40 protein-coding genes and 1 pseudogene (1 of these 41 cut by a window edge) are annotated in these 46,677 nt (G+C 65.2%); 22 read left to right on the forward strand and 19 right to left on the reverse strand.

The window, feature by feature from the left end:
- The 4 genes from ACFW0H_RS24220 to ACFW0H_RS24235 form a co-directional block, all read left to right on the forward strand.
- Positions 1–502, forward strand: partial view of a TetR family transcriptional regulator gene (locus ACFW0H_RS24220; protein ID WP_422916393.1) — the 3' portion only. 140 nt of this gene lie to the left of the window's left edge; 502 of the gene's 642 nt are visible here — the last part of the coding sequence; its start codon lies beyond the left edge, outside the window; its stop codon occupies positions 500–502.
- A 426-nt stretch (positions 503–928) separates the two neighbouring features.
- On the forward strand, positions 929–2,665 hold the full coding sequence (locus tag ACFW0H_RS24225; RefSeq protein WP_422916394.1) for a type I secretion system permease/ATPase: 1,737 nt from the start codon (positions 929–931) through the stop codon (positions 2,663–2,665).
- Between the two features lie 66 nt (positions 2,666–2,731).
- Positions 2,732–4,015, forward strand: a complete 1,284-nt coding sequence (locus ACFW0H_RS24230) for an HlyD family type I secretion periplasmic adaptor subunit (protein WP_422916431.1) — start codon at positions 2,732–2,734, stop codon at positions 4,013–4,015.
- Between the two features lies 1 nt (position 4,016).
- A complete protein-coding gene (locus ACFW0H_RS24235) occupies positions 4,017–5,360 on the forward strand; it encodes a TolC family outer membrane protein (protein WP_422916395.1) in 1,344 nt (447 codons plus the stop codon).
- Positions 5,361–5,831: 471 nt separating this feature from the next.
- On the opposite strand, the gene metR is transcribed toward ACFW0H_RS24235, so the two are convergent.
- Positions 5,832–6,749, reverse strand: coding sequence for a transcriptional regulator MetR (gene metR, locus ACFW0H_RS24240; RefSeq protein WP_422916396.1), 918 nt, complete (start codon positions 6,747–6,749; stop codon positions 5,832–5,834).
- A 109-nt stretch (positions 6,750–6,858) separates the two neighbouring features.
- On the opposite strand from metR, the gene metE reads away from it, so the two are divergent.
- Positions 6,859–9,156: a 5-methyltetrahydropteroyltriglutamate--homocysteine S-methyltransferase gene (metE, locus tag ACFW0H_RS24245; RefSeq protein WP_422916397.1), complete on the forward strand. Its 2,298-nt coding sequence runs from the start codon at positions 6,859–6,861 to the stop codon at positions 9,154–9,156.
- A gap of 150 nt (positions 9,157–9,306) precedes the next feature.
- A complete protein-coding gene (locus ACFW0H_RS24250) occupies positions 9,307–10,299 on the forward strand; it encodes an alpha/beta fold hydrolase (RefSeq protein ID WP_422916398.1) in 993 nt (330 codons plus the stop codon).
- Between the two features lie 179 nt (positions 10,300–10,478).
- On the opposite strand, the gene glpD is transcribed toward ACFW0H_RS24250, so the two are convergent.
- Together glpD and ACFW0H_RS24260 are read right to left on the reverse strand one after the other, a co-directional pair.
- Positions 10,479–12,008 (reverse strand): glycerol-3-phosphate dehydrogenase, encoded by a 1,530-nt coding sequence (glpD, locus tag ACFW0H_RS24255; RefSeq protein WP_422916399.1) that lies wholly within the window; start codon positions 12,006–12,008, stop codon positions 10,479–10,481.
- A gap of 134 nt (positions 12,009–12,142) precedes the next feature.
- Positions 12,143–12,901 (reverse strand): DeoR/GlpR family DNA-binding transcription regulator, encoded by a 759-nt coding sequence (locus ACFW0H_RS24260; protein ID WP_422916400.1) that lies wholly within the window; start codon positions 12,899–12,901, stop codon positions 12,143–12,145.
- Positions 12,902–13,003: 102 nt separating this feature from the next.
- On the opposite strand from ACFW0H_RS24260, the gene ybaK reads away from it, so the two are divergent.
- The 3 genes from ybaK to ACFW0H_RS24275 all read left to right on the forward strand — a co-directional run bounded on the left by ybaK (position 13,004) and on the right by ACFW0H_RS24275 (position 15,935).
- Positions 13,004–13,474, forward strand: coding sequence for a Cys-tRNA(Pro) deacylase (gene ybaK / locus ACFW0H_RS24265; RefSeq protein ID WP_422916401.1), 471 nt, complete (start codon positions 13,004–13,006; stop codon positions 13,472–13,474).
- 28 nt (positions 13,475–13,502) lie between these two features.
- A complete protein-coding gene (glpK, locus tag ACFW0H_RS24270; RefSeq protein ID WP_422916402.1) occupies positions 13,503–14,990 on the forward strand; it encodes a glycerol kinase GlpK in 1,488 nt (495 codons plus the stop codon).
- Between the two features lie 162 nt (positions 14,991–15,152).
- Positions 15,153–15,935: a PhzF family phenazine biosynthesis protein gene (locus ACFW0H_RS24275; protein ID WP_422916403.1), complete on the forward strand. Its 783-nt coding sequence runs from the start codon at positions 15,153–15,155 to the stop codon at positions 15,933–15,935.
- Between the two features lie 195 nt (positions 15,936–16,130).
- Here the strand turns inward: ACFW0H_RS24275 and ACFW0H_RS24280 are convergent, their stop codons facing one another.
- The gene (locus tag ACFW0H_RS24280) at positions 16,131–17,240 is read right to left on the reverse strand and encodes an ABC transporter ATP-binding protein (RefSeq protein ID WP_422916404.1); all 1,110 of its coding nucleotides are present in this window, start codon (positions 17,238–17,240) and stop codon (positions 16,131–16,133) included.
- A complete protein-coding gene (gene argF, locus ACFW0H_RS24285; protein ID WP_422916405.1) occupies positions 17,237–18,154 on the reverse strand; it encodes an ornithine carbamoyltransferase in 918 nt (305 codons plus the stop codon). Before argF ends, ACFW0H_RS24280 begins: the two co-directional genes overlap by 4 nt.
- Before the next feature lie 580 nt (positions 18,155–18,734).
- Here argF and ACFW0H_RS24290 point away from each other — a divergent pair.
- The 3 genes and pseudogenes from ACFW0H_RS24290 (at position 18,735) to grxD (ending at position 21,842) form a co-directional block, all read left to right on the forward strand.
- Complete coding sequence (locus tag ACFW0H_RS24290; RefSeq protein ID WP_422916406.1) at positions 18,735–19,172, forward strand: hypothetical protein; 438 nt, start codon at positions 18,735–18,737, stop codon at positions 19,170–19,172.
- A 136-nt stretch (positions 19,173–19,308) separates the two neighbouring features.
- Positions 19,309–21,422 (forward strand): annotated as a pseudogene (locus ACFW0H_RS24295) (molybdopterin-dependent oxidoreductase).
- Positions 21,423–21,515: 93 nt separating this feature from the next.
- Positions 21,516–21,842 (forward strand): Grx4 family monothiol glutaredoxin, encoded by a 327-nt coding sequence (gene grxD / locus ACFW0H_RS24300; RefSeq protein ID WP_280287760.1) that lies wholly within the window; start codon positions 21,516–21,518, stop codon positions 21,840–21,842.
- 163 nt (positions 21,843–22,005) lie between these two features.
- Here the strand turns inward: grxD and bfr are convergent, their stop codons facing one another.
- Both bfr and ACFW0H_RS24310 read right to left on the reverse strand, forming a co-directional pair.
- Positions 22,006–22,476: a bacterioferritin gene (gene bfr / locus ACFW0H_RS24305; protein WP_422916407.1), complete on the reverse strand. Its 471-nt coding sequence runs from the start codon at positions 22,474–22,476 to the stop codon at positions 22,006–22,008.
- A gap of 204 nt (positions 22,477–22,680) precedes the next feature.
- Positions 22,681–22,899: a bacterioferritin-associated ferredoxin gene (locus tag ACFW0H_RS24310; RefSeq protein ID WP_044870649.1), complete on the reverse strand. Its 219-nt coding sequence runs from the start codon at positions 22,897–22,899 to the stop codon at positions 22,681–22,683.
- A 281-nt stretch (positions 22,900–23,180) separates the two neighbouring features.
- On the opposite strand from ACFW0H_RS24310, the gene ACFW0H_RS24315 reads away from it, so the two are divergent.
- Positions 23,181–23,783: a peroxiredoxin gene (locus ACFW0H_RS24315; RefSeq protein WP_422916408.1), complete on the forward strand. Its 603-nt coding sequence runs from the start codon at positions 23,181–23,183 to the stop codon at positions 23,781–23,783.
- Positions 23,784–23,851: 68 nt separating this feature from the next.
- Here the strand turns inward: ACFW0H_RS24315 and rnt are convergent, their stop codons facing one another.
- Positions 23,852–24,523, reverse strand: a complete 672-nt coding sequence (gene rnt, locus ACFW0H_RS24320) for a ribonuclease T (RefSeq protein WP_422916409.1) — start codon at positions 24,521–24,523, stop codon at positions 23,852–23,854.
- Positions 24,520–25,566, reverse strand: coding sequence for a dihydroorotase (gene pyrC, locus ACFW0H_RS24325; protein ID WP_422916410.1), 1,047 nt, complete (start codon positions 25,564–25,566; stop codon positions 24,520–24,522). The genes rnt and pyrC overlap by 4 nt, the downstream gene beginning before the upstream one ends.
- Before the next feature lie 166 nt (positions 25,567–25,732).
- On the opposite strand from pyrC, the gene ACFW0H_RS24330 reads away from it, so the two are divergent.
- From ACFW0H_RS24330 to modC, 6 genes are all read left to right on the forward strand, one after another.
- Positions 25,733–26,740, forward strand: a complete 1,008-nt coding sequence (locus ACFW0H_RS24330) for a flagellar protein MotY (protein ID WP_422916411.1) — start codon at positions 25,733–25,735, stop codon at positions 26,738–26,740.
- A 129-nt stretch (positions 26,741–26,869) separates the two neighbouring features.
- Entirely contained in the window at positions 26,870–28,087 is a 1,218-nt protein-coding gene (locus tag ACFW0H_RS24335; RefSeq protein WP_422916412.1) for an argininosuccinate synthase, read from the forward strand.
- 93 nt (positions 28,088–28,180) lie between these two features.
- Positions 28,181–28,573, forward strand: coding sequence for a lactoylglutathione lyase (gene gloA, locus ACFW0H_RS24340; protein WP_422916413.1), 393 nt, complete (start codon positions 28,181–28,183; stop codon positions 28,571–28,573).
- 57 nt (positions 28,574–28,630) lie between these two features.
- A complete protein-coding gene (locus tag ACFW0H_RS24345) occupies positions 28,631–29,677 on the forward strand; it encodes a GGDEF domain-containing protein (protein ID WP_422916414.1) in 1,047 nt (348 codons plus the stop codon).
- Positions 29,678–29,746: 69 nt separating this feature from the next.
- On the forward strand, positions 29,747–30,433 hold the full coding sequence (gene modB, locus ACFW0H_RS24350; protein ID WP_422916415.1) for a molybdate ABC transporter permease subunit: 687 nt from the start codon (positions 29,747–29,749) through the stop codon (positions 30,431–30,433).
- Between the two features lie 3 nt (positions 30,434–30,436).
- Positions 30,437–31,522 (forward strand): molybdenum ABC transporter ATP-binding protein, encoded by a 1,086-nt coding sequence (modC, locus tag ACFW0H_RS24355; protein ID WP_422916416.1) that lies wholly within the window; start codon positions 30,437–30,439, stop codon positions 31,520–31,522.
- Between the two features lie 281 nt (positions 31,523–31,803).
- Here the strand turns inward: modC and ACFW0H_RS24360 are convergent, their stop codons facing one another.
- From ACFW0H_RS24360 to ACFW0H_RS24370, 3 genes are all read right to left on the reverse strand, one after another.
- Positions 31,804–33,297 carry a sensor domain-containing diguanylate cyclase gene (locus ACFW0H_RS24360; RefSeq protein WP_422916417.1) on the reverse strand — a complete coding sequence of 498 codons (1,494 nt, stop codon included), beginning with the start codon at positions 33,295–33,297 and terminating at the stop codon, positions 31,804–31,806.
- 91 nt (positions 33,298–33,388) lie between these two features.
- Entirely contained in the window at positions 33,389–34,207 is an 819-nt protein-coding gene (locus tag ACFW0H_RS24365; protein ID WP_422916418.1) for a DUF4824 family protein, read from the reverse strand.
- The gene (locus ACFW0H_RS24370; RefSeq protein ID WP_422916419.1) at positions 34,204–35,280 is read right to left on the reverse strand and encodes a DUF2157 domain-containing protein; all 1,077 of its coding nucleotides are present in this window, start codon (positions 35,278–35,280) and stop codon (positions 34,204–34,206) included. The genes ACFW0H_RS24365 and ACFW0H_RS24370 overlap by 4 nt, the downstream gene beginning before the upstream one ends.
- Before the next feature lie 475 nt (positions 35,281–35,755).
- On the opposite strand from ACFW0H_RS24370, the gene ACFW0H_RS24375 reads away from it, so the two are divergent.
- On the forward strand, positions 35,756–36,271 hold the full coding sequence (locus ACFW0H_RS24375) for a hypothetical protein (protein ID WP_422916420.1): 516 nt from the start codon (positions 35,756–35,758) through the stop codon (positions 36,269–36,271).
- Here the strand turns inward: ACFW0H_RS24375 and ACFW0H_RS24380 are convergent.
- Positions 36,268–37,170, reverse strand: a complete 903-nt coding sequence (locus ACFW0H_RS24380; RefSeq protein ID WP_422916421.1) for a LysR family transcriptional regulator — start codon at positions 37,168–37,170, stop codon at positions 36,268–36,270. The two genes, ACFW0H_RS24375 and ACFW0H_RS24380, sit on opposite strands and share 4 nt — an antisense overlap.
- A gap of 98 nt (positions 37,171–37,268) precedes the next feature.
- On the opposite strand from ACFW0H_RS24380, the gene ACFW0H_RS24385 reads away from it, so the two are divergent.
- Positions 37,269–39,056: an alkyl/aryl-sulfatase gene (locus tag ACFW0H_RS24385; RefSeq protein WP_422916422.1), complete on the forward strand. Its 1,788-nt coding sequence runs from the start codon at positions 37,269–37,271 to the stop codon at positions 39,054–39,056.
- A 37-nt stretch (positions 39,057–39,093) separates the two neighbouring features.
- Here ACFW0H_RS24385 and ACFW0H_RS24390 read toward each other — a convergent pair whose 3' ends face one another.
- From ACFW0H_RS24390 to ACFW0H_RS24415, 6 genes are all read right to left on the reverse strand, one after another.
- Positions 39,094–39,435, reverse strand: coding sequence for a tryptophan synthase subunit beta (locus ACFW0H_RS24390; RefSeq protein WP_422916423.1), 342 nt, complete (start codon positions 39,433–39,435; stop codon positions 39,094–39,096).
- Positions 39,436–39,761: 326 nt separating this feature from the next.
- The gene (gene mmsB, locus ACFW0H_RS24395; RefSeq protein ID WP_422916424.1) at positions 39,762–40,646 is read right to left on the reverse strand and encodes a 3-hydroxyisobutyrate dehydrogenase; all 885 of its coding nucleotides are present in this window, start codon (positions 40,644–40,646) and stop codon (positions 39,762–39,764) included.
- Positions 40,647–40,689: 43 nt separating this feature from the next.
- Positions 40,690–41,793 (reverse strand): enoyl-CoA hydratase/isomerase family protein, encoded by a 1,104-nt coding sequence (locus ACFW0H_RS24400; RefSeq protein WP_422916425.1) that lies wholly within the window; start codon positions 41,791–41,793, stop codon positions 40,690–40,692.
- A 23-nt stretch (positions 41,794–41,816) separates the two neighbouring features.
- Positions 41,817–42,635 carry an enoyl-CoA hydratase gene (locus tag ACFW0H_RS24405; protein ID WP_422916426.1) on the reverse strand — a complete coding sequence of 273 codons (819 nt, stop codon included), beginning with the start codon at positions 42,633–42,635 and terminating at the stop codon, positions 41,817–41,819.
- 10 nt (positions 42,636–42,645) lie between these two features.
- A complete protein-coding gene (locus tag ACFW0H_RS24410; protein ID WP_422916427.1) occupies positions 42,646–43,809 on the reverse strand; it encodes an isobutyryl-CoA dehydrogenase in 1,164 nt (387 codons plus the stop codon).
- A gap of 64 nt (positions 43,810–43,873) precedes the next feature.
- Positions 43,874–45,367: a CoA-acylating methylmalonate-semialdehyde dehydrogenase gene (locus ACFW0H_RS24415; RefSeq protein WP_422916428.1), complete on the reverse strand. Its 1,494-nt coding sequence runs from the start codon at positions 45,365–45,367 to the stop codon at positions 43,874–43,876.
- Positions 45,368–45,498: 131 nt separating this feature from the next.
- On the opposite strand from ACFW0H_RS24415, the gene ACFW0H_RS24420 reads away from it, so the two are divergent.
- A complete protein-coding gene (locus tag ACFW0H_RS24420; protein WP_422916429.1) occupies positions 45,499–46,380 on the forward strand; it encodes an AraC family transcriptional regulator in 882 nt (293 codons plus the stop codon).
- Positions 46,381–46,677 lie beyond the last annotated feature (297 nt).

A 46,677-nucleotide genomic window follows, 5' to 3' on the forward strand; every position in this document is an offset into this window, starting at 1 on the left:
CATCTACTGGCATTTCGAGAACAAGACCGACCTCTTCCAGGCCATGCTGGAGCGCATCCGCATGCCGATCGAGGAACTGGCCCGCGCCAGCGAGAGCGAAGATGAGCCCGACCCGCTCGGGCGCATGCATCAGTTGCTGGTGCGCCTGCTCAGGCGCGTGGAGTTGGACTCCCAGAGCCGGCGCATCCACGAGATCCTGCGGCACAAGGTGGAGTACACCGAGGAACTGGGGGACTTGCGGCAGCAGATGCAGGACCTCAGTGCCGAGTGCGACCTGCGCATCGCCAAGGCCCTGCGCAACGCCGTGAATCGTGGTCAGCTGCCGGCGGACCTGGATTGCAGGCGTGCCGCCATCAGCGTGCATGCCTACATGGAGGGGCTGCAGACCAACTGGCTGCTGGTGCCGGGCGGCTTCTCCCTGGCCGAGGAAGCGGACAAGCTGGTCGACGCCCTGATGGACATGCTGCGCTTCAGCCCGGCGTTGCGGGTCGGGGACCGCTGACCGGGGGATAGGGCGGCTGGCGCCTTGCCGGTGAAGCCCGGCACGGCGCCGCCGGGGTTTCCCCAAGCCGAACCGGGGCATGCGCGCCATGTGCAGCCATGCCTTGGTCGCCGTGTGTCATTAATCCGGCGCCAACCTGGCCTTCGCATCGAGCCCCGTTTCTCCCCTGGATCAGGCGCCGCACGCTCTGGAATGGGCCTTTCGGTTGTAATGAGAACCTTTCTTTCTTGGCCGCTCGTGACGCTGGTCGGGTTAAATCCGCAGCTGTCCGGCAAGTGGGGGTCTTCACTGGCGAGTGGGAATAGTCTCGGCTAAGGATGTTTGTAGGCTTCTGTGGGGGCAGCGCCATTTCTCTCCACGGACGTGAACTATAAGAAGGCGGCCGGAGATTGGCCGCTCCCATCACTCAGCCAGTGGAGCGCCGAGATGAAGAGTTTCTCGCAGCCCCGTTCCGAGTTGTCCGAAGCCCTGAATCGTCTGCGTCACACCTTCTATGTGGTGGGTGGTTTCAGCGGGGTCGTCAACCTGCTGATGCTGGCACCCGCGCTCTACATGTTGCAGGTCTACGACCGGGTGCTGGCGAGCAGCAACGTCACCACCCTGGTCATGCTCACAGTGCTGATGGTCGGGCTCTACATGCTCATGGCGCTGCTGGAGGTGGTCCGCTCCTCGGTGTTGATCCGCCTCGGCAACCGCCTGGACATGAGCCTGAACAAGCGCATCTTCAACGCTTCCTTCGAGCGCAACCTGCGCCGCGCCGGCGGCAACCCGGCCCAGGCCCTGCAGGACCTGGCCCAGGTTCGCCAGTTCCTCACCGGCAATGGCCTGTTCGCGTTCTTCGACGCACCCTGGACGCCCATCTACCTGCTGGTGATCTTCCTGGTGCATCCGTTGCTGGGCGTCATCACCCTGGTCGGGTCGGTAATCCTGTTCTGTCTGGCCCTGGTCACCGAGATGGTCACCCGCGGTCCGCTGGCGGAGGCCAACCAGGCGGCCATGTCGTCCGGCAGCTTCGCCAACAACAACCTGCGCAATACCGAAGTGATCGAGGCGATGGGCATGTTGCCGGCGATCCGCGAGCGCTGGTACGGCAACCACCAGCGCATCCTCGAGAAGCAGACACTGGCCTCTGACCGCGCCGCCTACATCAATGGCGCCAGCCGCTTCGTGCGCATCACCCTGCAGTCGCTCATCCTCGGCGCCGGCGCACTGCTGGCGATCAAGGGCGAGATCACCGCCGGGATGATGATCGCCAGTTCCATTCTCAGCGGCCGCGCCATGGCCCCGGTGGAGCAGGCGATCGGGGTGTGGAAGCAACTGCTCTCCGCCCGGGGTTCCTGGGAGCGCCTGACCAAGCTGTTGCAGGACTTCCCGGCACGAAACAACGCCATGTCGCTGCCCAAGCCGCAGGGCATGCTGTCGGTGGAGCAGGCCATGACCGCCGCGCCCGGCGGCGTGGTCACCATCCTGCGGGGGATCAACTTCAGCCTGGCGCCCGGCGAGGCGCTCGGCATCATCGGTCCGTCGGCGGCCGGCAAGTCCACCCTTGCCCGCCTGCTGGTGGGCGTCTGGCCGGCGCAGACCGGCAAGGTGCGCCTGGACAACGCCGACATCTACCTGTGGAACAAGGAAGAGCTGGGCCCCTGGATCGGTTACCTGCCCCAGGACGTGGAGCTGTTCGAAGGCACCATCGCCGACAACATCGCCCGTTTCGGCGAGCTGGACAGCGAGGAGGTGATTCTGGCGGCCAAGCGCGCCGGGGTGCACGAGATGATCCTGCGCTTCGAGAAAGGCTATGACACGCCGCTGGGCGTCGATGGCAGCCCGCTCTCCGGTGGGCAGAAGCAGCGTATCGCGCTGGCCCGCGCCATCTACGGCGACCCCTCGATGATCGTACTCGACGAGCCCAACGCCAACCTCGATGACCTGGGGGAGGCCGCGCTGGTGGAGGCCATCCTCGACCTGAAGAAGCGGGGCAAGACGCTGGTCCTGATTTCCCATCGCCCCAGCGTGCTCGGCACGGTGGACAAGGTCCTGCTGCTGCGTGATGGCGGTATGCAGTTGTTCGGTCCCCGCGAGGAAGTCTTCGCGGCGCTGCGCCAGGCCAGCGTCATGCCCTCGGTGGGCACGCCCAACCTGGCATCCATGCGGGCTAAGGAGTAATCGATCATGCAAGCGGCAAGCGAAAGCAAGGCCCTGGTAAAGGTCGAACAACCGGCGCAGGTGGACATGGACGACATCCGGCCCGCCCGTTGGGGCATCTGGATGGTGCTGGCCGGGTTCGGCGGGTTCCTGGTCTGGGCGATCCTGGCGCCACTGGACGCCGGCGTGGTGGCCAATGCCACGGTGAATGTCACCAACGCGCGCAAGACGGTCCAGCACCTCACCGGTGGTGAGGTGGACGCCATTCTGGTGCGCGAGGGCGACAAGGTGAGTACCGGTCAGGAACTGGTGCGGCTGGACCCGACCCAGGCGATCGCCGAGCAGGGCGCCCTGAGTTCCCAGTACATCGTGGCCAAGACGGTGGAGGATCGCCTGGTGGCCGAGCGTGATGGCGCCGATACGGTGACCTTCACCCCGCAACTGCTGGAGCGCTTCAGTGGCGACCCGCGTCTCATCGAGGCCATCGCCCTGCAGCAGCGCCTGTTCCATACCCGGCACAAGGGCCTGGTGGGCGAGGTCAGCATCCTCAAGGAAAACCTCAATGGCGCCGAAGAGCAGCTCAAGGGCCTGCGCCAAGTCCAGGCCACCCGCGCCAGCCAGTCAAGCCTGCTGGGCCAGGAACTGGACGGCGTGCGCAGCCTGGCTGCCGAAGGCTACATCCCGCGCAACCGCATGCTCGAACTGGAGCGCAACGCCTCCGAACTGAACGGCTCCATGGCGCAGAACATCGCTGACATCGGCCGTACCCGCAACCAGATCGCCGAACTCAAGTTGCGCATTCTCCAGCGTGAGCAGGATTTCCAGAAGGAAGTGGAATCGCAGCTGACCGACATTCAGAAAGAGGTCACTTCCCTGGCCGAGCGCCTGCGCTCCGTCGACTACCAGGTGGAGAACACCGTAATCCGTTCACCCATCGACGGCATCGTCCTGGGCCTGAACATCGCCACGGTCGGCGGCGTCATCCAGCCCGGGGCGCGGATCATGGACGTGGTGCCGGACAAGGAACCCCTGCAGGTGGACGCCCAGGTGCCGGTGCAGGCCATCGACAAGATGGTGCCGGGCCTGCCGGTGGACATCACCTTCCCGGCCTTCAACCACGCGCAGACTCCGAACATTCCCGGCCGCGTAATGACGATCGCCGCCGACCGTCTGGTGGACGAGTCCAGTAAACAGCCCTATTACTTGGCTCAGGTGGAAGTGACGGAAGAAGGCATGAAGATGCTCGGGCCGAACAATATCCGCGCGGGCATGCCGGCCACCGTGACCATCAAGACCGGGGAGCGCAGCCTGATGAGCTACCTGATGAAGCCGCTGATGGGCCGCGTCGGAAACGCATTCAAGGAGCAGTGACATGAGATCACGGATGGCCATTGCCGGTTTACTCGGAGCTGTCACCCTGCCTGTGTCCGCCATGGACCTCAGCGAAGCCTGGAACACCTACCAGGTCCAGGGCCCCACCTACCTGGCCTCGGTGCACGAGCGTCAGGCCGGGCAGGAGTTCAAGGAACTGGGCAAGGCGGGCGTGTTGCCGACCATCAGCGCCAGTGCCTTCTGGAAGCGGGTGGACGGGACCACCGAGCAGGACAACGTCGCCGGCCGCAGCGTCGAGAGCGATCTGGATTTCGATTCCAAGGCGGGCGTCGTGGAGTTGCGCCAGCCGCTGTTCAACAAGCAGCGCATGGCCGAGTACCGCCAGGGCAAGCAGCGCACCCTGTTCAGTGATGCGGTGTTCGACTCCAAGACCCAGGATTCGGCGGTCAGCCTGGCCAGCCGGTACTTCGCCGTGCTGCTGGCGCTGGAGACCATCGATCTGGCCAAGGTCAAGCTGAAGAACCTGGAAAACCAGGTGCAGGCCGCCAAGCGCCGTTTCGAACTGGGCGATGGCACGGTGATCGATATCGACCAGGCCTCCGCGCGGCGCGACCTGGCCCAGGCCGAACTGATCGAAGCCGAGGACAACCTGCTGGTGGCGCGACGCCTGCTGCAGGAGCTGCTCGGCGTGTTGCCGGAGGAAATGTCCACCTTGCGCACCGAGTTCCCCACGCCACCACTGGAGCCGCCGACCCTGCAGGACTGGATCGACGATGCGCGGGCCAACAACCCCACCATCATCGCCCGCAGGCGCGGTGTGGATATCGCCGAGGAAGAGGTGAACCGGGCCAAGGCCGGACACTGGCCGACGCTGGATTTCGTCGCCGCCTACAACGATACGGAAAGCGACTCGGTCTCCACCCAGAACCAGACGAACAAATATGGCTCCGTGGGCGTGGAGTTGCGCATGCCGATCTTCTCCGGCGGCGCCACCAGCGCCCAGGTGCGCCAGGCCACGGCCAACCGCGAGTTGGCCAATGACCAGCTCAACTCCAGTCGCGAGGAAGTGCTGTCCGGCGCCACCCGGGAGTTCCGCGGGGTGCAGAGTGGCGAACAGCGGGTGCGAGCCCTGGAGAAGGCGGTGGAATCCAGCGAACGGGCCCAGGATTCGGCACGCAAGGGCTTCCAGGCCGGCACCAGTACCAACCTGGACATCCTCAATGCCGAGGAGCAGGCCTTCATCGCTCGCCGCGACCTGCTGGAGGCCAAGCTGCGCTACCTGCTGTCGCGGCTGCGCCTGGCCGCGGCGGTGGGGTCCCTCGGCGGGGACGATATCCAGCGGGCCAACGAATACCTGGGGCCGGCGATTCCGTTGCATCCGTGAGTTGGACTGGTATCTGGTGTGAGGCCGCTTGGAGTTAGTTCGTCCAGCCGATTGCCGAGTGTGCTTTGGGTTTCTGTTTCGCCCTCCCGGGCGAGTCCCTTTTTCAGTCGCCGGAGTGCCGCCCACCCAAAAGGAACCAAAACGCTTGCCCCGTCATCCGGGTTCGGCTACGCCGAGCTCCCCTCGCTCCATCCTTGCTCCGGGGGCCCGGCGTGAGGGGCCATCCATGGCCCCACACGCCTCTCGCGGCATCCATGCCGCTCGTCCCCCTCTGCAACGATTCCGCTCGGCCTCCTGAAGGGGCGGAGTCGCCGCCCCACCTCTGCTACTCAGTTTCAGACCACTGATGGCTTCAGGATTGTTCGTGCCGCGCCGGCGCGAGTCACCCCTCTCCCTGCGGGAGAGGGGCCGGGGGTGAGGGAAGTATCCGGCTGGCTCGAAATCCCAGGAAAATCCGATGCCCAGAAAACCTCACCGCGCCGCACTCACCCCTTCCAGCGTGGCAAACGACGTGTCCTTGGCGGTCAGCAGGAAATCGCGCATGAACGGCGCATCCAGCATGTCCGCGCGGATCGCGGCGAACAGCGTGCAGTACAGCCCTTTCTCGCCCAGTCGCTTGGCGGTGACGTAGCCCCGCGAGCTGTACTCGTGCAGCGCCCAGTTGGGCAGGCAGCAGACGCCGCGGCCGCTGGCCACCAGCTGCATCATCATCACCGTGAGTTCCGAAGTGCGCACCTGGGCCGGCTCCACGTCGGCCGGTTCGAGGAAGCGGGTGAAGACGTCCAGGCGGTCACGCTCCACCGGATAGGTGATCAGGGTCAGGCTGGCCAGGTCTTCGGGAACGATGAAGGGCTTGCCCGCCAGGACATGCTGGTTATCCACCGCCAGCAGCGCCTCATAGGTGAACAGCGGCACGTAGGTGATGCCGGCCAGGTCCACCGGGTCGGCGGTCACCACCAGGTCCAGGTCGCCCCGGGCGAGGGCGGGCAGGGGCGCGAAGGAGAAGCCCGAGGCCAGGTCCAGCTCCACCTCCGGCCAGGCATCGCGGAACTGGTCGATGGTGGGCATCAGCCACTGGAAGCAGCTGTGGCACTCGATGGCCATGTGCAGGCGGCCAGCGGTGCCGCCGGCCAGGCGCGCCAGGTCGCGTTCGGCACTGCGCAGTTGCGGCAGCAGGCTGTCGGCCAGCTGCAGCAGGCGCAGGCCGGCGCTGGTGAAGCGCACCGGCTTGGTCTTGCGCACGAACAGCGGCATGCCGAGGCGCTCTTCCAGTTCCTTGAACTGGTGGGAGAGGGCGGACTGGGTGAGGTGCAGGCGCTCGGCGGCCTCCACCAGGCTGTCAGCCTCGCGCAGGGCGTGCAGCGTCTTGAGATGGCGCAACTCGAGCATGGGGTGGCCTCTATGAGTAAAACTTGAGATGAACGCGAATTTGTTGAGTTTGTCTCAAGTAGCCATGGCTGTCGACAATGGCTCCATTACTTTGATGGAGATTCGACTCATGGCCCTTTCCCATTCCCTCGGCTTCCCGCGCATTGGTCGCGACCGTGAACTGAAGAAGGCCCAGGAAGCCTTCTGGAAGGGCGAGCTGGATGAGGCCGGCCTGCGTGCCGTGGGCCGTCGCCTGCGCGCCGAGCACTGGCAACTGCAGAAGGACGCCGGAATCGAGCTGCTGCCGGTGGGCGACTTCGCCTGGTACGACCAGGTACTGACCCACTCCCTGACCTTCGGGGTCATCCCGGAGCGCTTCCGTGGAAATGGCGAGGCCAGGCCGACGCTGCAGACCCTGTTCGGCATGGCCCGTGGGGTGGCGGACAACTGCTGTGGCAAGGCCCATGCCGAGGAATTGACCAAGTGGTTCGATACCAACTACCACTACCTGGTGCCCGAGTTTTCCGCCGACCAGCCGTTCGCCCTGAGCTGGGAACAGCTCTTCGAAGAAGTGGCGGAGGCCCATGCCCTGGGCCACAAGGTGAAGCCGGTACTGATCGGCCCGCTGACCTACCTCTGGCTGGGCAAGGCCAAGGGCGGCGAATTCGACAGGCTCGACCTGCTGGAGCGCCTGTTGCCGGTCTATGGCGAAATCTTCCAGCGCCTGGCCGCTCAGGGCGTGGAGTGGGTGCAGATCGATGAGCCGATCCTGGTGCTGGACCTGCCCCAGGACTGGAAGAATGCCTTCGAACGCGCCTACAACCTGATCCAGCGCGAGCCGCTGAAGAAGCTGATCGCCACCTACTTTGGCGGCCTGGAGGACAACCTCGGCCTGGCTGCCGGCCTGCCTCTGGACGGCCTGCATATCGACCTGGTGCGCGCCCCCGAACAGTTCCCCGCCATCCTCGACCGCCTGCCGGGCTACAAGGTGCTGTCCCTCGGCGTGGTGAACGGCCGCAACGTCTGGCGCTGCGACCTGGAGAAGGCCCTTGCCGTGCTGCGTCATGCCCATGAGCGCCTGGGAGAGCGCCTCTGGGTCGCGCCATCCTGTTCGCTGCTGCACAGCCCGGTGGACCTGTCCCGCGAGGACCAGCTGGATGCCGAGCTGAAGAGCTGGCTGGCCTTCGCCGTGCAGAAGTGCGAGGAAGTCGCGCTGCTATCCCGTGCCCTCGCCGAACCGGAGGCCCCGCAGGTGCTGGAGGCCCTGGCCCTGAGCCGCGCGCTGCAGGCCAGCCGTGATGCTTCGCCACGTATCCACAAGCCGGAGGTACAGGCACGCCTGGCCGCCCTGGGTCCGCAGGACAGCCAGCGAGCATCGCCTTTCGCCGCACGCATCGAAAAGCAGCGCGCGCGGCTCGGCCTGCCGGCTTTCCCCACCACGACCATCGGCTCCTTCCCACAGACCCCGGCGATTCGCCTGGCGCGCCAGGCGTACAGGCAGGGCAGGCTGTCGGAGGCGGAATACACCGAGGCCATGCGCAGCGAGATCCGCCACGCGGTGGAGGTGCAGGAGCGCCTTGGCCTGGATGTACTGGTGCACGGCGAGGCCGAGCGCAACGACATGGTGGAATACTTCGCCGAGCAGTTGGACGGCTACGCCTTCACCCGTTTCGGCTGGGTGCAGAGCTACGGCTCCCGTTGCGTCAAACCGGCGGTCATCGCGGGTGATCTGAGTCGTCCCAAAGCCATGTCTGTGGAGTGGATCCGCTACGCCCAGAGCCTGACCGCCAAGTGGATGAAGGGCATGCTGACCGGGCCGGTGACCATGCTGCAGTGGTCTTTCCCGCGCGAGGACGTATCCCGCGAAGTACAGGCGCGGCAGTTGGCCTTGGCCATCCGTGACGAAGTGGCCGACCTGGAAGAGGCCGGCGTCCGCATCGTGCAGATCGACGAAGCCGCCTTCCGCGAAGGCCTGCCGCTGCGCAAGGCCGACTGGCAACCGTACCTGGACTGGGCCACCGAGGCCTTCCGCCTGGCCTCCAGCGGCGTGCGGGACGAAACCCAGATCCACACCCACATGTGCTACAGCGCGTTCAACGATGTGATCGAGTCCATCGCCGCCATGGATGCCGACGTCATCACCATCGAGACCTCGCGCTCGGACATGGAGCTCCTGGAGGCGTTCGACGCCTTCGCCTATCCGAACGACATCGGCCCCGGCGTGTATGACATCCATTCGCCGCGGGTGCCGGACAGCGCCGAAATGGCCAGGCTGTTGCGCAAGGCCGCCGGGCGCATTCCCGCCGAGCGGCTGTGGGTCAACCCCGACTGCGGCCTGAAGACCCGCGCCTGGCCGGAAACCGAGGCGGCACTGGTGAACATGGTGGCGGCCGCCCGGCAGCTACGCGCGGAACTCAACTGCCATTGACGCGCGCGCCCGTGAAGGGAGCGTTTTTCCTCGCGGGCGCCATGACCGTTCGGCGATGGTCATGAAATTGTCATGGTTCTGTGGCAGAGCGAAGCACGGGAATTCATCAGAATCGCGTTCAACTGGGGTTTTGCGTTCTGGATTTCCAACATGCGTGTGCTGATCCTGCTCGCCGCGCTCATTTGCGGCCTGCCTTCCTTTGCTTTCGCCCGCTGCGACCTGACCGTGCCGACGGAGACCGTCGACCTGGGCGAGGTGCGCCTGGCGTACCAGAGCGTGGGGCGTGAGCGGGACCCGGCGCTGCTGCTGATCATGGGATTGGGCGGGCAGTTGATCCACTGGCCTGACGAGGTAGTGGAGCGGCTCTGCGAAAGCGGTTTCCGGGTGATCCGCTTCGACAATCGCGACGTCGGGCTGTCCGCCTGGACCGGTGCCGAGCCCTCGGTGAACCTGCCTTATGAAGTGCTGCGCTATCGGCTGGGCCTACCGGTTTCGGCGCCCTACGGCCTGCGTGACATGGCGCTGGACTCGCTGCGTCTGCTGGATGCGTTGCATGTCGAGCACGCCCATGTGCTGGGCGCCAGCATGGGCGGGATGATCGCCCAGTACCTGGCCGACATCGCCCCGGAGCGGGTGCTGAGCCTGACCCTGGTGATGACCAGTTCCGGCGCCCAGGGCCTGCCCGCACCCAGCCCGGCCCTGCTCGAATTGCTGGCCCGGCGTGAGGCGCCGAGCCGGGACGTGGCCATCCAGCAACAGGCCGACCTGCTGGCGGCATTGGGCAGTCCGGACGTCGCCGATGACCGCGGGCAATTGCTGGAACAAGCGGCCAGGGCCTACGACCGCTCCTTCAACCCCGAAGGTGTGCAGCGGCAGATGCTGGCGATACTCGCCGAGCCCAGCCGCGTCGACCTGCTCAACCGCCTGCGGGTGCCCACGCTGGTGGTGCACGGCACCGCCGATCCGTTGCTGCCGGTGATGCACGGCGTGCACGTGGCCGCCCATATCAAGGGTTCGGAACTGAAACTGATCCCCGGCCTGGCCCATCGCTTCCAGGAGGCCTTCAAGGAGCCGCTGCTCTCAGCCGTGCTGCCGCACCTGATGGCCCACCGCCGCGCCGAGGGGCATGTGGCGCAGCTGTGATCGAGTCGTTTCGAGGGACCTTGCCATCCATGGGAGATTACATGTCAATCTGCGGCAAGGAAGGGTGGATATCTCGTTGAGGATTTACACCATTGGCGTCTTGCACGGCCTCGATGGTGGATAGAAAAGCGCAATCCACCCTACACAGCTGCTTGAGCCTCCCACGGGCTTTCCCGCTATCAGGCCGCATCCGCCCGCGGCCGGCGCGGATGTTCGTGCTTCAGGTACTGCGCCAGGCGCGCCTGCTGGCTGGCGGACATGAACAGGCCAAGCTTGGTGCGGCGCCAGAGGATGTCTTCGGCGCTGATGGCCCATTCTTCCGCGCAGAGGTAATCCACTTCTCGGGTATAGAGGCCGGCGCCCAGGTGTTCGCCGAGGTCGGCCAATTCCTTCATGCCGCGCAGCAGGTTCCAGCTGCGGCTGCCGTAGAGGCTGGCCCAGCGCCGGGCGAGGCTCGTCGGCAACCAGCCGAACCTGGAGCAGAGGGCTTCCGTCAGGGCGCTGCGGCTTTCCATCTGTTCGCCACCCGGCAGCGGTGCGCTGGCGGTCCAGGGCCCCTTGGCGAACGGGAACCAGGGCGTCAGTTGCTGCAGGGCGCTTTCCGCGAGTTTGCGGTAGGTGGTGAGCTTGCCGCCGAACACCGAAAGCAGCGGCGCCTCGCCGGGGTGGGCGGACAGGGCGAGGGTGTAGTCGCGGGTCACCGCCGACGGGTCGGCCGACTCGTCGTCGCACAGCGGGCGCACGCCGGCGTAGCTGTGGAGGATGTCCTGTTCGTCCAGCTGGCGCTTGAAGTGGCGGTTGACCACATCCAGCAGGTAGCGGGTCTCCTCGGGGGTGATCGCCACCTCGGCCGGGTCGCCGTGGTACTCGCGGTCGGTGGTGCCGATCAGGGTGAAACGTTCCAGGTAGGGGATGGCGAAAACGATGCGCCGGTCCTCGTTCTGCAGAATGTAGGCCTGCTCGCCGTCATGCAGGCGCGGCACGATGATGTGGCTGCCCTGGATCAGGCGGACGCCGTAGGGCGCCTGTTGCTTGAGGTCCTGCTCGATGAAGCGCGCCACCCAGGGGCCGGCGGCATTGACCAGGGCGCGGGCGCGAATCGACAGCAGGCTGCCATCGGTGCGTTCCAGGTGGATATGCCAGAGCCCTTTGCTGCGCCGGGCGCTGACGCAACGGGTGCGGGTGTGCACGTGGGCGCCGTGCTCGCGGGCGGCCATGGCGTTGAGTACCACCAAGCGGGCGTCGTCCACCCAGCAATCGGAGTACTCGAAGCCGCGGGTGATTTCCGCCTGCAGCGGGCTGCCGGCACCGAAGCGCAGGCTGCGGGAGGCGGGCAGGCGTTTGCGCTTGCCGAGGTGATCGTAAAGGAACAGACCGGCGCGGATCATCCAGGCCGGGCGCAGGTGTGGCCGGTGCGGCAGGATGAAACGCAGTGGCTTGACGATGTGCGGTGCCTTGGCAAGCAGCACTTCGCGCTCGGCCAGGGCTTCGCGTACCAGGCGGAATTCGTGGTGCTCGAGGTAGCGCAGGCCGCCATGGATCAGCTTGCTGCTGGCCGATGACGTGTGCTGGGCGAGGTCATCCTTCTCACAGAGGAATACCGACAGGCCCCGGCCAGCCGCATCGGCGGCGATGCCGACGCCATTGATGCCGCCGCCGACGACGGCGAGGTCATAGACTTCGGCGATGGGGGAGTGGTTGTGGTTCATGACTGGGCACCGAAGTCGAAATCGAACTTTCAATGTTCATTTCCGAAAATAGCCTAGTCGAGTGAACGCGAGATGACTAGCCCGAAACGCGATTGCGCGCCGGGTGGTCGGGAAAACTCAGGGGTGGTGGTCGGTCAGACCCGATCCAGGTGCACCTTGTGCTCGGCCAACAGGCGGCCCAGGGCAGGGGAAGGCTGGTGGTCGGTGAACAGCCGGTCGACCAGGGCGATCGAACCCAGGCGCACCACGGCGTTGCGGCCGAACTTGCTGGAGTCGGCGGCGAGGAAAACCTGGCGGGCGTTGTCGATGATGGCCTGGGAGACGCGCACTTCCTGGTAGTCGAAATCCAGCAGGCTGCCGTCTTCGTCTATGCCGCTGATGCCCACCAGGGCGTAGTCCACCTTGAACTGCTGGATGAAGTCCACCGCCGCCTGGCCGACGATGCCGCCGTCGCTGCGTACCGTACCGCCGGCCACCAGTACCTCGAAATCCGGCTTGTCGGCCATTTGCGCGGCCACATGCAGGTTGTTGGTGATCACCTTCAGGCCCTTGTGGCCCATCAGCGCGCGGGCAATGGCTTCGGTGGTGGTGCCGATGTTGATGAACAGCGAGGCGTGGTCGGGAATGTACTCGGCGACGGCCTCGGCGATACGCTGTTTCTCGTCGCGGTTCTGTCCGGCGCGCATGGCGTAGGCGGTGTTCTGGATGCTCGAGGCTTCGCTGGCCGCGCCGCCGTGGGTACGCCGCAGCAGGCCGTGCTCGGCGAGCTGGTTGATGTCGCGGCGGATGGTCTGTGGCGTCACGGCGAAGGCCTGGGCCAGTTCGTCGATGCTGACGTAGCCGCGCTCGCGGGTGAGGTCGAGGATGTCTTGTTGCCGTGGGCCCAGGTTCATGCTGGCTCCTTGTTTTGCGCGGCATTATAGCGGTGGGCTGTCGAATGACGGCTTTTCCCGTTAAGGTACGCCGAATCTGTCGCAGGATTTTCACAATCGAACATGACACCCGCCATCGATCTGCTGAAGAAAGCCAAGGCTGAGCACAAGGTGCACAGCTATTCCCACGATCCCAAGGCGCCGTCCTACGGCCTGGAGGCTGCCGAGAAGCTCAACCTGGACCCGGCCAGGGTGTTCAAGACCCTGCTGGCCGCCACCGAGAAGGGCGAGCTGCTGGTGGCCGTGGTACCGGTGGCGGGCAGCCTGGACCTGAAGGCCCTGGCCCAGGCGGCGGGGGCGAAGAAGGCCGAAATGGCCGACCCGAACCAGGCACAGCGCAGCACCGGCTACCTGGTGGGGGGCATCAGTCCGCTGGGGCAGAAGAAGCGTCTGCGCACCTTCATCGACAGCACGGCGCGGAATTTCGACAGCATTCATGTCAGCGCCGGTCGGCGTGGCCTGGAGGTGGAGCTGTCCGCCGATACCCTCGCGGCCCACACCCAAGGGCAGTTCGCTGAAATCGGCCGTCCCTGACACCCCATAACAACAAGGAAGCATCGCCATGGCCCAGTATCTGCTCGCCATCGACCAGGGCACCACCAGCAGCCGCGCCATTGTCTTCAGCGCCCAGGGCCTGCCGGTGGCTCGCGCCCAGCAGGAATTCAAGCAGTATTTCCCCAAGGACGGCTGGGTGGAGCACGACGGCGAGGAGATCTGGCTCACCACCCTCAAGGTCTGTCGCGAAGCCTTGGAGCAGAGCGGCCTGAACCCGGCCGAGATCGCCGCCATCGGCATCACCAACCAGCGCGAGACCACGCTGGTGTGGGACGCCGTGACCGGTACCCCTATCCATCCGGCCATCGTCTGGCAGGACCGCCGCACCGCCGACTACTGCACGTCGCTCAAGGCTGCCGGCCATGAAGCGGATGTGGCCAATCGCACCGGCCTGTTGATCGACCCTTATTTCTCCGCCACCAAGCTGCGCTGGATACTGGAAAACGTGCCGGGCGCCCGCGAGCGCGCCGAGCGTGGGGAGCTGCGTTTCGGCACGGTGGACACTTTCCTGCTCTGGCGCCTGACCGGCGGCAAGGTGCATCGCACCGACGCCACCAACGCCTCGCGCACCCTGCTGTTCAATATCCACAAGCAGCAGTGGGACGATGAGTTGCTGCGACTGTTCGACATCCCCGCCAGCCTGCTGCCGGAGGTGCTGGACAGCGCCGCCGAGTTCGGCGCTACCGAGGCCGGGTTGCTCGGCGCGAGCATTCCGGTGCGCGGCATGGCCGGCGACCAGCAAGCGGCACTGATCGGCCAGGCCTGCTTCCAGCCAGGCATGGTGAAGAGTACCTATGGCACCGGTTGCTTCATGATCCAGAACACCGGCGACCAGCCGGTGGTCTCCCGCAACCGCCTGCTGACGACTGTGGGCTATCGCCTGAACGGCAAGGTGAGCTATGCGGTGGAGGGCAGCATCTTCGTCGCTGGCGCCGCGGTGCAGTGGCTGCGCGACGGTATCAAGCTGATCAGCCACGCCCGCGACACCGAAGCCCTGGCCGAGCAGACCGGCGACGCCTGTGGCGTCTATCTGGTGCCGGCCTTCACCGGCCTCGGCGCACCCTACTGGGATCCGCGCGCCCGCGGCGCGATCTTCGGCCTGACCCGCGATACCGGGATCAAAGAAATCGTCACCGCCGGCCTGCAGTCGGTCTGCTACCAGACCCGCGACCTGCTGGAAGCCATGGCCCAGGACGGCGCCGCCGCGCCCAGTGCCCTGCGGGTGGACGGCGGCATGGTGGAGAACAACTGGGTGATGCAGTTCCTCGCCGACATTCTCGGGGTGCCGGTGGAGCGCCCGGAAGTGACCGAGACCACAGCCCTCGGCGTGGCCTACCTCGCCGGCCTGCAGGCGGGCCTGTACCGCGACCTGGACGAAGTGGCCAGCCACTGGCACCGCCAGCAGCGCTTCGTGCCGCGCATGGCCGAAAGCCACCGACAGAAGCTCTACGACGGTTGGCTGGATGCCGTGAAGCGGGTACGCAGCGAGGCCTGACCGCGCCGCAGTGCAAGGGTGAGCGCGCAGGGCGCCATATCCACCCTCCGCTAGACTTAGCAGGCTGTACCTCTGATTAGGGGCGGCTACTGTACGGCGCGCGGGGCGCGTATGGCTGGCATGCTGGGCTCGCCCCGTTTCCCACCTTCCCAGGAGCTTGTCATGCAGCTGGACTTTCATCAGGTCGATGCCTTCACCCAACGCCCTTTCGGCGGCAACCCGGCGATGGTGTATCGCCTCGACGCCTGGCTCGACGATCAGCTCATGCAACGCATCGCCGCCGAGCACAACCTGTCGGAAACCGCCTTCCTGGTGAAGGAGGGCAGCGCCTGGCATATCCGCTGGTTCACGCCCAAGGCCGAGGTGCCGCTTTGTGGTCACGCGACCCTGGCCAGCGCCCATGTGCTGTTCGAGCTCTACCAGGAGCCGGGCGACTGCCTGGAGTTCATCAGCAAGTCCGGCGAATTGCGTGTGATCCGCGAGGAGGAGGGGCGGCTGGCGCTGGATTTTCCCGCGCAGGTGCCCCAGGAAGTGGGGGTGACGCTGGAGTTGGAACACGCGCTAGGCATCGCCCCGGTGGATGCCCTGGGGGCCAACTTCCTGCTTGCGGTGCTGGAGTCGGAACAGGCGGTACGTGAATGCACGCCCGACCTCAAGGCCTTGGCCAAACTGCCCTGGTCGGGAGTGATCATCACGGCGGCGGGGATGAAGCATGATTTCGTCTCGCGCTTCTTCGCCCCGGTGATCGGCATCGATGAAGACCCGGTGACGGGAGCCGCCCACTGCGCCCTGATCCCCTACTGGGCGAATCGCCTCGGCAAATCCGTACTGCGCGCCGAACAATGCTCCGCCCGCAGCGGCGACCTCTGGTGCCGGCTGGATGGCGACCGGGTGAGCATCGCGGGGCATTCGGTGCTGGTGGCCAGTGGGCGGTTGTGGATCTAGCCCCGGGCAACGAGTTCACTTGCGTGCGTAGGGTGGATCACGCTTCACCGATCCACCTTTGATGGCCGGCGCAAGGCAGGTTGGTGGATAGAAAAGCGCTATCCACCCTACATGACCAACTCAGGGGCACGCTTTCCCGTGGGGCGAATTCATTGGCCAAGCTGCCCGAAGGACGTCCCAGGGCCCCTTCGTGCGTCAGAGCGCGCCGCTGATGCGGCGAACCCCTGATTCCTGCGGCGTGTAGTGGGCGGCGACGCTGCCCATGGCGGGAAACACCACCAGGTGATCGGCGGCGATGCGGATGCCGACTTCCTGCCCGGGCTGGTGGTCGGCATGGCTGGGGAAGATGGATTCCAGCTGGCTGCCGGTGGGCAGTTGCAGTCGGTACAGGGTGGCGGCGCCGAGGAAGGTCTTGCCGATCACCGTGGCGCGCAGTTCGCTCTCCGGAGCATGCACGATGTCGTCCGGGCGCAGCAGCACATCCACCGCCGAGCCCTGGGGCCAGGTGTAGGCGCGGTTGCCGCGGATGGTGCCCAGTTCAGTGTTCACCGCATCGGCGGAGACCAACTGGCCACGGATGAAATAGCCCTGGCCGACGAAACTGGCGACGAAGGGCGTCAGTGGCTCATGGTACAGGTTGTAGGGGGTGTCCCACTGTTCCAGCAGGCCGTCGCGGAACACGCCGACGTGGTCGCTGACGGCGAAGGCTTCTTCCTGGTCATGGGTGACCAGGATGGCGCTGGTGCCGCGCGCCTTGAGGATCTCGCGGACCTCCTGGCTGAGGCGCCGGCGCAGTTCCCCGTCGAGGTTGGAGAAGGGCTCGTCGAGCAGCAGCAGACGCGGCTCCGGCGCCAGGGCGCGGGCCAGGGACACCCGCTGTTGCTGGCCGCCGGACAACTCGTGGGGATAGCGTGCGGCCAGGTGGCCCAGCTTCACCAGTTCCAGCAGTTCACCGACCTTGCGCTCGCAGTCCGGCTCCTTGCGGATGCCGAAGGCGACGTTTTCGGCCACCGTCAGGTGGGGGAACAGTGCGTAGTCCTGGAACACCATGCCGATCCGCCGCTTCTCCGGCGCCAGGGTGTAGCCGGCGCGGGAGATGACCTCATCGGCCAGCTGGATCTCGCCTTCCAGTACCGGCTCGAAGCCGGCGATGGCGCGCAGGGTAGTGGTCTTGCCGCAGCCCGAGGGGCCGAGCAGGCAGCCGATGTCACCGGCGTTGAGATGAAGGTTCAGGCCCCGCACAACCTGGTGTTCGTGGTAACCGCAACTGAGGTTGTGCAGGCTGAGGAGTATTTCGCGAGTCATGCGTGATGGGTGTGTTCGACCAGCAGTTCGAGCAGGGCTTTCTGGGCATGGAGACGGTTTTCCGCCTGGTCCCAGGCCACCGAGCGCGGATCGTCGAGCAGGTCGATGCTGATCTCTTCACCGCGATGGGCCGGCAGGCAGTGCATGAATATCACGTCCTCGGCGGCCAGGTCGAGCAGCGCCTGGTTGACCTGGTAGGGCGCAAACAGCGCCAGGCGCTGGGCCGTTTCCTCTTCCTGGCCCATGGAGGTCCAGACGTCGGTGCTGACCAGGTGGGCGCCAGCGACCGCTTCGCGCGGATCACGCAGCACTTTCACGCGGTCGCCGGCCTTGGCGAGGAAGTCCGGGTTGGGCTCGTAGCCCTCTGGACAGGCGACGCGCAGCTGGAAGTCGAACTGGATCGCCGCCTCTATATAGGTGTTGCACATATTGTTGCCGTCACCGATCCAGGCCACTGTCTTGCCCTGGATGCTGCCGCGATGCTCAAGGAAGGTCTGCATGTCGGCCAGCAGCTGGCAGGGGTGGAGGTCGTCGGACAGGCCGTTGATCACCGGCACCCGCGAGTGGGCGGCGAACTCGGTGAGCGTGCTGTGGGCAAAGGTCCGGATCATCACCGCATCGAGCATGCGCGACATGACGATGGCGCTGTCGCTGATCGGCTCGCCACGGCCAAGCTGGGTGTCGCGCGGGGACAGGAAGATGGCCTGGCCGCCGAGCTGGATCATTCCGGCTTCGAACGAAAGACGGGTACGGGTGGAAGCCTTCTCGAAGATCATCCCGAGCACGCGGCTTTTCAGGGGCTCGTAACGCACGCCTCGGTTGCGCAGATCCTTCAGCTCGCTGCCTCGACGGATCAGGCTGTTCAGCTCCTGGGGAGTACAGTCCATCAGGGAGAGAAAATGCCTAGCGCTCATGGTTACTACCTTTCTTCTTTTGTCACTGGCCGCTGTCCTGGCCGGTGTTGCGGGAACAAAGCAGGCGGGACGGGCGGTTGGAGCCGCACGTGGCGACGATTTAGGGGGAAGGCGCGATCTTATAAGGAAATGTCGCGGTTTTCCAATATGTACCGGAAGCCGCGTCGTTCGCGGCTATGCACCTGACGGGCCCGTGTTCGCCGGAGCATCACCAAACCCGCGCCGGACCGTCCCCGCTTGCCTTTTTTAACGGGACGCACGTTGTACAACGGGGCTGGAGAATTTGGCAATCGCACGCGAGTGGGAATTGCTCTGTCCCAAGGGGATGAAGGACGCATAGGCGTGGAGAGGTTGATGCGCTGACAGTCGCGTGTGCCTGACCGGGCACGCAAGAGCCTACAGAACTGGGGGTGGTCAGTTGGGGAAATTTCTCTGGGCCCTTTCGGAAAGCATGAACTTATGCACCCCCACAGCCATTGCTAGGGTGGCGCGTCCCTGAAATCGCCTGATTCGGGGGCTGGTTTCCGTCAAGGAGATTCTACGGAGCCAATCAGAAATCCGAGTATCCATGGAGTAATCGATGAAGAAGTTCCTCGTTCCCGCCGCCCTGGCTGCAACCCTTGCCGCGCTCACCGGCTGCACCAGCTACAACGTCAGCCAGCCGACTTCGCCGCTGAACGGCAAGGTCAGGACCGACCTGAAGGCCGACGTTGCGGTGGGTGAATCGATCAGCGGGCAGTCGGAAGTGAACATCCTGTTCGGCTTCCTGCGTTTTGGCGGTGATTCCCAGTTCGCCGACGGTGTGGCCTATGGTGCAGACAGCGGCGGCGTTCTGCCTTTCGGACCCGATCCGCTCGCCGCGGTGAAATCCGCTGCCGCCTATAAAGCCGTGAAATCCTCCGGAGCCGACCTGATCGTCGCACCGCGCTATGAGCTCAGCGTTCAGGACTACTTCGTCTTCAAGAAGGTCACCGCCAAGGTCACCGGCAACAAGGGCACCATCAAGTCCATCCGCTGAACACCTGGGCGAATCGGCAGGCCTGATGCCTGCCGATTCATGACGCTGACCCTGCTGGCCGAGCAGCGGATCCGGGCCCATAGTCTTGCTCTTTCGACCCGACCGGTCGTCTCGAACAAGAACATGAGGCCAGGCGATGACCAAGACCCTCCACCACCGTGCGTGCCATCTCTGCGAGGCCATCTGCGGCCTGACCATCGAAACCGAAGACCTGGACGACGGCAGCCGCCGCATCCTCTCCATCAAGGGCGATGCCCGGGACAGCTTCAGTCGTGGCCATATCTGCCCCAAGGCCGTGGCCTTGCAGGACATCCAGAATGACCCCGACCGCATTCGTCAGCCCATGCGCCGCGCCGGCAACGAATGGCTGCCGATCGACTGGGACGAGGCCTTCGGCCTGGTCGCCGAGCGCCTGGCCGATATCCAGGCGCGCCATGGCAACAATGCGGTGGCGGTCTATCAGGGCAACCCGAGCGTGCACAACTACGGGCTGATGACCCACAGCAACTACTTCCTCGGCCTGCTCAGGACCCGCGGCCGATTCTCCGCCACCTCCGTGGACCAACTGCCCCATCATCTGATCAGTCAGCAGATGTACGGCCACGGATTGCTGATTCCCATCCCCGATATCGACCACACGCAGTTCATGCTGATCCTCGGCGGCAATCCACTGGCCTCCAACGGCAGCATCATGACGGTGCCGGATGTGGAGAAACGCCTGAAGGCCTTGCAGGCCCGTGGCGGCAAGCTGGTGGTGGTGGACCCGCGGCGCAGCGAGACCGCGGCCATGGCCGATCAGCACTTGTTCGTGCGTCCGGGGCAGGACGCGGCACTGCTGTTCGGCCTGCTCAATACCTTGTTCGAAGAGGGGCTTGGCCGGGCGACCCATCTGCAGGTGGAGGGCCTGGAGCAGGTGCGTGATGCCATCGCCCCCTTCACGCCCGAGGCCATGGGCCTGCGCTGCGGTATCGCAGCGGAGCAGATACGTCAGCTGGCGCGGGACTTTGCCGCGGCCGAGGGGGCGGTCTGCTACGGCCGCATGGGCGTGTCTACCCAGGCCTTCGGTAGCCTCTGCCAATGGCTGATCCAGCTGATCAACCTGGTTACCGGCAATCTGGACAGCGTAAGGGGCGCCCTTTGCACGGAACCGGCGGTGGACTTGGTGGCCGCTACTTCGGGCGGGCATTTCAATCGCTGGCAGAGCCGCGTGTCGGGGCTGCCCGAGTACGGTGGCGAGCTGCCGGTGGCGGCCCTGGCAGAGGAAATGCTGACACCGGGCGAAGGGCAGGTGCGGGCGCTGGTGACCGTGGCCGGCAACCCTGTGTTGTCCACTCCCAATGGGCGCCGGCTGGAGCAGGCGCTGGATGGCCTTGAGTTCATGCTCAGCATCGATCTCTACATCAACGAGACCACGCGCTATGCCGACCTGATCCTGCCGCCCACCGCACCGCACCGCTGGAGCATGAGCACTACGACACCACCTTCAACGTTTTCGCGGTGCGCAACGTCACCCGCTTCAACGAGGCGGTGCTGGCCAAACCGGCGGGGGCATTGCATGACTGGGAAATCTTCGTCGGCCTGGCCAAGGCTTTCGCCGCGCGCACCGGCATCGAGCTGAAACCGACGCTGGCGCCTGAGCAGATGATCGACCTGGGCCTGCGCGCCGGTGCCTACGGCGACCGCTCCGAGCACAAGCTCTCGGTGTCGCGCCTGCGGGAACATCCCCATGGTCTGGACCTCGGGCCGCTCAAGCCGAACCTGGCCGGCCGCATCAAGACCACCAGCGGCAAGGTGGAAGCCGCGCCGGCCATTCTCCTCGCCGACCTCAAGCGCTTCGCCGAGCAGGAGGCGCCAAGGGACGGCGAACTTATGCTGATCGGACGGCGTCACGTGCGCAGCAATAACTCCTGGATGCACAACTATCACCGCCTGGTGAAGGGCAAACCGCGCCATCAGTTGCTGATGCACCCGCAGGACCTGGAATCCCGTGGCCTGGTGGATGGCCAGCGGGTGCGGGTGCGCTCGCGGGTAGGTGTCATCGAGGTGGAGGTCGGGGCCAGCGAGGACATGATGCCGGGCGTGGTCAGCCTGCCGCACGGCTGGGGCCATGCCCGTCCCGGTGTGCGCATGGGTATCGCCAGCGAACAGCCAGGTGCCAGCGCCAACGACCTCACCGACGAACGCCAGATCGATGCGCTTTCCGGCAATGCGGCGCTCAATGGCGTTCCTGTGGAAGTGGTGGCCGCCTGAAGGCACGCTAAGTCCGAGCGCGCCTCTCGGCTTTCCGTTACAATGCCGCCATCCTGCCGACTCGCCAGTCGGAAAGTTCAGCCGAGGTGCCCAATGGATATCATCGAAACCATCAAAGAGCAGATCGCCAACAACACTGTCCTGCTGTACATGAAAGGCTCGCCGAACGCTCCTCAGTGCGGCTTCTCGGCCCGTGCCTCGCAAGTCCTGATGGCTTGTGGTGAAAAGTTCGCCTACGTCGACATCCTGCAGAACCCGGAAATCCGTGCGAACCTGCCGAAGTACGCCAACTGGCCGACCTTCCCGCAGCTCTGGGTGGCCGGCGAGCTGGTTGGCGGCAGCGACATCATGACCGAGATGTTCGAAAAGGGTGAGCTGCAGACCCTGGTCAAGGATGCCGTGAGCAAGGCCAGCGCCTGATCCGTAATCCAATGAAAGAGCCCCGCCAAGTGCGGGGCTTTTTCATTCCGGAAAGTTCTGGTTTATGTCTGGATACTATTTGCCAATTGGAAACATTCCTGTTCGCTGTTCAATTCCCCAATAAGAAGCCCCGCATTTGCGGGGCTTCTTGTTCCGGGGCGGATTATTCGTCCATCTGCGATTGCAGGTAGTTTTCCAGGCCAACTTTGTCGATCAGGCCCAACTGGGTTTCCAGCCAGTCGATGTGCTCTTCCTCGGACTCGAGGATTTCTTCCAGAAGCTCGCGGCTGCCGTAGTCACCGGCACTTTCGCAGTAGGCAATGGCGGCCTTCAGGTCCGGTACGGCGTTCTGTTCCAGTTTGAGGTCGCTGGCCAGCATTTCCTTGGTGTTTTCGCCAATCATCAGCTTGCCAAGGTCTTGCAGGTTGGGAATGCCTTCGAGGAAGAGAATGCGCTTGATCAGCTTGTCCGCATGTTTCATCTCATCGATGGATTCGTGGTACTCGTGGTCGCCCAACTTCTTCAGGCCCCAGTCTTCGTACATGCGGGCGTGCAGGAAATACTGGTTGATCGCAACAAGTTCGTTGCCGAGGATCTTGTTGAGATGCTGTATGACTTTCTTGTCGCCTTTCATGTGCAGTCCTGCCATTGGGAAGAGTGGAAGATTTTTGAATTTTGATCCTGCAAACTTGGTGTGTCAAATCTAAGTCATTGAATTACAAATAAATTTGAATATTAATAAGAACGTTTAACTTCCGCGTTTAACGCCTAAACAGTTGAAAAATAGACATAAAAAAACCGGACGCTGAGGCCCGGTTTTCGAGATTCCGCCGAGTGGTCAGGCGATGGCGTAGGCCGCAGGGTAGGCGAGGGCCGCCTGGCTGCTCTGTACCTCGGCCAGGGTCTCCTTGACCACCTGCTTGGCCAGGCAAGCGCACTTGCCGCATTGGGTACCCACTTCCAGGGCGTTGCGTACTTCGCGATAGCTGCAGCAGCCTTCGTAGATGGCTTCGCGAATTTGACCGTCAGTGACACCTAGACAGAGACAGACGTACATGGCGACTCAGGACTCAGGGGAGTGGTTGGATGGAAGGGATACTAATAGTAATGAGAATGATTGTCAAAGTTATGGCTGGAAGGTGCGAAACAGAGGCTTCCCGGCGGGTTTATGCCGGTCTGCACAGGCTGACCCGGCAGTCGAAAGCGGTGTGCGGGGGAGGTGGCTCGCGTGTATGATTGCGGGTCCTTGCGCAAGCGGGTGTCATGGCGCCGCCACATCGGTCGGCCAAGCTGTGACCCCCGGACACACTGATTACTCATGACAACAGGAGACATGGAATGAGCGTACTCGTAGGCAAACAGGCTCCGGACTTCACCGTTGCCGCGGTTCTGGGCAATGGCGAAATCGTCGAGAACTTCACCCTGTCCGAGGCCATCAAGGGCAAATACGGTCTGGTGTTCTTCTACCCGCTGGACTTCACCTTCGTCTGCCCGTCCGAGCTGATCGCCCTGGATCACCGCATTCCCGAGTTCAAGGCTCGCGGCGTGGAAGTGATCGGTGTGTCGATCGACTCCCACTTCACCCACAACGCCTGGCGTAACACCCCGGTGGACAAGGGCGGCATCGGCCAGGTCAAGTACACCCTGGCTGCCGACATGAAGCACGATATTGCCAAGGCCTACGACGTCGAGTCCGAAGGCGGCGTGGCTTACCGTGGTGCTTTCCTGATCGACAAGAACGGCGTTGTGCGTTCCCAGATCGTCAACGACCTGCCGCTGGGCCGTAACATGGACGAGCTGCTGCGTCTGGTCGACGCCCTGCAATTCACCGAAGAGCACGGCGAAGTCTGCCCGGCCAACTGGAAGAAGGGCGACAAGGGCATGACCGCTTCTCCGGAAGGCGTTGCCAAGTATCTGGCCGAGAACGCTTCTTCCCTGTAAGCGTCAGCAGCCAAAGAAAAAGCCCGGCAATTGCCGGGCTTTTTCATGTCTGGAGCTTCGACGAGCGCTTAGTCCTCGTCGAACCAGCCGCCCATTTCCTTCCAGCGGTTGACGATGCCGCAGAACAGTTCGGCGGTCTTCTCGGTGTCGTAGCGTGCCGAGTGGGCCTCGCGGCCGTCGAACTCGATGCCGGCCGCCTGGCAGGCCTTGGCCAGCACGGTCTGGCCATAGGCAAGGCCGGCGAGGGTCGCGGTGTCGAAGCTGGAGAAGGGGTGGAAGGGGTTGCGCTTGAGGCCGGTGCGGTTCACCGCGGCATTGAGGAAGCCGAGGTCGAAGCTGCTGTTGTGGCCGACCAGGATGGCGCGCTTGCAGCCATTGGCTTTGATCGACTTGCGCAGGCCACGGAAGATTTCCGTCAGCGCGTGCTCCTCGCTCACCGCCATGCGCAGCGGATGGTCCAGCTTGATCCCGGTGAACTCCAGTGCGGCCTGTTCGATGTTGGCGCCTTCGAACGGCTCGATGCGGAAGAAGTGGGTGTGGTCCGGATAGAGGAAGCCCTGCTCGTCCATGGCGATGGTGGTCGCGGCGATTTCCAGCAGGGCGTCGGTGGCAGCGTTGAAACCGCCGGTTTCCACGTCCACCACCACCGGCAGGTAGCCACGGAAGCGCGCCGCCATGGGGTGGCGCGGACCCGACGGCAGGCTGCCGTCCAGTTCGTCGTCGTAGAGATCCTCGCTCACGCTTGCTCCTCCAGCAGGCGCCAGCGCAGCTTTTCGCCGGCGCGCAGTGGTACGACTACCTGCTCGCCGAGCGGCAGCGTGGCCGGCGCGGTCCATTCCTCGCGCACCAGGGTGATGCGGTCGCTGTTGCGCGGCAGGCCGTAGAAGTCCGGGCCGTGGAAGCTGGCGAAGGCTTCCAGCTTATCCAGCGCATTGCGCTGCTCGAAGGCCTCGGCATACAGCTCGATGGCCGCATAGGCGGTGTAGCAGCCGGCGCAGCCGCAGGCGGCTTCCTTGGCGTGCTTGGCGTGGGGCGCCGAGTCGGTGCCGAGGAAGAACTTGGTGCTGCCGCTTGTGGCAGCGTCCAGCAGGGCTTCCTGATGGACGTTGCGCTTGAGGATCGGCAGGCAATAGAAGTGCGGGCGGATGCCGCCGACCAGCATGTGGTTGCGGTTGTACAGCAGGTGGTGGGCAGTGATGGTGGCGCCGACGTTGGCCGGGGCCGAGTTCACAAACTGCACGGCGTCGCCAGTGGTGATGTGCTCGAACACCACCTTCAGGGTCGGGAAGCGCTGCACCACGCGGGAGAGGTGCTCGTCGATGAACACCTTCTCGCGGTCGAACACGTCGATCTCGCCGCGGGTCACTTCACCGTGGACCAGCAGCAGCATGCCCACTTCGGCCATGGCTTCCAGGGCCGGGAAGATCTTGTCGATGCTGGTGACGCCGGAGTCCGAGTTGGTGGTGGCGCCGGCCGGGTAGAGCTTGGCGGCGTGGACGAAGCCGGAAGCCTTGGCGGCGCGGATGTCCTCCGGGCTGGTGCGGTCGGTGAGGTAGAGCACCATCAGCGGCTCGAAGCGGCTGCCGGCCGGGCGGGCGGACAGGATGCGCTGGCGGTAGGCATCGGCCTCCTCGGCATTGCGTACCGGGGGCACCAGGTTGGGCATGATGATGGCGCGGCCGAAGGTGCGGGCGGCATCGGCGACGGTATGGGCCAGCACGGCACCATCGCGCAGATGGATGTGCCAGTCGTCGGGACGCAGGAGGGTCAAACGGTCGGACATGAGGGGCTTCCAGGCGGGCAGAACTGGGCCAACATGCTACCGGAAAAGCCCTACAGGGGCACGCGGGGCTTGAGGCTGGCGCCGGTCGGGGCGTAATCGGCCCTCAAGTTCTGCCGGCTGGAACCGATATCCAGCAGGAACGCCGTAATTCCCCGTGGAGCCCGCCGTGCGCCAGCGCTATCTCGTCTTCCTGAGCTTGCTCGCCAGCCTGCCGGCCATGGCCGTCACCTTCCAGACGCGCCTGGAGAAGGTGGAGTGGAAGGTCGAGGGCGACAAGTTCGAGTGCCGGCTGTCGCAACCGGTCACCGATTTCGGTTCCGGCGAGTTCGTGCGCCGTGCGGGCGAGCAGGCCACCTTCCGCCTGAAAGCGCGTGAACGCTGGATGGGTGCCGGCTCCGCTACGTTGCTGGCGGCTGCCGCGCCGTGGCAGCCGGGGAGGGGCGATATCAATCTCGGCGTGGTCAGCGTCGGCGGCGGCGAAGTGCCGTTCAACAGCTCCCAGGAACAGGCCGGGCGCCTGCTCACCGGTCTGCTGGATGGACGCAGCCCGGTGGTGCGCCACCGCACCCTGCAGGGCGGCGATGCCCTGGAAGTGCGTCTGCTGCCGGTGAGGTTCAACCAGGCCTACCAGGATTACCTGGCCTGCACCGCCAAACTGCTGCCGGTGAACTTCGACCAGGTGAGGCACATGCAGGTCGGTTTTCCCGGCGGCGGCACCGACCTGGATGAGATGGCCCAGGCCAGGCTGGAAATCATCCTCGACTTCATCAAGGCCGACCCCAGCGTCAACCACATCGAAATCGACGGCCATTCCGACAACAGCGGCAACCGCCTGACCAATCGCGACCTTTCCAGGCGCCGTGCCCTGGCGGTCTACGACTATTTCAAGGCCAACGGCTTTGCCGAGTCGCAGATGGTCATGCGCTTCCACGGCGAACGCTATCCGCTGGCGCCGAACAACAGCTCGGCGAACCGGGCGAAGAACCGCCGCGCCACCGTGCAACTGTCTCGCGTGGACCTGCCGGTGGCACCACCGGCTACCGAACCGGCCCCGGCCGAGGCGCCTGCTCCCACCGCCGCGCCCGGCGTTCCTGCCGCCACCCCCGGCGCGCCTGCTGCTGTCCCCGGTATTAGGGAAGAGGCTTCCAGCCCTGCGCTGCCGACTGGCTCCTGAGTCTGCCGTCCGTCGCGCGCTCGACAGAATCTGTCGCCTCGTCGTCACAAGCTGTCGCGCCACTGTAATTTGGCCGCCAGGGTCAGTAGAATCACGGGTTTTTCGTACAACCCCCGTGGAGTTGATGGCATGGCGGACGTAAAGAAGGTTGTCCTGGCTTATTCCGGTGGCCTGGACACCTCGGTGATCCTCAAGTGGCTGCAAGATACCTATAACTGTGAAGTGGTGACCTTCACCGCCGACCTCGGCCAGGGCGAGGAGGTCGAGCCGGCCCGCGCCAAGGCCAAGGCCATGGGCGTCAAGGAAATCTACATCGACGACCTGCGCGAAGAGTTCGTTCGCGATTTCGTCTATCCGATGTTCCGCGCCAACACCATCTATGAAGGCGAGTACCTGCTGGGCACTTCCATCGCCCGTCCGCTGATCGCCAAGCGCCTGATCGAGATCGCCAACGAGACCGGCGCCGACGCCATCTCCCATGGCGCCACCGGCAAGGGCAACGACCAGGTGCGCTTCGAGCTGGGCGCCTATGCGCTGAAACCGGGCGTCAAAGTGATCGCTCCCTGGCGCGAGTGGGACCTGCTGTCCCGCGAGAAGCTGATGGATTACGCCGAGAAGCACGGCATCCCGATCGAGCGCCACGGCAAGAAGAAGTCCCCGTACTCCATGGACGCCAACCTGCTGCACATCTCTTACGAGGGCGGCGTGCTGGAAGACACCTGGACCGAGCACGAAGAAGACATGTGGCGCTGGACCAAGTCCCCGGAAGCCGCGCCGAACACCCCGACCTACATCGAGCTGACCTACCGTAACGGCGACATCGTCGCCATCGACGGCAAGGACATGACCCCGGCGCAGGTGCTGACCGAGCTGAACCGCATCGGTGGCGAGAATGGCATCGGCCGCCTCGACATCGTCGAGAACCGCTATGTCGGCATGAAGTCCCGTGGCTGCTACGAGACCCCCGGCGGCACCATCATGCTCAAGGCCCACCGCGCCATCGAGTCCATCACCCTGGACCGCGAAGTGGCCCACCTGAAAGACGAGCTGATGCCCAAGTACGCCAGCCTGATCTACACCGGCTACTGGTGGAGCCCGGAGCGTCTGATGCTGCAGCAGATGATCGACGCCTCCCAGGCCAACGTGAACGGCGTGGTGCGCCTGAAGCTGTACAAGGGCAACGTCATCGTGGTCGGCCGCAAGTCCGACGACTCCCTGTTCGACGCCAACATCGCCACCTTCGAGGACGATGCCGGCGCCTACAACCAGGCCGACGCCGCGGGCTTCATCAAGCTCAACGCCCTGCGCATGCGCATCGCCGCCGGCAAGGGCCGCAAGCTGTTCTGATAAGCTTGCCAGCATGAGCCTACGAACCCCGGCCACGAGCCGGGGTTCGTCTTTCAGAGCCCGTGATCACGGGCAACCGATGAGGATGTAACGATGAGACTGCTGCATACCATGCTGCGAGTCGGCGACCTGGACAAATCCATCGCCTTCTACACCGAAGTGCTGGGCATGACCCTGCTGCGCCGCAAGGACTACCCGGATGGCCAGTTCACCCTGGCATTCGTTGGGTACGGCGACGAAGCCCACAACAGCGTGATCGAGCTGACCTTCAACTGGGGTGTGGATAACTACGAGCTGGGCACCGGCTACGGCCACATCGCCCTGGAAGTGGACGATGTCTACAAGGCCTGCGAGGACATTCGCGCCCGTGGCGGCAAGATCACCCGCGAGCCGGGGCCGATGAAGCACGGCACCAGCATCCTCGCCTTCGTCGAGGACCCCGACGGCTACAAGATCGAGCTGCTCTCGCCGTCGCGCAAAGACTGAGGTTATGTGCTGATATGAATCCGGGGCAGCATGGCCCCGGTCCGGAGGCGTGGGTCTATGGATGGTTCCGCAGTCAGCTACGAACGCAATCTCGAATACCTGGTGCGGGCCATCCAGGAGCTGTCCCTGGCGCGAAGCCTCGACCGGATCGCCGAGATAGTCCGCAGTGCCGCCCGTGAGCTGGTGGGCGCCGACGGTGCCACTTTCGTCCTGCGCGATGGCGATCGCTGCTACTACAAGGACGAGGACGCCATCTCACCGCTGTGGAAGGGCCTGCGTTTCCCCATGGAAACCTGCATCAGCGGCTGGGCCATGATTAACCGCACACCGGCGGTGATCGAAGACATCTACCTCGACCCGCGCATTCCCCACGACGCCTACCGTCCCACCTTCGTCAATAGCCTGGTCATGGTGCCGATCCGCAGCCTGGCGCCGGTGGGCGCCATCGGTACCTACTGGGCTACCCACTACGCGGCCAGCGAGCGTGAAGTGGGCCTGCTGCAGGCGCTGGCGGATTCGACGTCGGTGGCGATGGAAAACGTCCAGCTCTACAACGAACTGGAACAACGGGTGATCGCCCGTACCCAGGAACTGGTGGCCGCCAACCGCCTGCTCTACGACGAAGCCTGCGAGCGTGAACGGGTGGAACAGGAGATCCAGCGTTTCGCCCAACTGGACCTGCTCACGGGCCTCAACAATCGTTTCGGCTTCCTGCGCCAGGCCGCCGAGGCACTCGACGCCGCGCGCCGGCGCAACATGTCCTGCCTGTTGCTTCACCTCGTGCTGGACACTGAGGACGGTGAGCCGGGTGATGACCTGCCAATGAGCGCTGCGCGGTTGCTGCGCGAGCAGTTCCGCAGGGGCGACTTGCTGGCGCGTCTTGGTGCTGGCGAATTCCTGGTGATGACCAGCGGCTACGGCGATCCGAATGCCGTCCTGCAACGCCTGCGTGCCGGCCTGGGAGCATTCAACCGTGCTGCGGACCGGCGCCTGGCGCTGCGCGTAGGACATGCCGAATCCACCCGTGGGCAGGGGCTCGAGCAGTTGCTGCAGGAAGCGGAGAACGCGCTTCAGCGCCTTGGACCGGGCAAGGCTGACGCCTGATCCTGGCTGGACGCCAGGCTTCGCTATATAGTTCGCCACACAGCGAAAACTGATCCCCCGGTCAACCCCATGAGCTTTCCCCTCGATCGCACCGACCTGGCCGCCATCTGGCTGACCCTCGAACTGGCCACGCTCACCACCCTCCTGTTGTTGGTGGTAGGAACGCCCATCGCCTGGTGGCTGGCGCGCACCACCTCGCGCCTCAAGGGGCCGGTTGCCGCCGTGGTCGCCCTGCCACTGGTGCTGCCACCCACCGTCATCGGCTTCTATCTGCTGGTGAGCATGGGGCCCCAAGGATTCATCGGCCAGTTCACCCAGGGCCTCGGTCTCGGCACCTTGCCCTTCACCTTCGCCGGTCTGGTGGTGGGCTCGGTGATCTACTCCATGCCCTTCGTGGTGCAGCCCCTGCAGAACGCATTCACCGCCATCGGCACGCGTCCGCTGGAAGTGGCCGCGACCCTGCGGGCGGGCCCGTGGGACACCTTCTTCTCGGTGGTGCTGCCGCTCGCGCGGCCGGGCTTCGTCACCGCCTCGATCCTCGGTTTCGCCCACACCGTGGGCGAGTTCGGCGTGGTGCTGATGATCGGTGGGAACATCCCGGAGAAGACGCGCGTGGTCTCGGTGCAGATCTTCGACCACGTTGAAGCCATGGAGTACGCCCAGGCCCATTGGCTGGCCGGCGGCATGCTGCTGTTCTCCTTCCTCATCCTGCTGGCGCTCAATACCAGCCGGCGCCTGAAACCGGGCTGGACCTGAACCATGCAACAGATTCGCGCGCGTTTCCGCCTGCGCCATCCGGGCTTCGCCCTGGATACCGACCTCAAGCTGCCCGGCCGCGGCGTCAGTGCCCTGTTCGGCCATTCCGGCTCGGGCAAGACCAGCCTGCTGCGGTGCATCGCCGGACTGGAGCGCGCCGCCGAGGGCTTTCTGGAGATCAACGGCGAGGTCTGGCAGGACAGTGCCCGCGGCCATTTCCTGCCCACCCACAAGCGCCCGCTGGGCTATGTGTTTCAGGAGGCCAGCCTTTTCGAGCACCTCCCGGTACGGCGCAACCTGGAGTTCGGCCAGCACCGCATTCCTGCGCGGGAACGCCGGGTGCAACTGGAGCAGGCGGTGGAGTTGCTGGGGATCGGCCACCTGCTGGAGCGCATGCCGGACGGATTGTCCGGCGGTGAGCGGCAGCGCGTGGGCATCGCCCGTGCGCTGCTGACCAGCCCGCGCCTGCTGCTGATGGACGAGCCGCTGGCGGCGCTGGACCTCAAGCGCAAGGGCGAAATCCTGCCCTACCTGGAGCGCCTGCACGATGAGCTGGATATCCCGCTGCTCTATGTCAGCCACTCGCCGGATGAAGTGGCGCGCCTGGCCGATCACCTGGTGCTGCTGGACAACGGCCAGGTGTTGGCCAGCGGGCCGCTGGACCAGACCCTGGCGCGGCTCGACCTGCCCACCGCCCAGGAAGACGAAGCCGGCGTGGTGATCGAAGGTCGGATTCAGGGTTTCGATGAGCGCTACCAGTTGCTCTCCCTGGCGCTTCCAGGCAGTTCCCTGAGCATGCGCGTGGCCCATTCGCCGGTTGCCCAAGGACGCACCCTGCGCTTCCGGGTGCTGGCGCGGGACGTCAGCCTGAGCCTTGAGAAGCAGCGCGACAGCAGCATTCTCAACCTGCTCCCGGCGCGGGTGGTGGACGAGGTGCCGGCGGCGAACCCGGCCCATATGCTGGTGCGCCTCGATGTCGACGGTACGCCTATGCTGGCGCGCATCACCCGCTATTCCCGCGACCAGCTGGGGCTCTACCCCGGCCAGGCACTCTGGGCGCAGATCAAATCGGTGGCTGTACTGGCCTGAAGGGCATGAATGGTTGCAGGAGCGAATTCATTTTATGACTCAGGCTGTCTGGCTGGAGCGGCGGAGCTGACTACGTAGGGTGCGCCGCGCGCACCAAGGGTTGAGTGAGGCGCACGGGCTGATCCCGGGATCGGTGCGCATGGCGCACCCTACGGTGGGGCAAGTGCATGAGTTTCGCTCTGGGTGCGCAGGTAGGCCCCGGCCCCCCTTATAAGGGGTAAAAGTAAGTTCACGTCCTACGAACGTGGATTTTTACTGGCGAATGGATTCGCTCCACAGGTTCAGAGGGCGTCCTGGTGGCCGGCCGGCTCGAAGCACACGCAATCACGGCCGGACTGCTTGGCGCGGTAGAGGCCTCGGTCGGCGCGGCCGATCAGGCTGTCCAGGGAGTCATTCGGGTGCATTTCGGCGAGGCCGATGCTGGTGGTCACGTGGAGGTTCACGCCCCTGAAGGGGTAGCGTTGGATGGACACTCCGCTGCGGACCTTTTCCGCCATCTGGTGCGCGGTGGCGTTGCCCGTGTCCTTGAGCAGGATGATGAATTCCTCGCCGCCCCAGCGACAGATGATGTCCGACTTGCGCAGGTCGTCGCGCAGATTCTGGGCGAAGCCCTGCAGTACCTGGTCGCCGGCCTGGTGCCCGTAGGTGTCGTTGAGCAGTTTGAAGTGGTCGAGGTCCAGCAATAGCGCGGTGAGTGGCCGGCGGTCGCGGCGGGCTTCCTGCAGTGCCTGGCCGGCGAGCAATTCGAAGCCGCGGCGGTTGGGCAGTCCGGTGAGGCTGTCGGTAGTGGCCAGGGCGGCGATGCTGCGTTGGTAGCGCCCCATCAGGCGGCCGACCAGGAACAGCATGATGGCGGTGACGACCAGGCAGATCAGCAGGTTGAGGTAGAGCGTGTTGCGGATGCCGGCGAGCAGGCCGCCCTCGTGCTTGTCGACGAAGAGGAACCAGTCCAGCTCGGGGATGTAGCGCACGTTGAGGTAGTGATCGCGGCCACGCTCCTGGTACTCGAACTTGCCGGTCTGCGGGCGGCCCAGGCGGGCCTGCAGGTCTTCCAGGCCCGGCACCTCGGCGAGCGACTGGCCGGCCCGCGCGCCCGTCGGGCCGCCGTCGGCACCGGTGAGGACGATGCGCCCGTTGGTGTCGACGAAATAGACGCTGCGGTCGTAGCGCCGCTGGTATTCGTCGATGAGCTTGATCACCGCGTCCACCGTCAGGCCCACGCCCGTGGCGCCGATGAACTTGCCGTCGTAGTCGAACACCTTGTAGTTGATGAAGATGGTCAGCCGATCCTGGTTGGCCATGTCGACGTCGACGTTGATCTCGTAAGGCTCCTTCAGATCACGCACGCGGAAGTACCAGATGTCCCTGGGTTCGTCGCGGCGTATGTGCTTGAGCACACCCTTGGTCTGGTAGTAGGTGAGGGTGCGGTCGGAGATGAAGAAGCTGGTGAAGGCGCCGTAATGTTGCTGAACTTCGCGCAGGTAGCGGGTCATCTGCTCGACGTCCTTCTCGCCGTGCATCACCCAGTCGCGGACGAAGGTGTCGCGGCTCATCATCGAGGAGATCAGGATGGGGCGTACCAGGTCCTTCTGGATCTCCGAATAGACATTGTCCGAGGTCAGCGGTAGCTCGGTATTGACGATGCTGTTGCGGATCGACTTCAGCGATGCCTGGTAACTGACCAGCGAAGTCGCCAGGAATCCGCAGCCGAGCAGCAGGACCAGGGCGAGGAACAACAGCCGATGGCTGTGCTTGTTGTGTTCTCGTAACGGCATCGGGAAACGCGACCTCCGGATAGTGGCGCAATGCTAGCCTGCGCTAACACAGGCGTCACGAACGGGTACTTGACGCCAGGCTTTCGGCGATTCAGCCCTTTCCTTGACCCTCCATCCGCTCCAGTGACGGAGCCTCGTCCATCCAGGGTTCGAGGCGCTGGCCGAAGCTGACCCGCGCCTGGAAGGGGGGCGGCCGGTCGTTCTGGCGGCCGCGTTCCAGCGCCTCATCGAGCGTGCGGCGCCAGGCATGGGGCACGTTGATGGCGGTGATCCGCAGCTCGCTGATCTGCCCGGTCAGGTGTCCGTCGCGGACCCAGGCATTCACACTGCCGGGCACGATGGCGTAGCGGCTGCGGTCGGGGTAGCGGATGCGCAGCGCTTCCCGATCCAGGCCGACGTCCACGGCGAACAGGCGGCTGTCGCGCTGCTCTTCATGATCAAGGTAGTCGCGGGCGGCGCGTTCGGCGTCCTGTCGACGCTTGTCGTTCGGTTTTGCGTGCAGCTCGTCGCGGGCGTTGTGCAACTGTTCGCGTGCGCGCTCCAGTTCGGCCTTGCGCGCCGGGCCATCCAGCTCCAGCACCACCAGCACCTCGCGCGCCTGACTGTCATGGCGAGGGTCACCTTTGTCCGGGCCGGCAAAACCGAGGGCCGCCAGCCTGGCCTCGTCCAGCATCAGGCGCTGGTAGCGGTCGTCGCTCGCGGGGTCACTGGGTTGGCGCCAGTCCAGGCGCAGGGCCAGGCCACTGTTCTCGTGACGTGACCACTCGTAGCTGCGGCGCAGTTCGCGCTCGGAGAGCAGCAGGCTGCTTTCCGGCTCGCCGCTGCGGTTGTACCAGACACCGCCCAGGGCGACGACATTGGTCATGGCGATCAGCGCCAGACCGGAGATGAGTGCGCTACGGGTCTTCATGGGCGTGGCCCTTCCTTGCGAACCTCGCTTCGGCGCAGGCGGCCAAGCACCAGCAGGATGAGCACGGCGATCAGCCCCAGGACCAGGAAGAACAGGTACTTGGGCATCAGGTCCCACCACCAGTCGAACAGCTTGATGAAGAGAAAGAGCACGAAGAACAGCAAGCCGGAGTACATGACATCCGGCCAGTCGCGGCGGTTGCCGAGCCAGATGGCCAGTGCCGAAGCGATGAAGCCTGCCAGTTGGTAGAAGGTTTCCACGGCGTTCCCAGCCCAGGGCAGGTAGCTGCCCGCTCCCCAATTGGCCAACACCAGCATCGGCACGAACAGGCCCAGCAGGCCGATCACCCGGTACACCGCGGCGAAGCCGCTGTAGCGCGCCTGGGAGATGAACTGTGGCAACAGGACGATCAGCAGCCCGGCGGGCAGCAGGTGCTCCGGACGTTCGACGCAGTCCAGCCAGTAGAGGCCGGTCCAGCTCGCCAACCGGGTGGCGGACAGGGCCAGGATGCAGGCCAGGCCGGCGCCCAGCAGCAGGCGAACCTCGCACACATAGGCCAGCAACAGGGCGTAGGCGGCCCAGGGCAACAGGGCGCTGTCGCTTGGGGTGATGTTGAAGATCTGCCCGAGCATGGAGACGTTCAGCACGAAGCAGGCGAAGGCGAGGACCGCCGCCAGCCTGGCGAAGTAGCCGGACGTGTCGCGCTGGCGCAGCAGCAGGGTGAGCAGCAGGCTGCCGATGGAAAAGCCGGCGAGGATGCCGACCTGGGCGACTTCGGGGAACAGCCCCCAGAACTGGTAAAAGAAGAACAGCAGGCTGGCGGCCAGCGCCAGGGCGCCCAGCAGGGAGGTGATGCGCATGCCGAGGGACAGGCGGCGGGACTGGGCGTCCGGGTCGATGTCATAGGCACTGCGATAATCGGCCAGCAAGCGCTGATGGTGTTCGCCGAGACGATCGGTCTGGTCGGGGGCGAGCAGCAGGGCCTGCTCTTCGCGCAGGCGCTCCACTTCCCGGTAGAAGGCTTGGATATCGTCGGCGCGGCGTTGCGCCTGATCGCGGCTGAGCAGCGGCATTGCGGGTCCTTTTGCGTGCGTTGCCGCTTGAACTTTAGGACCGCGCAACAGGTTGGGCAATCGGCCTGCGCCGGGTAGGGGAAACTGTGGGAGATTCCATGTCAATCGGCACGTAGGGTGAAAATCCCTTTTGGGATTTCCACCACCGGCGTCCTGCACGGCGTCGCTGGTGGATAGAAAAGCGCTATCCACCCTACATGACTGATCAGCCGGCATGTGAACCTGCGGTGAGCGAATTGATTCGCGATGGGGCGACAACGCAGGACTTCGGCCCGCTTCGCGAATGAATTCGCTCCTACAAAGGCGGTTATCCGGCGTTCCCCCCTCGGCCGATTGGCGCGTTGCAACAAATGGAAAAGGATTTTTCCGACAGATGCCGCGCGTTGTTCCGTAGGACAGGTGTCCAAGGCAGTAGGAGCGATCCCGATCGCCGGCATTTGTCTGCGCTCGTCCCTTGCGGTCGAAGGAGGCCGCCATGTACTACCGATCAATATTCCTCGCAGTGCTGAGCCTGACCCTGAGTGGTTGTGCGGTGTATGACTACGATGACTATGGCTACCGTGGCTACCCCCGTTACTACGATGACGACGACTATCGGGTGTACCGCCATTACGACCGGACTCCGTCCACCTACTACATCGTCGACCATCGCCGCCACGACGACTTCCATAACGACAAGTTCCGCGACGACGATTTCCGCGGCGACCGGCGTTTCGACCCGCACCGGCAAGACTTCAAGATGCACAAGCATCGTTTCGACCGGCGTTTTGATGACAACAACTTCAGGTTCCACCACGATCGGCGCTTCCAGGCCCCACGCTTCGACGACTACCAGGAACGCCGCCACGACTACACCCCGCGCTTGCGGACCTGGGGTCGGAACGACATGGACATGCGCCAGCAGTACCGGGTGCAGCCAGGTTACGAGGCGCGCCCGCATCACCCACGCCACAACAACCGCAGTAGCTGGTCGATGGGCAACCGCCGCTAGAGCGCGGCGAATTGCCGGTCTTCCTCCAGCAGCAGATCCCTTACCGCCCGCGCAGCCGGAGACAGGCTGCGCGCGGCATGGCTGACCACGCCATAGGCCGATGACGACCAGGCATTGGCGGGAATCTCCAGTAGCGCCAGGCGCCCCGCAGCTACGTCGTCAGCCACCACATCCCAGGGCGCCATGCTGATCACGTCGCTCTCTGCCACCAGTGCCTTCAGCACCATGAAGTTATCGCACTCGATGCCCAGCGGTTTCTCGTTGCCGGCAAGTTCACCAATGGCCCGCGCTACCTCCAGCGGCAGCTGGGTGCCGGCCAGGGCATAGCGGGCGATGTCGGTGAACTGCAGCGGGCCCCGATCCAGCAGCGGATGCCCGGGCCGGCAGAAGAGGGTACCGGGGTGGCGGCGCAGGGGCGCGATGTCCAGTAGCGGATCGTCCGTAAGTTCACGGATATCGGCGATGAATATTTCGATGGCGTCGTCCAGCAGGAGCTGGCGCAGGTTGTGCCAGTTCTCCAGGCTGAGCTGCACGCGCACGCCCGGGTATTTGCTGGCGAAACGCCCCAGGGCGCGGGGCACCAGGCGCGCGGCGGGGTAGGGCCCGGCGCCCAGGCGCAGTTCGCCGCTGTCGAGATTGTCGAGCTGGGTCACCGCGCTGCGCAGGGCGCGGCTGCCGTCCAGCAGGCGCCGGGCGTGTTCCAGCACCAGTCGCCCGTGGGCGGTCAGGCTGATCTGCCGTGGACCGCGATCCAGCAGGCTGCAGCCCAGGCTTGCCTCGAGGGCCTGGATGCTGCGGCTGAGCGCTGGCTGGCTGAGATTGACCGCCTCGGCCGCGCGGGCGAAGTGGCCGTATTCGGCGAGGGCGACGAAGTGGCGGAGCTGGCGAAGGTCGTTCATGCGCTTGATGCATCAATATCAGAAAAAGAATGCATTGGAATTATTGTCAGGCCGCTGCCAGCCTGTCTGCGCCCAGAACAATAATTCCCGAGGGAACCATGCGAATTTCCACCCGTTTCAGCGGCCTGCTGCTGGTTGCCGCACTGCCCCTGGGGGCCGACGCCGCCCCGCCGATCGATGCCATCGAGCCCAGCATCAACGCCGAGCTGGCCGAGCACACGAAGCACTTCAGCGAGAAGGTCTACAAGATCGCCGACAACGTCTATTCGGCGGTGGGCTGGAACCTCGCCAACAGCGTGATGATCGAGGCCCCCGAGGGGCTGATCATCGTCGACACCGGCGAGTCCGCCGAGCAGTCGCGCAAGGTGCTGGCAGAATTCCGCAAGATCAGCGACAAGCCGATCAAGGCCATCGTCTATACCCACTTCCACCCCGACCACATCAACGGCGTGAAGGGCTTCGTCAGCGAAGAGCAGGTGAAGAGCGGCGAGGTGCAGATCTATGCCCAGGAAACCCTGCTGGAAAACGTGGTGACCCAGGGCGCGCTGGTCGGCCCGATCCTCGGCATGCGCTCGGGCTACAGCTTCGGCGCGGCCCTGCCGGACGCCGACAAGAAGGACATGAACGCCGGTCTCGGCCCGCTGGCCCACGAGGGCAAGTCCACCTTCATCGCCCCCACCATCACCTTCAAGGACCGGCTCGACACGACCATCGCTGGCCTGCCGGTGCAGTTCCTCCACGTGCCCAGCGAGGCGCCGGACGAGATCGTGCTGTTCCTGCCGCAGAACAAGGTGCTGATCAGTGCCGAGGTGACCCAGGGGCCGACCCTGCCGAACATCCACACCCTGCGCGGGACCAAGTTCCGCGATCCGGTGGTGTGGGTGAAGAGCCTGGACAAGCTGCGGGACTTCCAGGCCGACTACATGGTGCCGCTGCACGGCCAGCCGGTATCCGGCAAGGACAAGGTGGAAGAGGTGCTGCGCATGACCCGTGACGCCATCGCCTACGTCCACGACCAGACGGTGCGCTGGATGAACAAGGGGCTGACACCGGACGAGCTGGTGGAGCAGGTCAAACTGCCGCCTTACCTGGCTGGCTACACCCCCTATCTTCGCGAGTACTACGGCACCGTGAAGCACAGCGTCCGGCAGATCTACCAGGGCTACCTGGGCTGGTTCCAGGGCGACCCGGTGGAACTGGACCCGACGCCGCCGGTGGAAAAGGCCAGGCGCCTGGTGGCCCTGATGGGCGGTCGCGACAAGGTCCTGATGGCCGCCGGCGAGGCCTACCTCAAGGGTGACTACCAGTGGGCCGCCGAACTGGCCGGCTACTCCATCCGCATCGATCACGACGATCAACTGGCCCGCCAGATCAAGGCGCGCAGCTTCCGTCGCCTGGGCTACGCCAGCATGAACATCAACTGGCGCAACTGGTACCTGATGAGCGCCATGGAGCTGGAGGGCAAGCTGGACGGCGACGCCGCGCTGCAACTGTCCCAGGGCATGCGCGATGCCTTCCTCTCGCCGGACATGCTGAAGAACTTGCCGGCGCGCATCTTCCTGCAGAACTGGGTGACCCGCATCGACCCGGAAAAGAGTGCCGACCTGAACCTGACCCTGGGCTTCGTCTTCCCCGACATCCAGGAGCAGTGGGCCTTGGAAGTCCGCCGCGGCGTGGCCCAGCTGCACCAGGGCATACCCGAAGGCACCCGCCTCAAGCTGACCCTGGACAAGACCTACCTCGACACCATCATCAGCGGCGAGAACGGCCTGCTCAAAGGGGCATTGCTGGGCGACGTGAAAGTGGATGGCAACCTGCTGGACATCAAGACCTTCCTCGGCTGCTTCGATTTCGAGGAAGCGCCCATCGCGCTGACCCTGCGCTGAGGCAGCGCCGGCCGGCCTCCAGGTAGGCCGGCCGGGATCAGATCAGCCCCGAGCCGTCTTCTTCATCGATCAGATGCGAGATCCCGCCCAGGGCCTCGCGCGCCTGGCTGCGGCTGAGCAGCTTGGCCTGCGCCGCCGGTGGCAGGTCAGTGATGCGAATGACGCCCTTGTCCATCAGCAGCGTGATCAGGTCGTCGAGCACCCGGATCATGTCCAGGTCGCTCTGCTGCAGCTGCAACAGGCTGCTCTGCGCCTGGCGGCCGCTGTACCAGGCCCGCACTTCCTTGTCATCGGCAGGCAGGGTTCCACTCATGCCTTCGAACTCGCTCGCTTCGACGCGAAGCAGCTTTCCTTCTTCATCGCGCTGGATATAGGGCATCGCTGGCTCCCCCCTCAGGTCCCCCTTCAGGGTAGTTGCTGGCGCGCCGTGCCGCCGGTTCATCAGGGCGGTCAGTGAACAGCGTCCAGCCATCGCGGCCTTTTGCCGCAACCGGGCGGTAGTCAAGGGAGGCAAGCCAGGACCTACCCTGTACAAGGGCGACATCGTCCTGCCGAAGGAATAGGCCCGTAGGATGGGTGGAGCCTGCGATACCCATCGATCGCCGCTGATGGGTATCGCTTCGCTCGCGGAACGCCGCCCGACCAACCTACGAACTACGAACCACCGGTTGTTGTGGAAGATTTCAATCGCGAATGAATTCGCTCCTACTCGGCGAACAGCTTCTGCACCACCGAGAAGTCCTTCTTGCCCTTGCCCTGCTTGAGCAGCAGGCGATAGAGCTGCAACGCCAGGGCGCCCATGGGCGTGCTGGAGAGGCTGTGCTGCGCGGTTTCCTGGGCGAGTCCGAGGTCCTTGGCCATGAGCTCGGCCATGAAACCGCCTTCGTACTCCCTGCTTGCGGGGGCATTGGGCATCACCCCGGGCCAGGGGTTGTAGCGTTCCAGCACCCAGTTGCCGCCCGAGCTCTGGCGCATGATCTCGGCCAGCACCGCCGGGTCCAGGCCGTTGGCCACACCGAGCGCCATGGACTCGGCGGTGCCGATCATCTGCACCGCCAGCAACTGGTTGTTGCAGACCTTGGCCACCTGGCCGGCACCGTCGGGGCCGGCGTGGAAGATGTTCTTGCCCATTGCCTGGAAGATCGGCCGCGCCTTTTCCAGGGCCGCCGCTTCGCCGCCCACCATGAAGGTCAGGGTGCCGGCCGCCGCACCGGCGGTGCCGCCGGACACTGGCGCGTCCAGCAGCTCGATGCCGCGCGCCTTGGCGGCCGCGTGAACTCTGCGCGCCGAGTCCGGGGCTATGGTCGAGCACTCCAGCACCAGGCTTCCGGTCACGATGGATTCCAGCAGCCCGCCTTCGCCCAGCAACAGGCCCTCCACATGCTTGCTCGCGGGCAGCATGGTGATCACCACCGGTACGCCGCTGACCGCGTCCCGCGCATCCCGGGCCGGCTTGGCACCCTCGGCCGCCAGCTCGTCGACGGCGGCCTGCACCAGGTCGTAGACCTTCACGTCATGGCCGGCCTTGAGCAGGTTGCGGGCCATGGGCAGGCCCATGTGGCCGAGTCCGATAAAGGCGATCTTGCTCATCGTTTTTCTCCTTGGCCCGGTCCACGGGGCGCCGGGCGGCTTGTCAGAGATCGTCCAGCGGGTGCCGGCCTTCCCACACCGGCTCGAAGTGGGCCTCGATCACCGCCCGCGGAATGGCCGCCACATCCGGCCAGTGCCAACGCGGCGCGTTGTCCTTGTCGATCAACCGGGCGCGTACGCCTTCGGGGAATTCCGGATGGCGGCAGCAGTTCAGGCTCATGGCGTATTCCATACGGAACACGTCGCCGAGCGACAGGTGCCGGGCGCGACGGATCTGCTCCCACACCAGGTGGGCGGTGAGCGGGCAGCCGGCGGCCAGGGTCTTGGCGGCGCGGGCCAGGGGAACGTCGCTGTCGTGGTGCAGGGCGGTCATCGCCTTCCAGGCGGCGGGCAGGTCGGCGACATCGAGCAGCTCGTCGATGCGCTTGCGCCGTGGCAGCCACTGGGCTTCCGGCAACTGCCCGCGGGCTTCGTGCTCCAGCGCCTTGAGCAGGCTGTTGAGCTGGCAGGCGGGCTTGTCCTGCCAGTTGAGCTGGACCAGGCCGGCAACCAGGGCGTCCTGCTGCTCTTCCAGGAGGAAGCGGTCGGCCAGGCCAAGGTCCAGGGCGTCATGGGCGTTGATGGTGCTGGCGCCCAGTCCGAGGAACAGGCCGAGCTTGCCCGGCAGGCGGGCGAGGAACCAGCTGCCGCCGACGTCGGGATAGAGGCCGATGTTTATTTCCGGCATGCCCAGGCGGCTGGACGGGGTGACGATGCGGATCGAGGCGCCCTGCATCAGCCCCATGCCGCCGCCCAGCACATGACCGTGGGCCCAGCAGATCAGCGGCTTGGGAAAGGTGTGGATGCGGTGGTCGAGGCGGTATTCATCGGCGAAGAAGCGGCCGGCCAGCGGCGGAACCACACCGGGATGTTCGCGGCAGGCATCCACCAACTTGCGCACATCGCCGCCGGCGCAGAAGGCCTTGGGACCATTGCCGCGCAGCAGCACGCAGACGATCTCCGGGTCCTCGGCCCAGGCGCGCAGCCTGGCGTCCAGTGCCTCGATCATCGGCAGGGAGAGCGCGTTGAGGCTGGCCTCCGCATCCAGGCTGGCGATGCCGATGCGGGCACCGTGCAGGCCGCTGCGTTCTTCGAAACTCACATTCATGGTCGTTCTCGTTCGGCTCTCGGTTACTTGTTGCGCCAGTGCGGGTCGCGCTTTTCCAGGAAGGCGTTGACGCCTTCGCCGGTGTCCTCGGCGTCGAACAGGTCGACGAAGCGTTCGCGCTCCTCGGGCAACCAGCCGTTCGGGCCGCGCTCGCGCGCGCCCTGGATCAGCGGCTTGATGGTGCGCACCGCCACCGGGCTCTGCCGTGCGACCTTGGCCGCCAGCAGCAGCGCGGTGCCGCGGGCCTCGCCGCTGTCCACCACCTGTTCCACCAGGCCGATGCGCAGGGCGGTTTCGGCATCGACGCGCTCGCCGCAGAGGATCATCCGTTTGGCCCAGCCTTCGCCCACCAGCCAGGGCAGCGCCTGGGTGCCGCCAGCGCAGGGCAGCAGGCCAACGGCGGCCTCCGGCAGGGCCATCTGGGCCTGGCGCTCGGCGATGCGGATGTCGCAGGCCAGGGCGCATTCCAGGCCACCGCCCATGGCGTAGCCGTTGATCGCGGCGATGGATACGCCACGGAAGTCCCGCAGCGCCTCGAAGGCCTCGCCGAAGCGCCGGGCCATTTCGCGGGCGCGGGCCTTGTCGCCGTCGGCGAAGAGATTGAGGTCAGCGCCGGCGCTGAAGAACTTCGGCCCCTGGCCGGTCACCACCAGGGCATAGATGTTGTCGTCGTGGTTCAGGTGCTCGATCAGCTGCTTGAGGCCGATCAGCGACTCGCGGTCCCAGGTGTTGGCCGGCGGATGATTGATGGTGATGAGCGCCGTGTGGCCGTGCTTTTCCACCGTCAGCTTATGGGTCAGGTCGAACACGCCGGGCTGGTAGGGTTCAACGGCATTGGACATGTGCATCTCCTTACAGCAGGCGGTCGAGCGCGCCGCCCTGTTCCAGTAAACGACGCGCCACGATGACGCGCATGATTTCGTTGGTGCCTTCGAGTATCTGGTGCACCCGGGTGTCCCGCACCCAGCGCTCCAGAGGATAGTCGTTCAGGTAACCGTAGCCGCCGTGCAGTTGCAGCGCCTCGTTGCAGAGATCGAAGCACTGGTCGGTGGCGAAGCGCTTGGCCATGGCGCAGTAGAGGCCGGCCTCGGCATGGCGCTGGTCCAGGCGATGGGCGGCCAGGCGCACCATCTGCCGGCTGGCGGTAAGCGCCGTGAGCATATCGGCGAGCTTGAACTGCAGGGCCTGGAAGTCGGCCAGGGGCTTGCCGAACTGCTTGCGTTCCTCCACATAGCGCAGGCTCTGTTCAAGAGCCGCCTGGGCGGCGCCGAGGGAGCAGCTGGCGATGTTCAGGCGGCCGCCGTCCAACCCCTTCATGGCGTAGACGAAACCCTGGCCTTCCGGGCCGATGCGGTTGCCGGCGGGAATGCGCACGCCCTCGAAGGTGATGGTGCGGGTGGGCTGGGCGCGCCAGCCCATCTTGTCTTCGTTGCGCCCGTAACGGATGCCCTCGGCATCGGCGGGTACCAGGAAGCAGGAAATGCCCTTGGCGCCGTCTTCCCCGGTACGCGCCATGACGATCAACACCTGGGTGCTGCCGGCGCCGGAAATGAAGCACTTGCTGCCGTCCAGCACGTAATGATCGCCGTCGCGGCGGGCGCGGGTGCGCAAGTGGGCGGCGTCGGAGCCGGCGTCGGGTTCGGTCAGGCAGTAGGAGGCGAGCGACTCGCCGCCGATCAGGCCGGGCAGCCAGCGCGCTTTCAATTCGGCATCGCCGAAGGAGGCGAGCATCCAGGCGGCCATGTTGTGGATGGTCAGGTAGGCGGTGGTGGCCACGCAGCCGGCGGCCAACTGCTCGAAGATCAGCGACGCGGACAGCCGCGACAGGCCCAGGCCGCCGTCATCTTCGGCGATGTAGAGGCCGAGGTAGCCCTGCTCGGCGGCGCGGCGGATCACCTCCAGGGGAAAGTGGTGGCCGCGGTCCCAGTCCGCGGCGAAGGGGGCCAGCTCATGGCTGGCGAAGGCGCGGGCGCTGTCCACCAGCAGGCGTTGTTCTTCGGTGAGGTCGAAATCCATATGTCGTCTGCCTTGGCTCGATTACGTGGCGGTGCTGCGCACCGCTTGGCGAATGAATTCGCCCCTACTTCAAGTGGATGGTCATGTTCGGGCCGGTGACCGGCGTATCGTCGAACCAGCGGGTGGTGACCGTCTTGGTCTCGGTGTAGAAGCGCACCGCCTGCTTGCCGTAGGCGTGCAGGTCGCCATAGAAGGAGCCCTTCCAGCCGGTGAAGGAGAAGAAGGGCAGGGGCACCGGGATCGGCACGTTGATCCCCACCTGACCCACCTCGATGGCGTGCTGGAAGTGCCGTGCGGCGCCGCCGGAACGGGTGAACAGGCTAGTGCCATTGCCGTAGGGATTGGCATTGACCAGGGCGATGGCCTCTTCCAGGCTGTCCACCTCCATGCACACCAGCACCGGGCCGAAGATTTCCTCGCGGTACAGGCCCATCTTCGACGTCACGCCGCGGAACAGGGTGGGGCCAAGCCAGTTGCCGTTCGGGTAACCCGGCACCTGGCACTGCGAACCATCCAGCAGGCACTCGGCGCCTTCCGCCTTGCCTTCGGCGATCAGGCGCAACACGCGTTGGCGGGCCTGCTGGCTGATCAGCGGGCCGAAGGCCGAATGGGCATCCTTCCAGTGGCCGGGGCGCAGCTCGGCCATCTGCGCGGCCAGCTCGGGAATCCACTGGCGCGCCTCGCCGACGAATATCGCCACGCTGATGGCCATGCAACGCTGGCCGGCGGCGCCGCAACTGGCGCCCACCAGGTTGCTCAACACCTGGTCCTTGTGGGCATCGGGCAGCACCACCATGTGGTTCTTGGCCCCGGCGAAGGCCTGCACCCGTTTCAGGTGGGCGGTGCCGGTGCGGTAGATGTGCTGACCCACCGGCACCGAGCCGACGAAGGAGATGGCGCGCACGTCCGGGTGGGTGAGCAGGGCGTCGACCTGCTCACGCCCGCCGTGGATGACCTGCAGCACGCCCTTGGGAGCGCCGGCTTCGATGAAGAGTTCGGCCAGGCGGTTGGGGGTCAGCGGGTCCTGCTCGGAGGGCTTGAGGACGAAGGTGTTGCCGCAGGCGATGGCCAGGGGAAACATCCACAGCGGAATCATCGCCGGGAAGTTGAAGGGGGTGACGCCGACGCACACGCCCAGCGGCTGGACCCAACTGGCGGTGTCGATTTCACGGGCGACGTTCTCCACCGTCTCGCCCATCATCAGGCTGGCCACGTTGGCGGCATGCTCTGCCACTTCAATGCCGCGCCAGACGTCGCCCTTGGCATCGGCGAAGGTCTTGCCGGTCTCGCTGGCCAGGAGTTCGGCCAGTTCGTCGTGGTGGTCCTTGAGCAACTGCTGGTAGCGCAGCATCAACCGGGCGCGCTCGGGAACCGGTACTTCCCGCCAGGTCTGGAAGGCTTCCTTGGCGCTGGCGACGGCCGCCTCGATTTCTTCGGCCGTGGCCTTGGGCGCCAGGGCGAGGACCTCCTGGGTCGCCGGGTCGGTGACTTCGATCAGCTCGCGGGCGCGGCTTTCGCGCCATTCGCCATCAATGAGAAGCGGGATTGCCTTGGCCATCTTGTCCTCCACCCGTGGGACGGGACCTTGTTGTTTCTTGTTCTTATAGCCGCCGCCGATCCAGTTGTGGATTGACGATCTTGGTTGTGGGATGGACGATCTTGGGATTGCAGGCCCCTACAAGAACCCCCATGAGCCGCTCCGTGGAAACCTCCAACTGGCCCTTGCCGGCCAATGGCGTGCGCTTCACCACGCCGCCCCGTCTGCGCCGTCTGCTGGCCCGTCATCCGTTGACGTCGGCCTGTTATCCGCTGGCCCTGGGCTATTACCCGGAGGCCCAGGGCCATCGCATGCAACGCCACGAGCCCGAGGACAACCTGCTGATCTACTGCCGTTCCGGGCAGGGTTGGCTGGAGTACGGGGATGGACGATTCGAGGTGGGCGGCGGTGACCTGCTGCTGCTGCCCAAGGGACGTTTGCACGCCTATGGCGCGGATGCCCAGCGGCCGTGGAGCATCTATTGGGTGCATTTCGAGGGCGAGCAGGTGGAGGAATACCTGCGCCCATTGGGGCCGGCCCCGTTACGTCGCATCGGTGTGCAACCCCGTCTGCTGGCAGACCTGGACGCCCTGCTCGGGCTGCGAAAGCAGGGCCTCAACCTGCCGCACTTCATCCATGCCGCCCATCAGCTGCAGACCTTGCTGACCTCATTGGCGGTACTGCCGGTGCGCGGATTCCTGAAATCCGGGCGGGTGCTGGACGTCGATGCGGTGCAGTCGGTGATGCGCGCCCACCTGCACGACAGTCTCAACCTCGACCAGTTGGCGGCGCAGTTCAAGTTGTCGCGCTTCCACTTCGCCAAGACCTACCGCGCCCTTACCGGCCACGCGCCGATCCAGGATTTCATCCAGCTGAAGATGGCCCACGCCTGCCGGTTGCTGGACGAAGGCGACCAGGGCGTTCGGCAGATCGCCGAACAGCTGGGCTACGAGGACGTCTATTACTTCTCGCGGCTGTTCCGCAAGGTGGTGGGCATGGCGCCCAGTCACTACCGGGCGTTGCATCAGGGCTGAGCAGGGCAGGCCTTGTGGGAGCGAATTCATTCGCGGAAGCGGACGTCTAAAACAAGGCCTTCAGGCCTCCACGCTAGCCTGGGACATCCCTCACCCCCGGCCCCTCTCCCGGAGGGAGAGGAGTGACTCGCGCCGGCGACTCCAGAACCATCCTGAAGCCCAAACGGGCCTGAAACCGAGTAAAAGCGGTGGGGCAGCGACTCCGCCCCTTCAGGAGGCCGAGTGGAATCGTTGCAGAGGGGGACGAGCGGCATGGATGCCGCGAGAGGCGTGCGGGGCCATGGATGGCCCCGCACG

Source organism: Metapseudomonas cellulosilytica (assembly GCF_049334135.1).
Classification (GTDB): domain Bacteria; phylum Pseudomonadota; class Gammaproteobacteria; order Pseudomonadales; family Pseudomonadaceae; genus Metapseudomonas.

Bases quoted from the DNA above. Each gene is read 5' to 3' on its own strand.
- modB (WP_422916415.1), top strand. From the start codon at position 29,747: ATGAGCTTTCCCCTCGATCGCACCGACCTGGCCGCCATCTGGCTGACC.
- metE (WP_422916397.1), top strand. From the start codon at position 6,859: ATGGCCCTTTCCCATTCCCTCGGCTTCCCGCGCATTGGTCGCGACCGT.
- modC (WP_422916416.1), top strand. From the start codon at position 30,437: ATGCAACAGATTCGCGCGCGTTTCCGCCTGCGCCATCCGGGCTTCGCC.
- ACFW0H_RS24275 (WP_422916403.1), top strand. From the start codon at position 15,153: ATGCAGCTGGACTTTCATCAGGTCGATGCCTTCACCCAACGCCCTTTC.
- ACFW0H_RS24310 (WP_044870649.1), bottom strand. From the start codon at position 22,899: ATGTACGTCTGTCTCTGTCTAGGTGTCACTGACGGTCAAATTCGCGAA.
- ACFW0H_RS24290 (WP_422916406.1), top strand. From the start codon at position 18,735: ATGAAGAAGTTCCTCGTTCCCGCCGCCCTGGCTGCAACCCTTGCCGCG.
- ACFW0H_RS24360 (WP_422916417.1), bottom strand. From the start codon at position 33,297: ATGCCGTTACGAGAACACAACAAGCACAGCCATCGGCTGTTGTTCCTC.
- metR (WP_422916396.1), bottom strand. From the start codon at position 6,749: ATGCTCGAGTTGCGCCATCTCAAGACGCTGCACGCCCTGCGCGAGGCT.
- ACFW0H_RS24315 (WP_422916408.1), top strand. From the start codon at position 23,181: ATGAGCGTACTCGTAGGCAAACAGGCTCCGGACTTCACCGTTGCCGCG.
- ACFW0H_RS24410 (WP_422916427.1), bottom strand. From the start codon at position 43,809: ATGGATTTCGACCTCACCGAAGAACAACGCCTGCTGGTGGACAGCGCC.
- ACFW0H_RS24280 (WP_422916404.1), bottom strand. From the start codon at position 17,240: ATGACTCGCGAAATACTCCTCAGCCTGCACAACCTCAGTTGCGGTTAC.
- glpD (WP_422916399.1), bottom strand. From the start codon at position 12,008: ATGAACCACAACCACTCCCCCATCGCCGAAGTCTATGACCTCGCCGTC.
- ACFW0H_RS24260 (WP_422916400.1), bottom strand. From the start codon at position 12,901: ATGAACCTGGGCCCACGGCAACAAGACATCCTCGACCTCACCCGCGAG.
- ACFW0H_RS24405 (WP_422916426.1), bottom strand. From the start codon at position 42,635: ATGTCCAATGCCGTTGAACCCTACCAGCCCGGCGTGTTCGACCTGACC.
- ACFW0H_RS24345 (WP_422916414.1), top strand. From the start codon at position 28,631: ATGGATGGTTCCGCAGTCAGCTACGAACGCAATCTCGAATACCTGGTG.
- bfr (WP_422916407.1), bottom strand. From the start codon at position 22,476: ATGAAAGGCGACAAGAAAGTCATACAGCATCTCAACAAGATCCTCGGC.
- ACFW0H_RS24385 (WP_422916422.1), top strand. From the start codon at position 37,269: ATGCGAATTTCCACCCGTTTCAGCGGCCTGCTGCTGGTTGCCGCACTG.
- ACFW0H_RS24370 (WP_422916419.1), bottom strand. From the start codon at position 35,280: ATGCCGCTGCTCAGCCGCGATCAGGCGCAACGCCGCGCCGACGATATC.
- ACFW0H_RS24225 (WP_422916394.1), top strand. From the start codon at position 929: ATGAAGAGTTTCTCGCAGCCCCGTTCCGAGTTGTCCGAAGCCCTGAAT.
- ACFW0H_RS24415 (WP_422916428.1), bottom strand. From the start codon at position 45,367: ATGGCCAAGGCAATCCCGCTTCTCATTGATGGCGAATGGCGCGAAAGC.
- ACFW0H_RS24335 (WP_422916412.1), top strand. From the start codon at position 26,870: ATGGCGGACGTAAAGAAGGTTGTCCTGGCTTATTCCGGTGGCCTGGAC.
- ACFW0H_RS24380 (WP_422916421.1), bottom strand. From the start codon at position 37,170: ATGAACGACCTTCGCCAGCTCCGCCACTTCGTCGCCCTCGCCGAATAC.
- ACFW0H_RS24230 (WP_422916431.1), top strand. From the start codon at position 2,732: ATGGACGACATCCGGCCCGCCCGTTGGGGCATCTGGATGGTGCTGGCC.
- gloA (WP_422916413.1), top strand. From the start codon at position 28,181: ATGAGACTGCTGCATACCATGCTGCGAGTCGGCGACCTGGACAAATCC.
- grxD (WP_280287760.1), top strand. From the start codon at position 21,516: ATGGATATCATCGAAACCATCAAAGAGCAGATCGCCAACAACACTGTC.
- ACFW0H_RS24390 (WP_422916423.1), bottom strand. From the start codon at position 39,435: ATGCCCTATATCCAGCGCGATGAAGAAGGAAAGCTGCTTCGCGTCGAA.
- argF (WP_422916405.1), bottom strand. From the start codon at position 18,154: ATGAGCGCTAGGCATTTTCTCTCCCTGATGGACTGTACTCCCCAGGAG.
- ybaK (WP_422916401.1), top strand. From the start codon at position 13,004: ATGACACCCGCCATCGATCTGCTGAAGAAAGCCAAGGCTGAGCACAAG.
- ACFW0H_RS24250 (WP_422916398.1), top strand. From the start codon at position 9,307: ATGCGTGTGCTGATCCTGCTCGCCGCGCTCATTTGCGGCCTGCCTTCC.
- glpK (WP_422916402.1), top strand. From the start codon at position 13,503: ATGGCCCAGTATCTGCTCGCCATCGACCAGGGCACCACCAGCAGCCGC.
- ACFW0H_RS24365 (WP_422916418.1), bottom strand. From the start codon at position 34,207: ATGAAGACCCGTAGCGCACTCATCTCCGGTCTGGCGCTGATCGCCATG.
- ACFW0H_RS24420 (WP_422916429.1), top strand. From the start codon at position 45,499: ATGAGCCGCTCCGTGGAAACCTCCAACTGGCCCTTGCCGGCCAATGGC.
- ACFW0H_RS24375 (WP_422916420.1), top strand. From the start codon at position 35,756: ATGTACTACCGATCAATATTCCTCGCAGTGCTGAGCCTGACCCTGAGT.
- ACFW0H_RS24400 (WP_422916425.1), bottom strand. From the start codon at position 41,793: ATGAATGTGAGTTTCGAAGAACGCAGCGGCCTGCACGGTGCCCGCATC.
- mmsB (WP_422916424.1), bottom strand. From the start codon at position 40,646: ATGAGCAAGATCGCCTTTATCGGACTCGGCCACATGGGCCTGCCCATG.
- pyrC (WP_422916410.1), bottom strand. From the start codon at position 25,566: ATGTCCGACCGTTTGACCCTCCTGCGTCCCGACGACTGGCACATCCAT.
- ACFW0H_RS24235 (WP_422916395.1), top strand. From the start codon at position 4,017: ATGAGATCACGGATGGCCATTGCCGGTTTACTCGGAGCTGTCACCCTG.